The 57,671-nt window shown below is 64.1% G+C and carries 45 protein-coding genes (1 of these 45 running past the window's edge); 21 read left to right on the forward strand and 24 right to left on the reverse strand.

Annotated elements, in window-relative coordinates; all coding sequences use genetic code 11:
- The first annotated feature begins 225 nt into the window (after nt 1-225).
- Nucleotides 226-633, forward strand: coding sequence for a carboxymuconolactone decarboxylase family protein (locus LB515_RS25540; RefSeq protein WP_224709358.1), 408 nt, complete (start codon nt 226-228; stop codon nt 631-633).
- Between the two features lie 46 nt (nt 634-679).
- Here the strand turns inward: LB515_RS25540 and LB515_RS25545 are convergent, their stop codons facing one another.
- The 11 genes from LB515_RS25545 to LB515_RS25595 all read right to left on the reverse strand — a co-directional run bounded on the left by LB515_RS25545 (nt 680) and on the right by LB515_RS25595 (nt 11,029).
- Complete coding sequence (locus LB515_RS25545; protein WP_224709359.1) at nt 680-1,567, reverse strand: amidohydrolase family protein; 888 nt, start codon at nt 1,565-1,567, stop codon at nt 680-682.
- Entirely contained in the window at nt 1,567-2,703 is a 1,137-nt protein-coding gene (locus LB515_RS25550; protein ID WP_224709360.1) for a vWA domain-containing protein, read from the reverse strand. The genes LB515_RS25545 and LB515_RS25550 overlap by 1 nt, the downstream gene beginning before the upstream one ends.
- Before the next feature lie 211 nt (nt 2,704-2,914).
- Nucleotides 2,915-3,796 carry an AAA family ATPase gene (locus tag LB515_RS25555; protein WP_224709361.1) on the reverse strand — a complete coding sequence of 294 codons (882 nt, stop codon included), beginning with the start codon at nt 3,794-3,796 and terminating at the stop codon, nt 2,915-2,917.
- A gap of 7 nt (nt 3,797-3,803) precedes the next feature.
- Nucleotides 3,804-4,808, reverse strand: a complete 1,005-nt coding sequence (locus LB515_RS28230; RefSeq protein WP_140727152.1) for a xanthine dehydrogenase family protein molybdopterin-binding subunit — start codon at nt 4,806-4,808, stop codon at nt 3,804-3,806.
- Between the two features lies 1 nt (nt 4,809).
- Entirely contained in the window at nt 4,810-6,177 is a 1,368-nt protein-coding gene (locus tag LB515_RS28235) for a xanthine dehydrogenase family protein molybdopterin-binding subunit (protein WP_263490415.1), read from the reverse strand.
- An 11-nt stretch (nt 6,178-6,188) separates the two neighbouring features.
- Nucleotides 6,189-6,671, reverse strand: coding sequence for a (2Fe-2S)-binding protein (locus LB515_RS25570; protein WP_224709362.1), 483 nt, complete (start codon nt 6,669-6,671; stop codon nt 6,189-6,191).
- 58 nt (nt 6,672-6,729) lie between these two features.
- Nucleotides 6,730-7,524, reverse strand: coding sequence for an FAD binding domain-containing protein (locus LB515_RS25575; RefSeq protein WP_224544896.1), 795 nt, complete (start codon nt 7,522-7,524; stop codon nt 6,730-6,732).
- A gap of 12 nt (nt 7,525-7,536) precedes the next feature.
- Nucleotides 7,537-7,980 carry an SRPBCC family protein gene (locus LB515_RS25580; RefSeq protein WP_224709363.1) on the reverse strand — a complete coding sequence of 148 codons (444 nt, stop codon included), beginning with the start codon at nt 7,978-7,980 and terminating at the stop codon, nt 7,537-7,539.
- Nucleotides 7,981-8,105: 125 nt separating this feature from the next.
- Nucleotides 8,106-8,933 (reverse strand): AraC family transcriptional regulator, encoded by an 828-nt coding sequence (locus tag LB515_RS25585; RefSeq protein ID WP_224544894.1) that lies wholly within the window; start codon nt 8,931-8,933, stop codon nt 8,106-8,108.
- A 313-nt stretch (nt 8,934-9,246) separates the two neighbouring features.
- The gene (locus LB515_RS25590; protein WP_095768908.1) at nt 9,247-10,245 is read right to left on the reverse strand and encodes an ABC transporter permease; all 999 of its coding nucleotides are present in this window, start codon (nt 10,243-10,245) and stop codon (nt 9,247-9,249) included.
- Between the two features lie 40 nt (nt 10,246-10,285).
- Nucleotides 10,286-11,029, reverse strand: a complete 744-nt coding sequence (locus LB515_RS25595; RefSeq protein ID WP_095768909.1) for an ATP-binding cassette domain-containing protein — start codon at nt 11,027-11,029, stop codon at nt 10,286-10,288.
- 451 nt (nt 11,030-11,480) lie between these two features.
- Between LB515_RS25595 and LB515_RS25600 the strand changes: the two genes are divergently transcribed.
- Complete coding sequence (locus tag LB515_RS25600) at nt 11,481-12,470, forward strand: sugar-binding protein (RefSeq protein WP_140838867.1); 990 nt, start codon at nt 11,481-11,483, stop codon at nt 12,468-12,470.
- Nucleotides 12,471-12,573: 103 nt separating this feature from the next.
- Here LB515_RS25600 and LB515_RS25605 read toward each other — a convergent pair whose 3' ends face one another.
- Nucleotides 12,574-13,635, reverse strand: a complete 1,062-nt coding sequence (locus LB515_RS25605; protein ID WP_263490416.1) for an NAD(P)-dependent oxidoreductase — start codon at nt 13,633-13,635, stop codon at nt 12,574-12,576.
- 26 nt (nt 13,636-13,661) lie between these two features.
- Here LB515_RS25605 and LB515_RS25610 point away from each other — a divergent pair, with 26 nt between their 5' ends.
- Together LB515_RS25610 and LB515_RS25615 are read left to right on the forward strand one after the other, a co-directional pair.
- The gene (locus LB515_RS25610; RefSeq protein WP_224709365.1) at nt 13,662-14,558 is read left to right on the forward strand and encodes an NAD-dependent epimerase/dehydratase family protein; all 897 of its coding nucleotides are present in this window, start codon (nt 13,662-13,664) and stop codon (nt 14,556-14,558) included.
- Between the two features lie 101 nt (nt 14,559-14,659).
- Nucleotides 14,660-15,436, forward strand: coding sequence for a FadR/GntR family transcriptional regulator (locus tag LB515_RS25615; protein WP_224709366.1), 777 nt, complete (start codon nt 14,660-14,662; stop codon nt 15,434-15,436).
- 417 nt (nt 15,437-15,853) lie between these two features.
- Here the strand turns inward: LB515_RS25615 and LB515_RS25620 are convergent, their stop codons facing one another.
- Nucleotides 15,854-16,141 carry a DUF3175 domain-containing protein gene (locus LB515_RS25620; RefSeq protein ID WP_224709367.1) on the reverse strand — a complete coding sequence of 96 codons (288 nt, stop codon included), beginning with the start codon at nt 16,139-16,141 and terminating at the stop codon, nt 15,854-15,856.
- Between the two features lie 155 nt (nt 16,142-16,296).
- On the opposite strand from LB515_RS25620, the gene LB515_RS25625 reads away from it, so the two are divergent.
- The 7 genes from LB515_RS25625 to LB515_RS25655 all read left to right on the forward strand — a co-directional run bounded on the left by LB515_RS25625 (nt 16,297) and on the right by LB515_RS25655 (nt 24,272).
- Nucleotides 16,297-17,526 (forward strand): MFS transporter, encoded by a 1,230-nt coding sequence (locus tag LB515_RS25625; protein ID WP_224709368.1) that lies wholly within the window; start codon nt 16,297-16,299, stop codon nt 17,524-17,526.
- A gap of 165 nt (nt 17,527-17,691) precedes the next feature.
- Nucleotides 17,692-18,720 carry a LacI family DNA-binding transcriptional regulator gene (locus tag LB515_RS25630; protein WP_224709369.1) on the forward strand — a complete coding sequence of 343 codons (1,029 nt, stop codon included), beginning with the start codon at nt 17,692-17,694 and terminating at the stop codon, nt 18,718-18,720.
- Between the two features lie 295 nt (nt 18,721-19,015).
- Complete coding sequence (locus LB515_RS25635) at nt 19,016-20,140, forward strand: sugar ABC transporter substrate-binding protein (protein WP_224709370.1); 1,125 nt, start codon at nt 19,016-19,018, stop codon at nt 20,138-20,140.
- 68 nt (nt 20,141-20,208) lie between these two features.
- The gene (locus LB515_RS25640; protein ID WP_140839557.1) at nt 20,209-21,753 is read left to right on the forward strand and encodes a sugar ABC transporter ATP-binding protein; all 1,545 of its coding nucleotides are present in this window, start codon (nt 20,209-20,211) and stop codon (nt 21,751-21,753) included.
- Entirely contained in the window at nt 21,750-22,730 is a 981-nt protein-coding gene (locus LB515_RS25645; RefSeq protein ID WP_224626361.1) for an ABC transporter permease, read from the forward strand. Before LB515_RS25640 ends, LB515_RS25645 begins: the two co-directional genes overlap by 4 nt.
- A gap of 23 nt (nt 22,731-22,753) precedes the next feature.
- Nucleotides 22,754-23,725, forward strand: a complete 972-nt coding sequence (locus tag LB515_RS25650; RefSeq protein WP_263481849.1) for an ABC transporter permease — start codon at nt 22,754-22,756, stop codon at nt 23,723-23,725.
- Between the two features lie 43 nt (nt 23,726-23,768).
- A complete protein-coding gene (locus tag LB515_RS25655; RefSeq protein WP_224709371.1) occupies nt 23,769-24,272 on the forward strand; it encodes a gluconokinase in 504 nt (167 codons plus the stop codon).
- A 12-nt stretch (nt 24,273-24,284) separates the two neighbouring features.
- On the opposite strand, the gene LB515_RS25660 is transcribed toward LB515_RS25655, so the two are convergent.
- The 3 genes from LB515_RS25660 to LB515_RS25670 form a co-directional block, all read right to left on the reverse strand.
- Nucleotides 24,285-25,424, reverse strand: a complete 1,140-nt coding sequence (locus tag LB515_RS25660) for a hypothetical protein (RefSeq protein WP_224709372.1) — start codon at nt 25,422-25,424, stop codon at nt 24,285-24,287.
- Nucleotides 25,425-25,513: 89 nt separating this feature from the next.
- A complete protein-coding gene (locus LB515_RS25665) occupies nt 25,514-25,963 on the reverse strand; it encodes an RrF2 family transcriptional regulator (RefSeq protein WP_040984137.1) in 450 nt (149 codons plus the stop codon).
- Between the two features lie 248 nt (nt 25,964-26,211).
- A complete protein-coding gene (locus LB515_RS25670) occupies nt 26,212-27,198 on the reverse strand; it encodes a sulfate ABC transporter substrate-binding protein (protein ID WP_224709373.1) in 987 nt (328 codons plus the stop codon).
- A 232-nt stretch (nt 27,199-27,430) separates the two neighbouring features.
- Here LB515_RS25670 and LB515_RS25675 point away from each other — a divergent pair, with 232 nt between their 5' ends.
- Together LB515_RS25675 and LB515_RS25680 are read left to right on the forward strand one after the other, a co-directional pair.
- Entirely contained in the window at nt 27,431-27,703 is a 273-nt protein-coding gene (locus tag LB515_RS25675) for an antitoxin (RefSeq protein WP_224709374.1), read from the forward strand.
- Nucleotides 27,703-28,101 carry a type II toxin-antitoxin system VapC family toxin gene (locus tag LB515_RS25680; protein WP_411969168.1) on the forward strand — a complete coding sequence of 133 codons (399 nt, stop codon included), beginning with the start codon at nt 27,703-27,705 and terminating at the stop codon, nt 28,099-28,101. Before LB515_RS25675 ends, LB515_RS25680 begins: the two co-directional genes overlap by 1 nt.
- A 15-nt stretch (nt 28,102-28,116) precedes the next feature.
- Here the strand turns inward: LB515_RS25680 and LB515_RS25685 are convergent, their stop codons facing one another.
- The 5 genes from LB515_RS25685 to LB515_RS25705 form a co-directional block, all read right to left on the reverse strand.
- The gene (locus tag LB515_RS25685; RefSeq protein WP_140699331.1) at nt 28,117-29,157 is read right to left on the reverse strand and encodes a sulfate/molybdate ABC transporter ATP-binding protein; all 1,041 of its coding nucleotides are present in this window, start codon (nt 29,155-29,157) and stop codon (nt 28,117-28,119) included.
- A gap of 71 nt (nt 29,158-29,228) precedes the next feature.
- Complete coding sequence (gene cysW, locus LB515_RS25690) at nt 29,229-30,113, reverse strand: sulfate ABC transporter permease subunit CysW (RefSeq protein WP_224544882.1); 885 nt, start codon at nt 30,111-30,113, stop codon at nt 29,229-29,231.
- Entirely contained in the window at nt 30,106-30,957 is an 852-nt protein-coding gene (gene cysT, locus LB515_RS25695) for a sulfate ABC transporter permease subunit CysT (RefSeq protein WP_224709376.1), read from the reverse strand. The genes cysW and cysT overlap by 8 nt, the downstream gene beginning before the upstream one ends.
- Before the next feature lie 91 nt (nt 30,958-31,048).
- The gene (locus LB515_RS25700; protein WP_095768927.1) at nt 31,049-32,077 is read right to left on the reverse strand and encodes a sulfate ABC transporter substrate-binding protein; all 1,029 of its coding nucleotides are present in this window, start codon (nt 32,075-32,077) and stop codon (nt 31,049-31,051) included.
- A 200-nt stretch (nt 32,078-32,277) separates the two neighbouring features.
- Entirely contained in the window at nt 32,278-32,826 is a 549-nt protein-coding gene (locus LB515_RS25705) for a M15 family metallopeptidase (protein ID WP_224709377.1), read from the reverse strand.
- Here LB515_RS25705 and LB515_RS25710 point away from each other — a divergent pair.
- Nucleotides 32,753-32,941, forward strand: coding sequence for a hypothetical protein (locus LB515_RS25710; RefSeq protein WP_224709394.1), 189 nt, complete (start codon nt 32,753-32,755; stop codon nt 32,939-32,941). The two genes, LB515_RS25705 and LB515_RS25710, sit on opposite strands and share 74 nt — an antisense overlap.
- Nucleotides 32,942-33,218: 277 nt before the next feature.
- Here LB515_RS25710 and pbpC read toward each other — a convergent pair whose 3' ends face one another.
- Nucleotides 33,219-35,309: a penicillin-binding protein 1C gene (gene pbpC, locus LB515_RS25715; protein WP_224709378.1), complete on the reverse strand. Its 2,091-nt coding sequence runs from the start codon at nt 35,307-35,309 to the stop codon at nt 33,219-33,221.
- 11 nt (nt 35,310-35,320) lie between these two features.
- On the reverse strand, nt 35,321-40,915 hold the full coding sequence (locus LB515_RS25720; RefSeq protein WP_224709379.1) for an alpha-2-macroglobulin family protein: 5,595 nt from the start codon (nt 40,913-40,915) through the stop codon (nt 35,321-35,323).
- A gap of 277 nt (nt 40,916-41,192) precedes the next feature.
- On the opposite strand from LB515_RS25720, the gene LB515_RS25725 reads away from it, so the two are divergent.
- The 6 genes from LB515_RS25725 (at nt 41,193) to LB515_RS25750 (ending at nt 55,849) form a co-directional block, all read left to right on the forward strand.
- Nucleotides 41,193-43,121: an autotransporter assembly complex protein TamA gene (locus tag LB515_RS25725; RefSeq protein WP_224709380.1), complete on the forward strand. Its 1,929-nt coding sequence runs from the start codon at nt 41,193-41,195 to the stop codon at nt 43,119-43,121.
- 2 nt (nt 43,122-43,123) lie between these two features.
- Complete coding sequence (locus LB515_RS25730; protein ID WP_224709381.1) at nt 43,124-49,177, forward strand: translocation/assembly module TamB domain-containing protein; 6,054 nt, start codon at nt 43,124-43,126, stop codon at nt 49,175-49,177.
- A gap of 276 nt (nt 49,178-49,453) precedes the next feature.
- Complete coding sequence (locus tag LB515_RS25735; RefSeq protein ID WP_140839585.1) at nt 49,454-51,112, forward strand: ABC transporter substrate-binding protein; 1,659 nt, start codon at nt 49,454-49,456, stop codon at nt 51,110-51,112.
- Between the two features lie 148 nt (nt 51,113-51,260).
- Nucleotides 51,261-52,295: an ABC transporter permease gene (locus tag LB515_RS25740; RefSeq protein ID WP_095768933.1), complete on the forward strand. Its 1,035-nt coding sequence runs from the start codon at nt 51,261-51,263 to the stop codon at nt 52,293-52,295.
- A 12-nt stretch (nt 52,296-52,307) separates the two neighbouring features.
- The gene (locus LB515_RS25745) at nt 52,308-53,465 is read left to right on the forward strand and encodes an ABC transporter permease (protein ID WP_140839587.1); all 1,158 of its coding nucleotides are present in this window, start codon (nt 52,308-52,310) and stop codon (nt 53,463-53,465) included.
- 50 nt (nt 53,466-53,515) lie between these two features.
- Nucleotides 53,516-55,849, forward strand: a complete 2,334-nt coding sequence (locus tag LB515_RS25750) for an ABC transporter ATP-binding protein (protein WP_224709382.1) — start codon at nt 53,516-53,518, stop codon at nt 55,847-55,849.
- Between the two features lie 365 nt (nt 55,850-56,214).
- On the opposite strand, the gene LB515_RS25755 is transcribed toward LB515_RS25750, so the two are convergent.
- A complete protein-coding gene (locus LB515_RS25755) occupies nt 56,215-56,805 on the reverse strand; it encodes a hypothetical protein (RefSeq protein ID WP_095768936.1) in 591 nt (196 codons plus the stop codon).
- Nucleotides 56,806-57,015: 210 nt separating this feature from the next.
- Between LB515_RS25755 and LB515_RS25760 the strand changes: the two genes are divergently transcribed.
- Nucleotides 57,016-57,671: the beginning of a trimethylamine methyltransferase family protein gene (locus tag LB515_RS25760; protein ID WP_224709383.1), read on the forward strand. 883 nt of this gene lie beyond the right edge of the window; only the first 656 of its 1,539 coding nucleotides appear in the window; the start codon lies at nt 57,016-57,018; its stop codon lies beyond the right edge, outside the window.

Raw genomic sequence — 57,671 nt, forward strand, 5'->3', positions numbered from 1 at the left:
GACCGCTGCATCCCACGGCAAAGGTAACGGAATGGATCCTCGGGTCTGCGCGCGTCGCTTCGCTCCTTGCTCCGCCCTGGAATGACGATGCTGAGGTGCTTCGGCCAATGTCCGCGGCAGTGTGTTGCTTCGAGCTAAAAATTGAATCGGAGAAACACGTTAGCTGTCTATGCGCAACACTTGGTTCAACAACCTCGATCAGCGATTCAAACGAAAGGAAACACCATGGCCACCACAAAACTCCTCAGCGATGCCGAGGTCGAAAAGATCCCGGCGGTGAAGGCCGTGTTCGACGATATCCGGGCGACGCGAAAATCCGACTTCGTCAACAATTTCTGGCGCGGGCTGGCCAATGATCCGGCGGCGCTGAAGCGGGTGTGGGAGCAGCTCAAGGCGGTGATGGTCGCCGACAGCGCCATCGATCCGCTGACCAAGGAAATGATCTATATCGCGGTCTCGACCGCCAATGGCTGTTCCTACTGTGTCCACTCGCATACCGCCGCCGCACGGGCCAAGGGCATGACCGACGCGCAGCATGGCGAGCTTGTGTCGATCATCGGGCTTGCGGGACAGACCAACCATCTGGTGACGGCAATGCAAATCCCGCTCGATCCGCAATTCGAGGTCAAGTGAAGCGCCAGCTTCTCCTTCTCCCACAAGGGGAGAAGGAAAAGCCGCACTACACCGGCCGATAAACCTTTTCCGCCGTATTCCAGAAAATATCCGCCTCGGCCGCCGCGCCATGTTTCGCCACCGCCGCGCGGTGCGCCTGGATCAGCTCGGCGTGACTGGTCCAGAGCTTCTCGATCGGGAAGTTCGAGCCGAACATCAGCCGGTCGCTGCCGAGAATTTCGACCGCGTTGTCGACGATGTAGGCGATGAGCTCCGGGTCGTTGCGGTGGACGAAGGTGCCGAGCCCCGAAAGCTTGGCGTAGAAATTGGGCGCCACTGCCAGCGTGCGCAGGCCCGCCTTCCACGCTTCGGTGGTTTCCGGCTCCATGCCGGTCAGCATGCCGGCATGGGTGAGGATGAAATTCGTCTGAGGGTTTTCGCCGACTAGTGTCAGCCCGTCCTTCATCTGCGCGGGAAAGAGCTGCAGGTCAAAGGAGAGGCCGTAATCCTTCAAACGCGCCACGTTCTTCCGCACTTTCGGATCGATCACCTGGTCAGCCGAAGCGGCGAAACGGAAGGCGGGCGTCTCGTGCCAGTGGAGCTGCATGCGCACGCCGCGCAGCAGCGGATACTTTTTCAATCGGTCGATCTGCGGGCGGACGTCGTCGACCGTCATGTCGGCATAGCCGACGATGGCATGCGGCCAGCCGGTTTCTTGCGCCGTCTTCTGCAGGAACGCGACCTCCTTTTCGAAATCCTCCTTGGCCCAGTTCGTCTGGACATAGACGGCCTTCTCGACGCCCGAGCCTTTCTGGTCCTCGAGAAACTCCGTGATCGGATAGTCACGGCGGATCGGCTCGTAGGGGCCGAAGATGCGCGGCACCATCGGTCCGACCAGCCAGGGCTGGTCCTTCTGGCGCCAGATGTGGAAATGCGCGTCGATGGCTTTCTGCATCACGATATCCTTTTCCAGATGGAAGCGGCCGCAGGCGCAGGACGGGCGAGCGACAGGATGAAATCAGTCAGACTCTTGACCGACGAGCCGTCGACCAGATCGTCAAGCGCCGGCAAGATGGCGCGGAGCGCCGCAGTTTCCGGGCGGAAGCGCGGATCGCCGGCGAGCGGGCTCGCCAGCGACAGCCGGAAGGCGCGGGCGCTCAACCGCCGCATCGCGATCTCCAGCTCGGCATGGCTGCCGCGTTCCAGTCCGTCGGACAGGATGACGATGCAAGCGCCGCGCGCGAAGGCGGAAAAGCGCGGGACCGACAGGAAGGCGAGCAAGGTCGGGCCCATGCGCGTGCCGCCATCCCAATCATCGACGAGTGCTGCGGCGCGGGCGAGCGCCTGCTCGTGGTCGCGGATGCGCAGCGCGGAGGTGATGCGGGTGAGCCGCGTGCCGAAGGTGAAGACTTCGGCGCGGTCGGCGCCTTGCACCGCCGCGTGCGCCAGCTTGAGATAATCGGCGGTGTGCAGCTTCATCGAGCCGGAGACATCGATGAGCAGAAGCAGTTTGCGCGATACGGCCTGCCGGCGGCGCAGCAGCGGCGAGGGGATGTCGCCGTCGGCACTGACGATTTCGCTGAGCGAACGCCTGAGGTCGAGCGTGCCGCGCGAACGCGTGCGCATGGTGCGGAAGGAACGGCGCGCGGGGAGGGCGGAGGCGAGCTTGCGGCGGAACTGGCCAAGGCCATCGGGATCGCGCTGGAAATCGCGGCTGCTCAATTGCTCGAGCGCCGAGGACAGCTCACCGCCTTTCTCCTGGCGGATGGTTTGCTTCTCTTCCTCGCGCGTGCCGCGATCGTCCTTGACGCGGGTCTCGTCGTCCTTCTCGCCTTCGATCGAAGGCTTGGCGTCGCGGTAGAAATGGGCGCGGAAATGCGCTTCGAATTCGTCGCGGCGATCGGGCGAGGGCGCAAGCGTCGCGAGCGCTGCTTCGCGGATGTCGTTCATCGAGCGCGGGCCGAGCAGGGTCACGGCCTGCATGAAGCTGGTGATTTGTTCGGGCGCGATGGCGAAGGCGTGATGGCGCAGCAAGCGGGCGAAGCCGAGGAACGGCGCGGCGGCACGAGGCAGGTTTTCCGGACGCCTCATTCCTTCGCGCCCCCCTCTGTCCTGCCGGACATCTCCCCCTCTAGGGGGGAGATTGGCAGCTTGGGCGCTCTGCTCAATCCTGCGAAGTCGAAGATTGGCGAAAGCCGCCGTGACGTCTGATCTCCCCACTTGAGGGGGAGATGTCCGGCAGGACAGAGGGGGGTGCTGTCCCGCCAGCGCTGGAAGATCGGCAGGCGATCCCTAAAACGCATCACCCTAGCGCCTCCTCGACAATCCTCCCCAGTTCCGGCGCGATCGCCGACAAATCCTCCTCGTCCTTGATCAGCACGCCGATGGCGCAGCGGAAGGCTTGCGGCCACGGGGTGCCGCCTTTTTCGAGGATGGTAGCGGCATTCGCCCATTCGACCGCTTCGGCGATGCCGGGCGGCTTGGCTAGCGGACGCGCGCGGATCTCCTGCACGGCATTCGCCACCGCTTTTGCCGTCGCTTCCGCAACATGGCCCGCGCGCAGCATGATGATCTCGGCCTCGCGCTGGACGTCGGGATAGCCGATCCAATGATAGACGCAGCGGCGGCGCAGCGCCTCGGCCAACTCGCGCGTGCGGTTCGAGGTGAGGATGACGATCGGCTGCGTGGCGGCGCGGATGGTGCCACGTTCGGGAATGCTGATCTGGAAGTCGGAGAGGAATTCGAGCAGCAGCGCCTCGAACTCGTGATCCGAGCGGTCGATCTCGTCGACCAGAAGAACGCGCTGCTCCGGCGCTCGCAGCACCTGCAACAGCGGCCTGGCGATCAGGAAGCGGTCATCATAGATGTCGATCTCGTGCTCGCCGGCATGGCGGATGGCGAGCAACTGCCGCTGGTAGTTCCACTCGTAAAGCGCATGCCCGGCGTCGATGCCTTCATAGCATTGCAGCCGCACCAGCTCGCGGCCAAGCAGTTCGGCCACCGCCTTGGCGGCCTCGGTCTTGCCGACGCCCGGCGCGCCTTCGAGCAGCAGCGGCTTGCCCAGGCGGATCGCGAGGAAGATCGCCGTCGCAAGGCTGTCGTCGGCCAGATAGCGCGAAGCGGCAAGGCGCGCGGCGATCGCTTCCGGCGAAGCCGCGACAGCAACGGCGTCGGGGTTTGCCATCTTCCCCTCAGCCCGCGGCCTGCGCCTTCAGCGCGCGCAGGATGCGCTCGGGCGTGATCGGCAAGGTGTCGATGCGTACGCCGACGGCGTCGAAGACGGCATTGGCGACGGCCGGGATCTGCGGGTTGGCGCACATCTCGCCCGGACCCTTGGCGCCGAACGGCCCATCGGCAGAAGGACGCTCCAAGACGATGATCTCGGTCTCGGCGAGGTCACCCGGGCCCGGCATCAGATACTGGTTGAAGTCGGTGCCGCCATGGTCGCGGCTCGGATAATAGGGTTCGGTCGTTTCGTAGAGCGCATGGCTGATGCCCATCCACGAGCCGCCGACCAGTTGCTGCTCGACCATCTTCGGGTTGAGCGCACGGCCGATCTCGAAGACGTTCTTCACGGTGAGCACCGTGACCTCGCCGGTCTCGTCGTCGACCTCGACCTCGGCCACCGTGCAGGCATGGGCGTAGCAGGTGGAGGGCTTCATCGCGCCGGTCTCCTTCTCCGGGTAGGAGCGCGGAATGAGAAACATGCCGCGCCCCGAGATGGAGCGGCCGCGCTTGAAATGCGCCGACAGCGCCACGTCGAAGATCGAGATCGATTTCTGCGGCGCGCCCTTCACCTGTATGTTGCCCTCACCGTCGGTCTCGAGGTCGGATGCATTCACCTCCAGCTCCTCGGCCGCCACTTCCAGCATGACCTGGCGCGCCTCCTTGGCCGCCTGGATGACGGCGTTGCCGGCGCGGTGCGTGCCGCGCGAGGCGAAGGTGCCCATGCAGTGCGGGCCAGTGTCGGTGTCGGCGGTGTCGATGACGACACGGTCGGTCGGCACGCCGATCGTCTCGGCGCAGATCTGCGCCATGATCTGCTTCATGCCCTGGCCCAGATCGACACTGGACAACGTCACCATGAAGTTGCCGGTCGGGGTCGAATGGACCAGCGCCTGGGTCGGGTCGCCGCCAAGATTCATGCCGGTTGGATAGTTGATCGCGGCGACGCCGCGTCCACGCCGGATCGCCATCTCAGGCTCCCTTCCTGTAGGAGGACATCGCCATGTACTTTTCCGCCACCGGCCAGTTGGCGACGCGCGAGGCCTCCTGCATGCATTCGATCAGCGCCGCACCCTCGGTCGGCTGGCGATGCGCCTTCATGTCGCCGTCGCGATAGGCGTTGATGAAGCGGAATTCGAGCGGATCCATGCCGATCAGCCTCGCCAGCTTGTCCATCTGCACCTCGAGCGCGAAGTCGCCGATGGTGACGCCGAAGCCGCGCATGGCCGACGAAGGGGTGCGGTTGGTGTAGACGCAATAAGTGTCGATCCAGACATTCGGGATCGTATAGGGGCCTGGATAGTGGGCCGCGCCCTTCTGCGCGCCATAGGGCGAGTGGCGCGAATAGGCGCCGGCGTCGGTATAGCCGGTCACCTTGCGCGCGACGATGCGGCCGTCCTTCATGACGCCGTCCTTGATGATCACCTTCTCGGCGGCGCGCGGCGAGGAGATCTGCATTTCCTCCTCGCGGCTGTAGATAAAACGGACCGGGCGTCCGGTTAGCTTGGCCGCGAGGATGGCGATCGGCTCGACGATGACGTCGACCTTGCCGCCGAAGCCACCGCCAACGGTGCCGCCGACGAAATGCAGCTTCGAGCCCGGCATCTGCAGGATGATCGAGGCGTTGTCGAGGGTGAAGAACATCGCCTGCGTGTTGGTGTAGCAGGTGAAGCGGTCATTGCCTTCCGGCGCCACCACGCAGCCCGTGGTTTCGGTCGGCGCGTGCTCGATCGGCGAGGACTGGTAGGACTGTTCGAGAATGTGGTCGGCCTGGGCAAAGCCTGCCTCGACATCGCCGAAGCGCACCTTGCGGCATTCGCCGCTGTCATAGAGGTAGTAATTCTGGCCGTGATATTCGTTGACCAAAGGCGCGCCGGGCTTCAGCGCTTCTTCCATGTCGAAGACGGCCGGCAACACATCATAGTCGACCTTGACCTTGGCGGCGGCTTCCTGCGCGGCGCGCTCGGTCTCGGCCAGCACCGCCACCACGGCCTCGCCCTTCCAGCGCACCTTGCCGTCGGCGAGCACGGTTTCGTCCTCGGGCCCGATCTGGATCAGGATCAGGATGGTGTAGACATTGTGCGGCACATCCCTGGCAGTCAGCACCTTGACGACGCCCGGATGCTTTTCCGCTTCCGACGTATCGATCGAGCGGATGCGGGCATGGTGGTGCGGGCTGCGCACCATCTTCAGATGCAGCATGCCCGGGAAGTTGCGGTCGGCGAAATAGGCGGTCTTGCCGGTGACGTGGCCGGGCGAGTCGAGCCGCGGGCGGCCCTGTCCGATCTCGTGCAGGCCGTCCTTGCGGACATCGGCGAAATAATCCTTGCGCAGTTCCATGGCTCGTTCCTTCAGGCGGCGTTCTGCGAGTTGGCGCGCGCCGCAAGCAGCACCGCCTGGATGATCGGCTCGTAGCCGGTGCAGCGGCAGATGTTGCCGGACAGCGCCTCGACCACATCCTCGCGGCTTGGGTTGGGTGTGCGGTCGAGAAGCACTTTTGCGGCCATGATCATGCCCGGCGTGCAGAAGCCGCATTGCGTTGCGAAGGCATCGAGGAAGGCGCGCTGCAGCGGATGCAGCACACCGCCTTCGGCAAGGCCGGCCGTCGTTTTGATGTCGGCGCCGCCGCAGGTCTCGGCCAGCGTCAGGCAGGAGAGCCGCAATTCGCCATCGATGATGACCGAACAGGCGCCGCAGGTGCCCTGGTGGCAACCCCCCTTGGGCGAGGTGTCGCCGATCTTGTCGCGCAGCGCATTGAGCAGCGTCGTGCCGCTTTCGACGAACTCGGCTTTTTCGGAGCCGTTGAGTGTGAATTGAACCGGAACCTTCGCCATTCTTCCTCCCTGCGCGCCTGCCCGGATCGGCCGGACAGACGCGCGTCCCCCACGAATATTAGTCAAGCAGCAGCCGGCCGAGATGGACCGGCAGAACCTCGGCGCGATACCAGGCGCTGGCGATCGGGTCGGTGATCGGCGCGATGCCTTCGCTCGCGGCGGTCAGGGCCGGCGCGATCTCCTGCGGGGTGAGCTTGCAGCCGAGCAGCGCCTTTTCGGCCGCTAAAGCGCGCATTGGACGATCGGCCATGCAGCCCAGCGCGATGCGCGCCGAGGTCACCGTGCCGTCCGATGCGAGCTCCAGAAGCGCGGCGATGCTCAGCACGGACACACCCTTGGGCTTGACCCGCGATACTTTCAGGAAGCGGAAGCTCTCGGCTTTAGGCAATGAAAAGCCGACAGCCGAGACGATGGCGCGGCTGGCATCACGGCCGACCAGGAAGGTCTTGATCGGCACTTCGCCGTCTTCGGTGAAGACGGTCGCGTCCAGCGCCAGCAGCGCCACCGCGAAATCGCCATAAGGGGCAGGGGCGAACAGATTGCCGCCGACGGTCGCCATGTTGCGGATCGCCGGCCCGCCGACGGCGCGCGCGGCCGGCGCAAGCGCGGCGAGCTCGGGATGGCGGGCAATCGCGGCCATGGTGACCGAAGCGCCGAGCCGGACCTTGCCGCCGGAAACCGCGATCTGCGAGAGGTTGGGATCGTTGACGCGGATCAGGTTGGAGACGGCAACGTCGCCTTCATTGGCCGCGCGGACGACAAGCGTGCCACCGCCGAGATAGCGTGTCCCAGCGGCCTGCAAGGCGGCATTGGCGTCTTTCACGCTCGAAAAAGTCTGCAGCGCAAGCGACATGGCGCGCTCCCGTCAGCTCTGGCCGGCGAAATGGGCCTTCAGGGCGTTGAAACCGCCCTGGAAGACGTTGGCGCCCATGCCCTCGGCCAGCTTGTCGGCCTCTTCGGGCGCTGCGTCGAAGCTCGCTGTCCATTCGGCATAGGTGCGGTTGCCGTCGGTGACGCGCCGCAACTGCAGCGTCGCCTTGTGATTGGTGAGCGGCTGCGGCGTCTCGAGGAGCGAATAGCTGACCAGGAAGTTCTCATCCGAGAAATCGAGCAGCTTCTCGCGCAGCCGCGCGCCGCTGACCAGTTGGAAGTTGCGCACGCAGCCGATCGCGGTGGCGTCCTTGCCGTCCTCGATATGGCTTTCCACCATGCGCGGATGCCAGCTGGGCAAACCGTTGAAGTCGCGGATGCGCGCCCAGACCTGCTCGACCGGCGCGTCGATGACGCTGGAAATGGTGACTTTCGCCATAGACTGGTTCCCTTGCAAAGATCGGGAGCAGGCTAGAGCGGCCGACGGGCCGGCGCTTATCAATGCGTCTTGAGCGCGTATCAACCAGTCGGAAAATGCGGCGACGGATCAGCCTGCAAAGGCGCTCACGACATGGCCTGAGCGGCTTCGCGGTAGAGCGTCGGCGGCACGCCGACATGGTCGCGGAAAAAGCGCGAGAAATTGCCCTGGGTGGTAAATCCGAGATTGCAGGCAACGGAGATCAGCGGTTCCTGCGACCACTGCAGCTGGCGCACGGCTTCCTCCATGCGCAGCGTGTTCCAGTAGACGTTCGGCGTAAGGTTGGTCTGTTCCTTGAAGAGCGCGAAGAAATGCGGCCGTGAGAGCCCGACCGAACGAGCCACGTCGTCGAACGAGATGCGCTCGCAGACATTGGCCTTCATCAACTGGATCGCCTTGCGGACACGGAAGTCGAGCATAGTGTTGATGCGCGCGCGGACTACCTGTGGCGCCGAAGCATCCGCCGCGTCGAGAACGCTGTCGATGAAACGCTCGATCTCGTAGTTGGCCACGTCGTCGATGCTCTCATTGTCGGCCAGGTGATCGAGCAGGTTCGCCGCCGCTTGGTGCAGCCAGGGCTCCAGCGTGATCGCCGCTTGCGCGAACAGCGGCGCGGAGGAGGGCAGGTCGCGGCGCCGGCGCGCCCAGTCCGGGTCGATGTAGAAGGCGAGGAACAGGCCGGGCTTACCGTCGCGGGAAAGGGCGTGGCTGTGCGGCTGGAACGAGTTGATGCCGGCCGCGGTGCCAGGCCCAAGCCGCACCGTCTCGCGGCCGATGGTCATTTCGCCTGCCGTGCCTTCCAGCCAGATGATGAGATGGGCCTCGCCATGGGCATGGGTGACGAAGTCGTTGGCGACATTCAGCACGGAAACATGTCCGAACCGGCCCCAGTAGAGCCTGATCGCGTCCGTCATGGCTATCGTTCCTCCCGCAGGCGACTGGCCTCCCTTCGCCTGCCGGGGAATAGTGCGGCTGGGGTGAGGCTGCGTCAAGACAGGCAGGAATGGTGGCCATCTCGCATCGCCCGTCCGGACTCGATTTTCAGACTGGGCGATAGGCGCGGCTTTCCCTTCTCCCTTTGTGGGAGAAGGTGTCGCCGAAGGCGACGGATGAGGGGTGCTCCAGGGAAAGCCAGCGTCTCACTCCGGTGGAACACCCCTCATCCGTCTCGGCGCTATCGCGCCGATCCACCTTCTCCCACAAGGGGAGAAGGCGAGGCGGCGCGCTTCAGTCACTACGCCTGAAATTGCGGATGCGGTCGAACAGAACCGCCAGGATGATCGCGCCGCCGATAAAGGTGCCTTGCCAGAAGGCGTTGATGCCGAGCAGGCCAAGGCTGTTGCGGATCACCTCGATGAGGGCGGCGCCGACGACGGCGCCGAGCGCGGTGCCGACGCCGCCGGCGAGATTGGCGCCGCCGATGACGGTGGCGGCAATCACCTGCAGCTCCATGCCGTTGCCGAGATTGGTGGTGACGGCGCCCAACCATCCGGTCTGGATGATGCCGGCAAGCCCTGCCGACAGCGCCGAGATCATGTAGACGACGACCTTGATCTGCTTGACGGGAACGCCGGTCAGCGTCGCCGCATGCTCATTGCCGCCGATGGCGAAGATGTGCCGGCCGAATTTGGTCCAGCGCAGGATGAAGCCGGTGATCGCCGCCAGGAGGATCATGTAGAGCACCGGATTGGCGATGCCGAAAACCCAGGCGCCGCCGCCCAATGACAAAAGCTTCTGGTGGTCCGGCCCGAACTGGAACACCACGGTGTTGTTCGAGGCGACCATGGCAAGGCTGCGCGCCACCGACAGCATGCCGAGCGTGACCACGAAAGGCGGGAAGCCGAGATAGGCGATGAGCAGGCCGTTGAAGGCGCCGATCGCAAGCGCGGTGGCGATCGAGGCCAGGATGCCCACCTCGATCGAATAGCCGGCATGCATGGTGACGGCGAGCACCATCGAGGATAGGCAAAGCACCGAGCCGACCGAAAGGTCGATGCCGCCGGTAATGATGACGAAGGTCATGCCGAGCGCGACGATGGCGACGAAGGTGATATTGCGCGTGATGTTAAAGATGTTCTTCGACGTGGCGAAGGAATCGGTGGCGACGGACAGGAACAGGCAGGCGAGGATGACCGCGATCACCACCCAGAAAGTCTGGTTGGCAAAGAGCCGCGACAGGAAGGTGTGCTGCTTCTGCGCGATCGTCTGGTCAAGTGTGACTGCCATTATCGACCTTTCCTGAGGCGTGGACGCCCGATCCACGCGACTACGCAACCTGTTCGATGGCGCCGGTGATCAGCCCGGTGACTTCCTCGGGCGAGCTCGAGGCGATTTTCTTGTCGGCCACCTTGCGGCCGCGCCGCATGACGATAACACGGTCGGCGACGTCGAACACGTCGGGCATGCGGTGGCTGATCAGCACCACGGCGATGCCCTGATCACGCAGGTGGCGGATGAGATTGAGCACTTCGGCGACCTGCCTGACCGAAATCGCCGCCGTCGGCTCATCCATCAGCACGATCTTGGCCTGCGACAGCATGGTGCGGGCAATCGCCACCGCCTGGCGCTGGCCACCCGACATCTGCTTGACGAGGTCGCGCGGCCGCGTCTCGGATTTCAGCTCGGCAAAGAGCTGGCCGGCACGCTTGTACATAGCGCCATAGTCGAGAATGCGCAGCGGACCGAAGCCGCGGCGCAGCTCGCGGCCGAGATAGACGTTGGCCGCGGCGGTCAGGTTGTTGCAGAGCGCAAGGTCCTGGTGGACGATCTCGATGCCGTGCTGGCGCGCATCCGCCGGCTTGTGCATGACAAGGTCCTTGCCCTCCAGCCGCATGGTGCCGTGGCTCGGGTGGAAATTGCCAGCGATCATCTTCACCAGCGTCGACTTGCCGGCACCGTTGTCACCCATCAGGCCGACGACCTCACCAGCTTCCAGCGAAAACGATACATCGTTGACCGCCTGGATGGCGCCGAAATGCTTCGAGATGTTGGCGAGTTCCAGAACCGACACCAGCCTTAAGCCTCCCCGTTGTTGGCGCAACTGGCCACCGAACCCGGCGGCGGCGCTTGCGTCTCGCCCCGTCCATCTCCTCCCGAACGGTGCGTCCACGCATTTAGGCAAAAGCGGACGGGGGCGTCAATCAATTGTCTGACGATTAATTTCGAGACTCGACGAAAAATCGGTTTTGTAGGACAAATAGCAATTGACGCTGGCGAAAAGCCGATATTAGCTAAGCTTCGGAACAAGACTTTGCCAATCGTCCGTCTATCCGGCGGAGGCAGGCAGATGGTTTGAGGGTAAAGGATTCGGCTGCATCGGTATTCGGGCGGACGGATCGGCAAATGCTTATCAGCCCGGCGCGGGGCGCGAACATCATGAGATGCTCGTCGTGGTTCTTGTGTATCCGGGTTGATCAGTGTGGCGGGCACGCGGTGTCCGTCTGTTTCAAGGGAGGACTGACATGAGGAAAACACTTTTGCTTGCCGCCGTCGCCGCCATGGCGTTGGGCGCCGGGCCGGCTTTGGCCAAGAAACAGCTCGTCATCGTTGTGAAGGGTCTCGACAATCCGTTCTTCGAAGCCATCCATCAGGGCTGCGAGAAGTGGAACAAGGAAAACGCCAGCTCGGAATATGAATGCTTCTACACCGGCCCGGCATCGACTTCCGACGAGGCCGGCGAGGCGCAGATCGTGCAGGATATGCTGAGCAAGCCAGACACGGTGGCGATGGCGATCTCGCCGTCGAACGCGCCGCTGATCGCGCAGACGATCAAGAGCGCCAATCCGTCGATCCCGATCATGACGGTCGACGCCGACCTTGCCAAGGAAGACGCCGCCCTTCGCAAGACCTATCTCGGCACCGACAACTACCTGATGGGCAAGAAGATCGGCGAGTACATCAAGAAGGCCAAGCCGAATGGCGGCACGATCTGCACGATCGAGGGCAATCCGGCGGCCGACAACATCCTGCGTCGCGCGCAAGGCATGCGCGATGCGCTGACCGGGAAGGAAGGTCTTGCAGCACTTGCCGGCGAAGGTGGCTGGACCGAAGCTCCCGGCTGCCCGGTGTTCACCAATGACGACGGCGCCAAAGGCGTGCAGGCGATGACCGACATCCTCGCCGCCAACCCGAAGCTCGACGCCTTCGGCATCATGGGCGGCTGGCCGCTGTTCGGCGCGCCGCAGCCTTATCGCGACCTGTTCAAGCCGATGGCCGACAAGATCGCCAAGAACGAGTTCGTCATCGGCGCCGCCGACACGATCGGCGACGAGGTGGCGATCGCCAAGGAAGGCTTGGTGACCGCGCTGGTCGGCCAGCGGCCTTTCGAGATGGGCTACAAGGCGCCGGCAGTGATGCTCGACCTCATCGGCGGCAAGAAGGTCGACGATCCGGTCTTCACCGGCCTCGACGAATGCACCAAGGAAACGGCCGACACCTGCATCCAGAAGTAGGCTCTGGCTCCATCCAGAAGTGTCAAAAAAGGGGCGCCCAGTGGGCGCCCCTATCCTTTTCGGCGCCTGCTCCCGCCGTCGAACAGGGCAGGGCGGCTCCCGCCTAAATCTTCTGCTTCACGCCGTCTTTCGAAGGCATCAGGTCGACGCCATTGAGCTTGCCGATATGCGTGGCGAGCATCGGCACATACTGTTCCGTGGGACCGGCGGCGAAGGCTGTCGCAAAGGAATTCTTGGTCGCGTTGCCCAGAGGATTGGCGATGCCGGCCGCGCCCGCCATCGATTCCAGATAGGTCAGGTCCTTGAAGGCATTGGCGATGGTGAATTTGTGGGCGTCGCGGTCGCCCTCCAGCGTCCAGCGCATGAAGGTCTGGTAGAAGCCGCAATCCATGCGGCCGTTGCGAATGACGCTGTCGAAGCGGGGCGGCGAGATGCCGACCTTCTCGGCCAGCGCCAGCGCCTCGGAATAGATCGCGGCGTAGCCCAGCGAGATGAAGTTGTTGAGCAGCTTCATGCGGTGGCCGTCGCCGGTATCGCCGATATGAACGATGCGGCCGGCCCAGGTCTCGAGCACCGGCTTCAGCCTGGCGAACACGGCGTCCGGCGCGCCGACCATGGCGTCGAGCGTGCCTTCCCAAGCCTCCTTCGGCGTGCGGCTGAGCGGCGCATCGACATAGTCGACGCCGAGCGCCTTGAGTTCGGCGGCCAGGGCCACTGTCGAGACCGGATCGGAGGTCGAGCAATCGACGACGACCGAGCCTTGTTTCAGGCCCTCCTTCAGCCCGTCGGGGCCGCGGATGATCGCCTCCACCTCGCGCGAGCCGGTGACGCAGATGAAGACGATGTCGGAGGCCGCGGCCACCTCCTTGGACGTGGCAACTTCCTTGGCGCCGCGTCCGGCCAAGTCTTCCGCCGGCTTGCGGTTCTTGCGACCGAGGAAGGTCAGCGGATAGCCCTTGTCGACGATGTTCTTGGCGATGCCGTGCCCCATCAGGCCAAGGCCGATGAAGCCGATGTTGTCGCGGGCAGCGGTGGTGCTCATGTCGTCTCTTCCCTGTCTTTCATGGTGATGGGCGGCCCGCGCGGCGGGCGATTGTCCAGAAGGTTTCCGCGGATCGCGGGTGGCGGGCGATCGCGGAATGTCATATTGTCTGACAATACACATAATTACCTAGCATTGTGGAGAGCAAAATGACGAAGCGGATCATGTTCACCGGCGGCAGCGGCAAGGCTGGCCGGCATGTCGTGGAATATCTGGTCGAACATGGCTGCCAGGTGCTCAACATCGACACCAAGCCGCTCGACAATCCGAAGGTGCGCACTTTGATCGCCGACATCACCGACAGCGGCCAGGTTTTCAACGCGCTGTCGAGCTATATGGGCCTGCACGAGTTCGACCCGTCGCTGAGGGCGCAGCCGGTCGACGCCGTGGTGCATTTCGCGGCGATCCCGCGCATCATGATCACGCCGGACAACGAGGTGTTCCGCATCAACGCGATGGGCACCTACAATGTCATCGAGGCGGCGGTGAAGCTCGGCATCCGCAAGGTTATCATCGCTTCCAGCGAGACGACCTACGGTCTTGTCTTCGCCAACGAGCCTCGCAATCCGACGCATTTCCCGCTCGACGAGGATTATGACGTCGACCCGATGGACTCCTATGCGCTGTCGAAGATCGTCAACGAGAAGACCGCGCGGGCTTTCGCGTTGCGCAGCGGCTTCGACATCTATGCGCTGCGCATCGGCAATGTCATCGAGCCGCATGAATATTCGCTATTCCCGAAATGGTTCGCCGATCCGGGTTTCCGCAAGCGCATCGCCTGGAGCTATATCGATGCGCGCGATCTCGGCCAGATCACCTTGCGCGCCATCGAGAAGGACGGCCTGGGCTATCAGGTGTTCAACGCGGCCAACGACGACACCTCATCGGACCTGCCGACGGCGGAGCTGTTGAGGCGCTTTTATCCGGGCGTGCCGGTCAAGGCCGAGCTTGGCGAATATGAGACGCTGCTTTCGAACCGCAAGGCGCGCGATGTGCTTGGCTTCCGGCCCGAGCACAGCTGGCGCAAATACGTCAAGACGGCGTGAGCCGGCGGCAAATGCCGGTTGATCTGTGCACATCCTCGCGCATTGCGGCAAAGCGGGCTTGCCCTGCTTGACAGCTTCTGAAAACGGGATTTTGTGGAACCATGCGGGACGCTAAGCCGAACAACGAAAAGAGGCCGACAAAAATGGTAGCGGCGGAGCGTCCGTCCGGCGTTCGCCGGGCCAACGCGTCACGCATCCCGGGCGCCAGCGTGCATGCTTCGCTTGCGAGTGAAATCGGCCTTCGGATCGTGCGCGGCGACTATCCGCCGGGCACCATCCTGCCCAATGAGGCCAAATGGTCGGAGACCTTCGACGTCAGCCGCTCGGCGGTGCGCGAGGCGATCAAGATGCTGATGGCAAAGAGCCTGCTGGCCTCGCGACCGAAGATCGGCAGCTGGGTCGAACCGAAGGAACGCTGGAACCTTCTCGACCGCGACGTGCTCGCCTGGTACGCGACCTCGCCGGACCGCGAGGTGTTCCTCAAGACCGTGCAGGAGTTCCGCCACATCATCGAGCCGGAGGCAACGGCCTTCGCGGCGATGCGGCGCACCCGCGAGCAGATGGCCGAGATCAGCCAGGCCTGTCGCGAGATGGGCGAGGCGACCAACCTGCAGGAGCGCACCCGGGCCGACACGCGCTTCCACCTTGCCATCCTCAGGGCTTCGGGCAACGACCTGCTGGTGCCGCTGGGCGTCCTGATCGAATCTGCCTTCGACCATCTCTTCACCTATACGACGCGCGAGCTCGACAATCTGCAGCACGCCCAGAAACTGCATGAGGCGATCGAACGCAGTATCCGCCTGCAAAGGCCGGACGCGGCGCGCAATGCGGTGCGAAAGCTGCTGGCCAATACCGACGAAGTGATCCGGTCGCGCTGAGGTCTTGTACCGGACCAGTTCGCCAGTACAGAAACTTTGACCGCTGCCCGTGCGTGCGTTGGCAGATCCCATGCCTTGGCGATTGGCCAAGACGCCTATCGCGGTCGTCATCCACGGGCGCAGCAAGGAGCGAAGCGACGCGCGCAGACCCGAGGATCCATGCCGTGACTTGGAAGCGCCGCGGCGGTCCAGAATTCTGCACCGTTGCACACTTCGGTCGATGTAACGGCATGGATTCTAGGGTCTACGCTCCGCTTCGCGTAGCTCCGCCCTAGAATGACGAGGTTGGGGGGCTTCAGCTCATCGCCAGCGTTTGCGCTGAACACCCCAAACGGATGCTGATAGCCTTGCCCGACAAGCCTGCAATCTTTCCAGATCCCTGTGTTGAGGAACTGGTGCTAGCGCTCCCAGCAACCCTTAATCCTGCTTTTCGCGACCGAAGGCGACACGCAGCTCGTCCTTCGCCTTTTCCAACACCTTCTTGCGCTCGTCAGGCAGATTCTTGCCGGCCCGGTTGATGTAGAAATTCAACATCGACATGGCGGATTGGAACGGCTCTGCCTTGCGGCGGTGGCTGTGCTCGGCCGAGCGCTTGAGCGAGGCGGCGATCTTCTTCGCGTCATCGGATTCGAAGACGTGCTCCTCGAGATCGAGGGCGTCGCTGTGTTCGGTCACGTCGGCCGACCATTTCTTCTTGGCGCTCATGACAAACTCCTTCCTTCAGAGAAACCCCATGAGGTGAGGCGGGTTCCCGGTTCTGGAGCCACGGATTTGCCGGTCGTGGCGCTGCTCGGCTCAGGAAATGGGCCGATAGTGCGCTCAAACGCGCGATCTCGAAGAAATCGCGAACAGGAGACGCCGTGACGACAATTCCAGGAAACGCGGCAAACAGCGCCGGCATCGATAGCTTCTATGCATGGACGCGGCTCGGGATCTCCTTGCTGCTGGCGACGATCGGCGGCGTCGGCATGTGGGCCGTAGTCGTGGTCCTGCCCGCCGTGCAGGCCGAGTTCGGCGTCGATCGTGCCGCCGCCTCGATGCCTTACACCGCTACAATGGTGGGATTCGCCGCCGGCAATGTGCTGGTCGGCCGCGCCATCGACCGTGTCGGTTACTGGATCCCGGCGCTGGTTTCCTCGATGGCCCTGGTTGCAGGCTTCGCGCTGGCGTCGCTCTCCACTTCGATCGTGCAATTCACGCTCGCCCAAGGCTTGCTCATCGGGGTGGGGACATCGGCGATTTTCGGGCCGCTGATCGCCGACATCTCGCACTGGTTCAACCGCCGGCGCGGCGTTGCCGTGGCTACGGCGGCGGCCGGCAGCTATCTCGCCGGAACGGTCTGGCCAGCAATCATACCGCCGCTGATGAAGGCGGAGGGTTGGCGCTTCACCTATGTGGCTATCGGCATCGCTTGTCTGGTGACTATGGCGCCGCTGGTCATAATGCTGCGGCGTCGCGCCCCGGTGGTCGTCGCAGGCTCGCCAGGCGCACGCCCGGTCCAGCCGATCTCATTGTCGCCGGCCGCCCTTCAGGCGCTGCTCGTCATAGCCGGTCTTGGCTGTTGCGTGGCGATGTCGATGCCGCAGGTGCATATCGTCGCCTATTGCATGGACCTCGGCTATGGTGTCGCCCACGGCGCCGATATGCTGTCGATCATGATGGCCGCCGGCGTCGTCAGCCGCCTTGTTTCCGGCTTCGTCGCCGACCGTATCGGCGGGGTGAGGACCTTGCTGATCGGTTCGGTGCTGCAGTGCCTGTCGCTGTTCTTCTACATTCCCTTCGACGGTCTTGCCTCGCTCTATGTCGTCTCGCTGGTGTTCGGCCTGTCGCAAGGCGGCATCGTGCCCTGCTATGCGATCATCGTGCGCGAGTACATGCCCGCCAAGGAGGCCGGCCAGCGCGTTGGCATCGTCATCATGGCGACCATTTTCGGCATGGCCATCGGCGGCTGGATGTCGGGCTGGATCTACGATCTCACCGGATCTTACGCGGCCGCGTTCCTCAACGGAATTGGGTGGAACCTGCTCAACATCCTGATGATGGTCGTGGTGTTCTGGAGGGCAAGGCGCAGCGGCGTCGTCATGGCCTGACGGCTCGCGCCGGCGCTTCTCCTGAAATGCCCTCAGCTTGACAACAAATCGCGGCTGCGCGACGCCAAGGGCAGGGAACGTGGTACAAGCCTGCGAGATGGCGACACCGGGGTCAATGGCATTGCAAGCGCGCAGCAGGCGGGATTTGACGCACGAGGCTCGCCCTTGACCAAGCCGCGCTCCCGTCGTGGCGGCGGCCGTCCGACCATTGCCGACGTGGCGCGCAAGGCCGGTGTCGGCGCGATCACCGTGTCGCGGGCCTTGCGTCAGCCCGGGCGGGTGTCGGAAGACCTTCGACGGCAGATACAGGCCGCGGTCGACGAGCTCGGCTACGTGCCCGACCCGAATGCCCGCGCGCTTGCCTCGGCGCGCGCCGAGGTGTTCGGCGTGCTGGTGCCATCGCTGACCAACAACGTCTTCGCCGAGGTGGTGCGCGGCATCTATGACAGTCTTTCCGACAGTCCGTTCCGCATCCAGATCGGCAACACCCATTATTCAGGCCTGGAGGAAGAGCGGCTGCTGCAGGTCTTCGGATCGCAACGCCCGGCGGCGCTGATCGTGGCCGGCATAGACCAGACGCCCAGCGCGCGACGACTGCTGGAGAATGCCGGCTGCCCGGTGGTGCAAGTGATGGAGACCGGGCCGGACCCGGTCGACATGATGGTCGGCTTCTCGCATCTCGACGGCGGCAGGACCGCCGCCGAACACCTGCTGCAAGCCGGATACCGCAAGATCGGCTTCATCGGCGCGCGGATGGATCCGCGTTCGCAGCGGCGCCTTGCCGGCTACCGCGCCGCGATGGAGGCCGCGGGCCTGTTCGACGCGCGGCTGGTCACCACAACGCCGGTGCCGTCAAGCGTGACGCTCGGGCGCGAGTTGTTCCGCGACGCGCTGGCCAAGATGCCGACGCTGGACGGCGTGTTCTGCAACAATGACGATATCGCGCTTGGCGTTCTGTTCGAATGCCATCGCGCATCGATCGACGTGCCGAAGCAGATCGGCATTGTCGGTTTCAACGATCTCGACATGATGCAGGTGTCGTTTCCTTCAATCACAAGCGTGCGCACCCATCGCTATGAAATCGGCACCCGTGCCGTCGCCATGGCGTTGTCGGCGATCGCCGGAAACCGGCCGGAACAGCGGATCGTCGATCTCGGTTTCGAGCTGATGCGGCGCGAGAGCACCGGGCGCTGACGCGGTACTGTTGGTTCCTTAAGATGATGCTTTACAGCCTGAGATGGTAGCGCTACCATTTGCATGCCGGTAAAGGCTCGGCGAGGCGGGAAGGCTGTTTATTATACATAAGCAACAGCTCGTACTTGTTTATTATGTATAATATGATAGTTTTCTAAATTGCCAGAGAGCTGAGGGGGACGAGGAGGATCTGGGCGGCGCGGCCGTCCTGTGTGGGTGTCTGGTTGGCCGGAGGGTTGCCGACCGTATCGCCAAAGATTCATAACAAGCAGAACTGCAACTGGGAGGAATATCGATGATCAAGTCACTCGTTGGCGGCGTCATTGCCGCCACCGCAATCGTCATGCTGAGTTCGTCGGCGATCGCCGGACCCGAGGTCGTCAAGGGGCCCGCGGCCGAGCCGGACTGCTTCGCGCCGTGGTCGGCCGACACGCAGTTTTTCAAGTATCCGAAGAAGGACGGTCCCTACCGCATCGCGCTTGCCAACGGCTACATCGCCAACACCTGGCGCATCCAGATGATCCAGACGGCCAAGGCTTATGCGGCGCAGCCGGATGTCGCCAAGAAGCTCAAGGAATTCAAGGTCGTGTCGACCGGCGAGGATGTGCCGGCGCAGATCTCGGCGATCAACAACTTCATCGATTCCGGCTTTGACGCCATCGTCGTCAACGCGCAGAACCCGACCGCGTTCGGGCCGGTCATCAAGCGCGCCAAGGAAGCCGGTGTCGTGCTGGTCGCCTTCGACAACATCCTCGACACCAAGGACGCGATCAACGTCAATGTCGATCAGAAGGGCCTCGGCGAGCTCTGGGGCAAGTGGCTGGTCGCGCATGTGCCGAACGGCGGCAAGGTGCTCGAGGTACGCGGCGTCGCCGGCACTTCGGTTGACACCGACCGCCACAACGGCATCCATGAGGTGCTCGACGGTTCCGGCAAGAAGTGGGCCGTCACCGAGGTGGTCGGCAAGTGGGATGACGGCGTGGCGCAAAAGGCCACGGCCGACGCGATCGCCACCAGCGGCCCGTTCGACGCCATCACCGGGCAGGGCGGCGACACCGGCATCGTGCAGGCGATGATCGACGCCAAGCATCCGTTCGTGCCGTTCGGCGGCGAGACGGAAAACGGCTTCCGCAAATTCTGCGCCGCGCATGCGGCCGACGGGCTGAAATGCTCGTCCGCCGGTACCGGCCCGGCCCAGGTGGCGGTTGCCATCAAGACTGCGATTGCCGCGCTCGAAGGCAATGTCGTGCCGCAATCGGTCAAGCTGCCCTTGGCCATCGTCGAGGATCCGAACTTCAAGGCGGGTCAGGATTTCTTCCCCGACCAGTCCGACAATTTCTTCGTCGGCAATTCCTTCCCGACCTGCGGCATCAATTTCACCGCGCAGGAAATCATGGGCCAAACCAAGGAAAACAAATAGTCTGACCGGACAGTGCCGCGGCGAGCCCGCGGCACTGTCTCCCCAATCAAAACCGGCCGGGAGGGCTGATGGACGGCACGGCTCCGCTCTTCCGCATGGAAGGCATATCCAAGCGCTATGGCGGCGTTCGGGCCCTGGAAAAGGCCGAGCTGACGGTCACCGCCGGCAGCATCCACGCCATCCTCGGCGAGAACGGCGCCGGCAAATCGACGCTGATCAAGGTCATGGCCGGCGTCGTGGCGCCGGATGAAGGGCGCATGACACTGGACGGAAGCGAGGTTACCTTCGCTTCGCCTGCCGCCGCCAACCAGGCCGGCATCGTCTGCATTTTCCAGGAGCTGTCGCTGATTCCGGAGCTCAGCGTCGCCGACAACATCGTCATTTCCAATCCACCCAAGCGTTTCGGCATGATCGACCGCAAGGCGCAGCGGAAGATCGCTGAGGAAGCGCTGGCACGCGCCGGCGCTTCCGACATTCATCCCCGCGCGCTGGTCAAGGACCTGCCGCTGTCGCGCCGGCAGATGGTGGAGATCGCCAAGGCGCTGGCTCGGAAGCCGCGCATCCTGATCCTCGACGAGGCGACCTCGGCGCTGACGGCGGCGGACGTCGCCAAGGTCTTCGAGGTGTTGAAACGGCTGCGCTCGGAAGGGCTGGCGCTGCTCTATATCTCGCACCGCATGAACGAGATCGCGGAACTCGCCGATCATTGCACGGTGTTCCGCAACGGCCGCAACGTCGCCAGCTACCCGGCCGGCTCGAAGAGCGACAATGAGGTGGTCGAGCTGATGATCGGCCGCGAATACAGCCACATCTTCCCGCCGAAACCCGCTTCCGCCCCGGCCGCTGCGACGGTGCTCGAAGCGCGCAATCTCTCCTGGGCCGACCGGCTGGACAATATCTCGCTGAGCGTCAGGGCAGGGGAGGTTGTGGGCCTGGGCGGTCTCGACGGGCAGGGTCAGCGCGAATTGCTGCTTGCCTTCTTCGGCGTGCTGCGCGGCCTGCGCGGCGAGGTGCTGATCGACGGCAAGCCGGTTTCGATCGCCAGTCCGACCGCGGCCAGCCACGGCCGCATCGGCATGGCGCTGATCCCCGAGGATCGCAAGACCGAAGGACTGATGCTGCCGATGACGGTGCGCGAGAACCTGTCGTTTGCAGCACTCGACCGGTTGTCCAAGGCCGGCATCATCGACCGCGCCGCCGAACAGCGCCTGATCGACGACATGGTCGGGCTGCTAGCGATCAAGACGGCGGGCCTGGACATTCCGGTCGGCGCGCTTTCCGGCGGCAACCAGCAGAAGGTGGTGATCGCCAAATGGCTGATGCGGCAGCCGCGCATCATCCTGCTCAACGATCCGACGCGCGGCATCGATGTCGGCACCAAGCAGGAGCTCTACCAACTGATGCGCAAGCTCGCCGATGCGGGTGCTGCGATCCTGTTCTATTCGACGGACTATGACGAGCTGATCGGCTGCTGCGACCGCGTGCTCGTGCTCTATGACGGCGCGGTCAAGCGCGAGCTGGTCGGCGCGGGGCTCACCGAGCACGCGCTTATCGCCAGCGCGCTCAACATCCACGGCGATGATGTCCGCATCGGGCAGGGAGAGCGCGCGTGAAGGATTGGCGCTACCGGCTGGCCGAACAACGCGGAACGCTTTTGGCCTTCGGCATCTTCATCGTCATGTTCGCCATTTACAGCGCGAACCATCCGGCCGGCTTCACCGCCAATGTCGTGCAGACGGCCGCCAACAAGGGCGTGCTGCTCGCCTTCGTCGCGATGGCGCAGACATTGGTGGTGATCACCGCCGGCATCGATCTGTCGGTTGGCATGATCTTCACGCTGACCAACTGCATGGCTTCATGGCTGGTGGTCGGCACCGGCCTGGAAACGGCGTTCGGCGTGCTGGCGGTGCTGGGCACCGGGCTCATCTGCGGGGCGGTCAACGGCGCCATCGTCATCTACGGGCGGCTGCAGCCGATCGTGGCCACCATCGCCACGGGCGCCGTCTATTTCGGCCTGGCCTTGCTTTTGCGCCCCGTTCCCGGTGGTTCGGTCAACGAGGACCTTGCCGATTTCCTGACCGGACGTTTCTTCGGCATCGTGCCGGCGAGCCTCGTGGCGCTGCTCGTCATCGTGCTTGTCGTCTGGGTGCCGTTCAGTCGCTCCGAACTTGGGCGCGCCGCTTATGCCGCGGGCTCGTCGGAGACGGCGGCCTACATGTCCGGGGTGCCGATCCGCAGAGGCAAGTTGCTGGCTTATACGCTTGCCGGCCTGCTTGCGGCGATCGGGGGACTGTTCCTGACCTTCTTCACCTATACGGGCGAGGCGGCCTATGCCAGCGGCAACGCCTACACGCTGTTTTCAATCGCCGCCGTCGTGCTCGGCGGCGTGTCGCTGTTCGGCGGCAAGGGCAGCGCCATCGGCGCGATCTTCGGCGCGCTTGCCTTTCGCACCATAGGCGACCTCTTATTCGTCTTCGATTTCGATCCGCTCTGGCAGCCGTTGTTCCAGGGCGTTATCCTGTTGATCGCGGTCAGCCTTGGCGCCTTCGCGCTGTTTCGGGTACGCAACCGGCTGGAGTGGTTCCTGTGAGCGAAACGACGCATGGCGGCATCATGGGCGGCATCGCCGGCCGCATGCCCAAATTCATCCGGCGCGCCGACCCGGCGGTGCTGACGGCCTTTGCCTGCATCGTGGTCCTGCTCCTGCTCGGCAGCCTCTATTCGCGCAACTTCCTGTCGCCGGAATATCTCCTGCAGCAGTTGAAGGTCGCGTCTTTCCTCGGCGTCATCGCCACCGGCATGATGCTGGTCATCCTGCTTGGCCAGATCGATCTTTCCGTGCCATGGGCCGTGGCCGCCGGCGCCATGATGGCCTGCGCGGCCGCGGCTTACGGGTCGGTCGGCGTTGCTCTCGCCATCCCCTTCGGCGTCCTGTGCGGCGTGGCGATAGGCATCGTCAACGGCATCGGTGTCGCCTATCTGCGCATTCCCTCGATGATCATTACTTTAGCCACCAATGCCGTGGCGCAAGGGCTGATGGTGGTCTACACAGGCGGCTTCTCGCCACAGGATTCGGCGACCGCCGCGATGCGCTACCTGGCAACCGGTTTCACCATCCCGGGCGTTCCCAATGCCGTCATCATCTGGGTGCTGATCGGCGCCGCGATGGTCTTCGCGCTGACCCGCACAAGCTTCGGCCGCGCCGTTTACGGCATCGGCAACCGTGAGCGCGCCGCCTACCTGTCCGGCATCGATACGCGTCGCATCGTCATGATCGCCTTCGCCGTCTCCGGCGGGCTGTCGGCCTTTGGCGGCGTGCTTCTGGCGGGCTATGCATCCAAGGCGGCGCAGTCCATGGGCGATGCCTATCTCCTGCCGTCGATCGCGGCGGTTGTCCTGGGCGGCACATCGATCCTGGGCGGGCGCGGCTCCTATCTGGGCACGGTGGCCGGCGTGATCCTGATCACGCTCCTGCAATCCATCCTCTCGGTCATGCAGATGCCCGAGGCCGGACGGCAGATCATCTATGGCATCGTCATCGTCGCCATGCTCCTGCTCTACGGGCGCGCGCCGGCAAGCCGCTGACCGTGGACGAGGCGCACGCAAGACCCAGATCCCGGAGCCTGGCATGAACGATCTTCGGACGGCGCCCGCCATCGTCGTCATGGGCGTTGCCGGCTGCGGCAAGACCGCCGTCGGCGAGGCGCTCGCCGAGGCGCTAGGCGCCGACTTCATCGAAGGAGACCTGCTGCATCCGCCGGAGAACGTGGCGCGCATGGCGCGCGGCGAGCCGCTGACCGATGCGTTGCGCGCGGGCTGGCTCGACGCCATAGGCGAGCGTATCGCGACCTCGGTTGCCGATGGGCGGAAGGCGGTGGCGGCGTGCTCGGCGCTGAAGCGAAGCTATCGTGACCGGCTGAGCCGCTTCTGCCCCGACACAGTCTTCCTCTATCTCAGGATCGATCGGGAGACCGCCTGGCGACGGGTCGCCGATCGCAAGGGCCATTTCATGCCCGCCAGCCTCGTCGACAGCCAGTTCGCCACGCTGGAAGAGCCTGCGGCGGTCGAACGAGCCGTGACGGTCGACGGAACGCGAAGTGTAGCGGGAATCCTGCAAGAGATCATCCGCTAGATCAGTTGGTAATCAGGCTTCGTCGTTGCCGATCGCGGCTTCGGCTGGCTGCTCGGTCAGCCGCACGGCGCTCGACCAGGCCATCATCTGCTCAGGACAGAGTTTGAGCGTCTCCAGCATCCGGTCGCGCTTCGACAGGATAAATCCCGCCTGAACGACGAGGTTCTTCCCTGTCATGTCCTTGGCAGGCGATGCTGGCGCCTCTGGAGTCGCGCTCAGTTCTTTAACGATCGCCCTATATTCGCGAAAGGGCACCGTCTCGATGGTCGCCATATGAAACAGCGCAGCGCCGGCGCGCGCGGCGAAGTTTGCCGGCGCCGAGGCGAGGTGGGTCCAGCCGCGCTCGCCCATGGCGGCCTCGGTGAAGGCGGAGCCGGCATAGACGGTGTTGGTCATCAGCACCACGCCATTTGCTTTCAGCACCTTCTGGATACGCGTGGTGACCTGATAGGCGTCGGTGCGCTCAAAGACGATCCGGCTTTTCAGGAAGCGGTTCTCGAGCCTGACCAGCGGCGGGTTGATCACGCGCAGGCCGAACATGCTCGGCGAGAAGCCGTGGTAGCGTGCGCTCACCTGATGGGCATCGACGCCGGCCTCATGCAGGGCGCGCTTGCCCATGATCGTCTGCGCCGTGAACTGGTCGCACCACACGATGGCGCCGCGCCCGTTGCGCAGGGCTTGTTGCAGAGCCTCGAGGCCTTCGAGTCGGATCGCCGGCGACCAGCGCCAGCCGGCGACGAGATGCGCCGCAAGCGTCAGCCGCCGGCGGTGAACGGCGGCGAGTTGCGCCTCGAACATGCTTTTCGTGTCGACGGCATCGCCGAGCACGGCCTTCACCGCGACGTCGTAACGGGCAAGCTCCTTGCGGAAGTGGCGCTTGCGCCTGAGCCTGGACACCCAGCCGCAGATCGAGCTCCACCAGGAGACCGGCAGCATCGCCGCGACGCCGAGATAGAAACAGGACAACAGGCTCTCGCGCGGATCCCGGTTGGTGAAGCGACGCAATTTGCCGGGGCGCACCACCTTGCGGCTGAAGAAGCGAACGGACTCGCCGCGCACCGGCACGTCGGCCGTGATCTCGGTATGATAGATGTCGTTCGACGATGGTTGCCGGCTGGCCTTACGGGAATTGCCAAGCCAAGGCAGCCTCATGCGTCAGAGCCCCGTTTCATCCTCCAGCCGCTTTACTGCGTGGAAAGCAGACAAGCAACCGACGGGACTGCCGTCAGGGCCGGGTCGCTTCAAATCTGAGACGTGAGCTCCGCCGGGAAATCGTCGTTGTCGGCGTCGCGCATGGCGGCGAGGCTGCGGTTGTCGAGCACCTCGGCGATCGCCTGGCGCACTTCCAGCATCATATGGCGGACCTGGCAGGTGGCCTCGTCGCAGTCCTCGCAGCGCTGGTATTGCGTGCGGCTGGCGCAAGGGATCGGCGCCAGCGGCCCGTCGAGCACGCGCACGACATGGCCGATCTTGATCTCGGAAGCGGGACGGGCAAGGCGATAACCGCCTTCCTTGCCCTTGCGGCTCTGGACGAAACCGGCATTGCGCAATTCGCCCAGGATCGCATCCAGGAATTTCTTCGGGATGTTGTTGGCGACGGCGATGTCGTTGACGAATGCAAGCTGGCCAGCCGGCAGGCCGGAAAGATGCACGAGGGCCTTGAGGCCGTATTTGCCTTTTTTGGTCAGCATGCCCGATTCAGTTCATCAACCCCAATGCGCCTGCATCTGGCGGTTGTTTGTGTGCAAATCATGACAGTTTGACCGCCTGACGCCGCCTGGCCCAATAATTCGCACCACAGCTTAGGCACAAACGCGTTGATTCTTCGTAACGTTTTTCACATTGGGGGTTGGGATTTCCCCGCGAACTCATGCAGCCCCGCTTACATGAAGAAAGCCGGCAAAGCCGGCTTTCCTGCTCTTCCTGATTGCGGAGCTTTTCAACGGCTGCCGTAGGCCTGATCGAGCAGCCCGCCGGCGGCGAAATGCTCTTTCTGCACCTTGTCCCAGCCGCCAAAGACCTCCTCCACGGTCAGCAGCCGGACATCCGGGAAGTCCGCCTTGTGCTTGGCGGCGACCGTCGCGTCGCGAACCCGCAAGCCGTTCCCGGCGGCGATCTCCTGGCCCTCCGGCGTATAGAGGAAGTCGAGATAGGTCTTGGCGAGATCGCGGCTGCCATGCTCGTCGGCGACCTTGTCGACGACCGCTACGGGGAACTCGGCCAGCAGGCTGACCGAAGGCGTGACCTGCTCGAACTTGTCGTCGCCATACTCCTTGCGAATGCCGCGCGTCTCAGACTCGAAGGTGATCAGTACGTCGCCGATCTCGCGCTGAACGAAAGTGGTGTTGGCGGCGCGGCCGCCGGTGTCGAAGATCGGCACGTTGTTGAAGAGCTTGGTGATGAACTCCTTCACCTTGGCGTCGTCGCCCTTGAAGGCTTCCTTGGCGTAGGCGGTGGCGGCGAGATAGGTGTAGCGCGCATTGCCGGATGTCTTCGGGTTCGGGAAGATCACCTGCACGTCGTCGCGCACCAGATCGTTCCAGTCCTTGATATGCTTGGGATTGCCGGCGCGCACCAGGAAGGACGGCAGCGAATAGAAGGGCGAGGCGTTGTCCGGGAAATTCTTCTGCCAGTCGGCCGAGACGAGGCCCTTCTTGACCAGGAAGTCGACATCGGTGACCTGGTTGAAGGTGACGACATCGGCGCCAAGACCTTCGGCGATCGCGCGCGCCTGCGCCGAGGTGCCGGCATGCGACTGATCGACTGTGACGCCGGGGTGCTTGGCGATGAAAGCCTTGTTGATGTCGGCGAACAACTCGCGGCCGACATCATAGGATGCATTCAAAAGCTTGTCGGCCGACCAGGCTTGGGAGGACGCGAGGACGAGACCGGCAACAGCCGCGATGCCGAGCAACAGACGCTTCATGAAAACGGACTCCGAGGAAAATATGGCAATGGCCGATGATAGCCGTGGCGCTGTTGAGCGGCGAGACACGCGCGCCGGCTAGACGGCGTCAGGTGAAAAAAGTCACCGCCGGAACAGTCGGTTGTTAGGATTTCTTTCCAGCAAGAGTCATTGTGGAGCGATATCCATAGGCAAAAAGATTGCGCTTCGGCGCCTTGGCATATACATATGGCATATACAAGGGAATACCGTGATGAGCCAACAACGCCATGCAGCGACGCCGCCGAAAGAGGCAAAGCTGTTCCGCAACAACCGCAGCCAGGCGGTGCGGATTCCAGTCGAGTTCGAACTCCCCGGCGACAAGGTCCTGATCAGCCGCGAGGGCGACCGTCTTGTTATCGAGCCCATTCGTAAATCAGGTCTCACGGCGCTGCTCGCCCAGTGGGCGAAGGAAGCCCCGCTGGGTCCTGAGGATGACTTCCCCGAGATCAAGGATAGTCCTGTCGGACCCGAGGACATTCTTTGATGCGGTTCATGCTCGACACAAACATCATTAGCGACATGATCCGAAACCCAGCCGGCAAGGCCGCCGCTGTCATGGCGCGCGAGGGGGACGCTGCCGTGTGCACCAGCATCGTCGTCGCTTCGGAACTGCGGTATGGCTGCGCCAGGAAGGGATCGGCCAAGTTGCTCAAGAAGGTCGAGGAACTGCTGGCCGAGATTCCGGTGCTGCCGCTCGATGTGCCGGCGGATGCCGAGTACGGCGCGCTGCGCGCCGAACTCGAAGGCAGGGGCGAGACCATCGGCCACAACGACCTCTTTATCGCTGCTCACGCCTGCGCGTCAGGCCTAACGCTGGTGACGGCCAACATGGCCGAGTTCAGCCGGATCGGCAAGCTGAAGCTCGAGAACTGGTTGGAATAGCGCTCGACGCGACGATCACGCCGCCGGAAAAAGCTTCCAGCGTCGCGGCCTGAAAGCCACCCGGCTCTTCTGCGCCGCGGGATGGTCGACCGGCAGCTCGATCTCGACGCGCTGGCGTTCACCACCGATCTCGAGCTCGACGCGCCTGGTGCCGGCGACGCGGCGGCTGGCGGCAACCGTGCCGGCGATGCAGCCGCTGCAGCCGTCGACCAGGTCGACGTCATGCGGACGGAAGTGGAGGACTGCCTCGCCGGACGGCGCGTGCGGCGCCGAGAGCCCAATCGGCCGGTCGGCGATCCACACCTCGCCGTTCTCGACCTTGACCGGCAGAGAACTCGACTCGCCGATGAAGGAGTAGACGAAGGGCGAGTTCGGCGTGTCATAGATATCGTCGGCGGTGCCGACCTGCTCGATGCGGCCCTGGCTCATGACCACGACGCGGTCGGCGAGCTCCAGCGCTTCTTCCTGGTCATGCGTGACGAAGACGGTGGTGTGGCCGGTGCGGTCGTGGATCTCGCGCAGCCAGCGGCGCAGCTCACGGCGAACCTGCGCATCGAGCGCGCCGAACGGTTCGTCGAGCAGAAGCACCTTGGGCTCGATCGCCATGGCGCGGGCGAGCGCGACGCGCTGGCGCTGGCCGCCTGAAAGCTGCGCCGGATAGCGCTTTTCCAGTCCCGACAGCTGGACGAGATCGAGCAGTTCCAGCGCCCGGCGGCGGATTTCCTGCCCCGACGGCCTTGCGGCGCCGTGCCGGACCTTCAGGCCGAAGCCGATGTTGTCGGCAACCGTCATGTGGCGGAACAGCGCGTAATGCTGGAAGACGAAGCCGACATTGCGCTCCTGGATCGACTTCTGCGAGGCGTCCTCGTCGCCAAAGAAGATCGCGCCCTTGGTCGGCCGTTCCAGGCCGGCGATCAGCCGAAGCAGAGTCGTCTTGCCGGAGCCGGATGGCCCGAGCAGCGCGATGAGCTCGCCAGACCTGATGTCGAGCGATACGTCGTGGAGCGCTGGAAACCGCTCGAACTCCTTGCGCACGTTGACGACGCGAACTTCCATGCAAATCCCTCGGTTCGTTGATGCTGTCGGTGTTCCCAAACTGCCAGGCACTCTCGGGCGACAGGTAGTGTTCAGTGTCCGCGTGTCGCGGCAAGCTCGGCGCCGTAGCGCATCTCCAAAAGCGTTTTCAAGACCAGCGTCACCAGCGCCAGGCCGGCCAGCAGCGAAGCGACGGCAAAGGCGCCGACGGCGTTGTATTCGTTATAAAGGATCTCGACATGCAGCGGCATGGTGTTGGTGAGGCCGCGTATGTGGCCCGAAACCACCGAGACCGCGCCGAACTCGCCCATAGCGCGCGCATTGCACAGAAGCACGCCATAGAGCAGTCCCCATTTGACGTTGGGCAGCGTCACATACCAGAAGGCCTGCCAGCCGCTGGCGCCCAGCGAAAGCGCCGCCTCTTCGTCGCCATTGCCCTGTTCCTGCATCAGCGGGATGAGCTCGCGGGCGACGAAGGGGAAGGTGACGAAGATGGTGGCCAGCACGATGCCGGGCACGGCGAAGAGGATGACGATGCCATGCGCCTTCAACCAGGCGCCGAGCAGCCCCTGCGCGCCGAAGAGCAGCACATAGACCAGGCCGGAAATGACCGGCGAGACCGAGAAGGGCAGATCGATCAGCGTGGTCAGGAACGCCTTGCCCTTGAATTCGAACTTGGCGATGGCCCAGGCGGCAGAGATGCCGAAGACGACGTTGAGCGGCACCGAGATCGCCGCCACAAGCAATGTCAGACGGATGGCGGAGCGCGTATCGGGGCTGGAAAGGGCTTCCGTGTAGGCGCCGATGCCTTTGGCAAGCGCCTCATGAAAGACGACGATCAGCGGCAAAAGCAGGAAGACTGCAAGGAAGGCGAAGGCGATGGCCATCAGCACGGCCTTGACGGGCCGGCTTTCGGTCACCGCGGCCGACTGGCTCTCGTGATGCGGCTCGTAGGATTTGATCTCGGGATCAGCCATAGCGCTTGCGGCTCCATGTCTGGACGAGATTGACCACCAAAAGCATCACGAAGGACAGCGCCAGCATGATCGCGGCGATCGCAGTCGCCGCCTCGTAATTGTATTCCTCGAGCCTGATCACGATGAGAAGCGGCGCAATCTCGGACTTGAAGGGCAGGTTGCCGGCGATGAAGATGACCGAGCCGTATTCGCCGACGCCGCGCGCGAAGGCGAGCGAGAAGCCGGTGATGATCGCCGGCGCCAGGCCTGGGAAAAGCACCCGGGTGATGATCTGGAAACGGCTGGCGCCGAGCGTGGCGGCTGCTTCCTCGACCTCCTTGTCGATCTCTTCCATGATCGGCTGGACGGTGCGCACGACGAAGGGCAGGCCGATAAACACCAGCGCGACGACGATGCCGAGCGGCGTGTAGGCGACCTTGATGCCGAGCGGCATCAAAAGCTGGCCGATCCAGCCGTTCGGTGCATAGAGCGTGGTGAGCGCGATGCCGGCGACGGCCGTTGGCAGGGCGAAGGGCAGGTCGACCATCGCGTCGGCGATGCGGCGTCCAGGGAAGCGGTAGCGGACCAGCACCCAGGCGACGATGGTGCCGAACACGACGTTGACGACAGCCGCCAGGAAGGCGGTGCCGAAGCTTATCTTCAGCGCGTTGAGGGTGCGTCGGTCGACGGCGATCGCCCAGAAATCGGCCCAGCCGAGCGCTGCCGAGCGCCAGACCAGCCCCGAAAGCGGGATGAGGATGATGAGCGTGAGGTAGGCAAGTGAGAAGCCGAGCGTCAATCCGAACCCCGGAATGACACTCGGCTGTCTGAATCGCCACCCCGCCTTGGCGGGTGCTGTGGTCATGCTGTTCTGGATCGTCCCTTCTATTCAAACCAGAATGGCTTTGCGCAGTTGCGGTCCGCCGGCATGCCCGAGGCTCACCGGCCGTCCGGCCTCACTGCGCCGGCTTGTAGATCTGGTCGAATATACCACCATCGCCGAAATGGTAAGGCTGCGCTTTCTTCCAGCCGCCGAACTGCGGGTCGTCGATGGTGACCAGCTTGATTGCCGGCAGCTTGGCAAGGTCCTCGGCCGGCACCAGGTCGGGCTTGGCCGGGCGATAGTGGTTCTTGGCGATGATGGTCTGCGCTTCCTTGGAATAGAGCCAGCCCAGATAGGCCTCCGCGACCTTGCGCGTGCCCTTGGCGTCGACATTGGCGTCGACGACCGCGACCGGCGGCTCGGCCAGGATCGAGGTCGGCGGGTAGACGATGTCGAAATTGTCGGCGCCGAATTCGTCGAGCGCGAGATAGGCTTCATTCTCCCAGGCGATCAGCACGTCGCCCAGGCCCTTCTGAGCGAAGGTCACCGTCGAGCCGCGCGCGCCGGTATCGAGGACCGGAACATTCGCATAAAGCTTGCCGACGAACTCCTTGGTCTTGGCTTCATCGTTGCCGTCATTGGCGTTTGCGTAGGCCCAGGCGGCAAGATAGTTCCAACGGGCGCCGCCGGACGTCTTCGGGTTCGGCGTGATCACCTGGACGCCGTCCTTCACCAGATCGCTCCAGTCGTGGATGCCCTTGGGATTGCCCTTGCGCACCAGGAAGATGATGGTCGAGGTGTAAGGTGCCGAGTTGTTCTCGAACTTCGAGCGCCAATCCGGGTTGATCTTCTTCGTCTTTGAGACGATGGCGTTGATGTCGCCTTCGAGGGCCAGCGTGACGACGTCGGCGTCGAGGCCGTCGATCACCGCCCGGGCCTGCGCGCCGGAACCGCCATGCGACTGCTGGATGGTGACTGTTTCGCCGGTCTCAGCCTTCCAGTGCGCGGCAAACGCCTCATCATAAGCTTTGTAGAGTTCACGTGTCGGGTCATAGGACACATTCAGAATGGTCGTGTCGGCAAACGCGAAACCGAGCGTGCCGAACTGGACAGACGTGGCGACCAGCGCGCCGAGCAGTTTCCTGAAATGAGGTTTGGTCATTCCGGCCTCCGTTGAACTGCACGAACTCTACCGAGTTTATAGAATTTAGATGCATTGAATGTTGCCTTTTTCATCTCCTCGAAGCAATTTTTCGCCGAGCTTAGGCCGGTTGAGGAAATAACTTCCTCAGCCAGCGGCCGCAGGGCTTCATCCGCCGGCCCTAATTAGAAGCGGTCAGGGTGATGACAACCCCGGGCGCGTCAATTGGCGTTAACCGGGAAATCGAAGCGCTGTTTTGGGAAAGGCTCTTTGGCCAGGGTGAAGTGCCACCATTCACGCGCATAGTTGCGAAAGCCGGCGGCGCGCATTGCGATCAGCAGCGTCTTGCGGTTTGCGGTGGCTTCGGCGTCGATCAAGGCGCTAGCGGTTTCGCTCTTTGGGTCAAAGCAGTCGAAACCGGAGCCGAAGTCGAGCGTGTCGCCGTCCGGCGCACCGCAGGCCGGATGAACCGCGCTTTTATTGCCGGGCTCGGCGATGGCAAGGTCCACCGTCGAACCTCGAGAATGGCTGGAGAACTCGCCGATATAGCCTTTGGCGATGAGATCGCCACGCTCGGCGGTCGGATACCATTGCGGGTCAGGCCGGCCGCCTTCTCTTGTCCACCTGCCCATATCGGCAACCGCTCGCGCCGGGCGGTAGCAGTCGAACACGACCAGCGTCAGGCCTTTGGCGGTCATGGCTTTCTGGACGCTGGAGAGCGCCTTCGCGGCTTGCGCGGTAAGGATGCAGACCGGCGCCTCATTAGCCATCGGCTTTGCGGTGCAGGAAATTTTCCAGGCCGGCGTAGCGGATATCCTGGCGAATGGTCGGGTCGATATCGGCGAGCCTTACGAAGCCGGCGGGCAGGGGGTCGGCGCGGACTGAGAGAGGGCTCGCGATTGCTAGCGCAAGCGCTGCGAAGAATGCTCTCGACAAAAGTCGGTGCGAGGCCCCCCTCTCTGCCTTGCCGGGCATCTCCCCCTCAAGGGGGGAGATTGGCAGTTTCGGCGCTGGGCCCGCCTTTCCAACTTTGAAGATTAGCGAAGGCCACGAAGCGAATAATCTCCCCCCTTGAGGGGGAGATGGCCGGCAGGCCAGAGAGGGGGGCCTCGCGCCGGATATCACGCCGAGAAACGCCATCCCCTGAATCGCTTGCCGCATCCTATTCAACGAAAATCTTCACGCTTGCCGCCCGCCCAACAGCGTCGATCACCGTCAGCGTCGAATAGCCGGCGCCGTCGGGTTGCCAGGTCGCGGTGCGGCGGCGGTCGATGCCGGCGAGCGGCTTGCCGTTGGCGAGCCAGCGGAACGGCGCCCGGCCGCCCTGTAGCTTCAGCACCAGCGGTGTGGCATCGGCCGAATTGGTGCCGAGGTCGACGCGGGCGCCGTTGGGCGGGAAGATGATGGTCGGCGCCGGCTCGGTGGCGGTGGCCTGCACCAGACCGTCGGCGCCGGCGCCGAAGCGGGCGAGCGTCACCGGCAATTCCTCGCGCTTGGGGTTGAAGACGCCCGGCGGCCGGCCGGGCAGCGGCACGCCGGCAAGACCGGAACGGACGAAGCCTTCGAACAGGATGGGTGCTGCCGAGACATAGCCCGACAGGCCAGGGACAGGGCTGGCATCGGCGCGGCCGACCCACACACCCAGCACGTAGCGGCCGTCAAAGCCGACGGACCAGGCATCGCGATAGCCGTAAGAGGTGCCGGTCTTGTAGGCGATGCCGCGCTGCATGGCGCCTTCCGGCGGCTTCACGCCGGACAGGATGTCGTTGATCTGCCAGGCCGCCTGGTCTTCGAGGATGGTGGCGGTGGTGCGCTCGGCGTCGGCCGGCTCGGTGCCGTCACGCAGCGTATGCATCTTGCCGCCATTGGCCAGCCCCGTATAGAGCTGCACCAGGTCGCGCAAGGTCACGCCGACGCCGCCAAGTCCGATCGCCAGGCCCGGCGCTTCGTTGACCGGCAGGATCGGGTTGACGCCCGCCTGGCGGAAGCGCGCGGTGAGCCGCGCGGGGCCGACAGCGTCGAGCACGCGGATCGCCGGCACATTGAGCGACAATTGCAGCGCCTGGCGGATCGAGACGTCGCCCTGGTAGCCCATGTCGAAATTCTTCGGACGGTAGCCGCCGAAATCGGCGGGGCTGTCCTCGATGATCATCTCCTGCGCCACCAGCCCCTGCTCGAAGGCCAGCCCATAGATGAAGGGCTTCAGCGTCGAGCCGGGTGAGCGTACCACCTTGGTCATGTCGATCCAGCCGGAGCGGCTGGCATCGAAGAAATCGGCCGAGCCGACCTCGCCCAGAATGTCGCCGGTGCGCGCATCGGCCATGACCATGGCGACGGAAAGTTTCGGCCCGAGCTTCCTGGCGGCATCCCTTGCCACCTGTTCCAGCCCCTGCTGCACGCTTTTGCGGATGGTGAGCTGCAGCGGCTTGCCTGGCACGGCCCTGGGCAGCATGGCATAGGAAGCATGCGCGGCCAGCGTCGGCAATTTTCTGCGCAGGCCGGAGACGTCGTCCAGCGCGGCGCGCGCGGCTTCGCGTTCGCCGAGCAGACCGGCCGAGACCATACGGGTGAGCACGCGGTCGCGCGCGGCATGAGCAATGCCGAGATTGCGGTCGGGCCGGCGCTTCTCCGGCAATTGCGGCAGCGCGACGAGCAGGGCGGCTTCCGAAACCGTAAGCCGCTTCGGCTCCTTGCCGAAATAGGCGAGCGATGCGGCGCGCACGCCTTCGAGATTGCCGCCATAAGGCGCTAGCGTCAGATAGCGCTCGAGGATTTCCTGCTTGGTGAGCCGCCGTTCGATCTGGATGGCGCGCAGCATCTGCTTGATCTTGGAGCCGAGGCTGCGGCCGTCGCGCGGTTCGATCAGCCGGGCGAGCTGCATCGACAAGGTCGAGCCGCCGGAAACGATATGGCCGCTGGTGACGAGCTGGCCGGCGGCACGGCAAAGCGCCAGGACATCGACGCCGCGGTGATCCCAGAAGCGCTTGTCTTCGTAAGCCACCAGCATGTCGACGAATTGCCGGTCGACCTGGTCGAGGCGGGTCTCGAGCCGCCAATAGCCGTGCGGCGTGGCGAAGGCGCGCAGCAGCTGACCGTCGCGGTCCTGCACCTCCGTCGAGACCGTCAGCTTTGCCGGCAGCGGCGGCGGGAAAGCGCGGTCGAGCTCCCAGAGCGCGGCGACGGAAAGCGCTGCCAAGCCGGCGAGGCAAAGACCTGCGATCGCGGTGCGTCTGAGAAATTTCCTGGAAAGCATGGCGCTGACCCTCACCCGCCTGCCCGTCCTTCGCAGCAGCTACGCTGCAGCTTCGGAGGGTCAACCGGCCCCTTCTCCCGGTATGGAGACGGGGAGAAGGGAGATATCGGCGACCTTGTCATCGCTACTTCGGCCTTCACCTCCATCACGCCGGTGGCGGTGCGGGCCGAGTATTGCGGCCGGTACATGTCCTCCACCGTCGCCGCCGGATGGGCGTAGGTGCCCGGCGTCACGGCGCGCACGACGTAGGCCAGCGTGATGTTGCGGTCGCCGTCGCCTTCGTTCGGATTGAAAGCGGCGACGAAGCGGTCGTTGCGGAACTCAAGATGTGCGGCGTCGGTTTGCGCCAGCCAGGAGAAGTTCGACAATTGCGCGCTGGAAACCAGGCTCGGATTGTCGATCTCGAAGCCGGCCGGCAACAGGTCGGTGATCAGGAGCCGCGACGGCCATTTGTTCTGCTCATAGACCTTGAGCACGACCACGTAGCGCTCGTTCTGCTTGGCCTCGGTGACATTGGCCTCGGTGCCGTCGAGCTTGTAGTAAGTGCGCGCGATGGTGAAGCCGTCGCCGCCGGCCGGCAGCGGCTCGACCGGCGCGGCGACCGCGGTCACCACCGCCTGCAGCGGCGTCGCGCCGGTATTGGCGATGGTGAGCGGGCTGTCGACAAGGTTGCTGCCGGCGACCTGGTCGGAATAGCCGCCCGAGTGCGGCGCACCGTTGACGGAAAGCGTGATGGAATCATTGCCTTCCTTCAGCGCCCGCGCGGCCAGCAGCATCCAGGATTCGTCCTGCGTGCTCGTCCAGCGGGCGTCCGCGCGTGCCACGCCCACCAGCTTGATCAGCTGCGGCATGATGCTCGGCATCGGCTTCGATTCCGCCGCCAACGCCAGCATCGCCGCGCCGTCACGCAGCCGCGAGCCGTAGTCCGAGCGGTAGTAGTCGTAGTCGGTTTCCGACTTCGCCAGCCTGAGCGCCGTCTGGAAGGTGGCTTCCGAACGCTGCGCGTCGCCATAGAGCGCCAGGCTTGCCGCCAACTGGGCGACGGCCATCGGGCTGGAGAAGGCTTCGAGCTGCGTGTCGGCATAATAGCGCAGGTCGCCGATCGAGGCCTTCTTGTTGCGGGCGAGCACGTAGAGCGCATAGGCGATCTCGCTGCCCTTGTCCTGGACGTCCTGGTCGTAGCCGAGTGCGTTCTGCAGGTTGTTGAGCGCCTGGTTCATGGCCAGCGCCGGCACATCGTATTTCTGCTCACGCGCCCGGGTCAGGAACTCCGTGACATAGGCGTCGAGCCACAGATCGCCGGAGCCGGGGCCCCATAGGCCGAAGCTGCCGCTTGCCGCCTGGTAGGACAGCACCTTGTAGATGGCGTCCTGGATGCGGCCACGCAGGTCCGGATCGCTCTCCATGCCGATGCTCTTGGCCATGTCGTTGACATAGAGCAGCGGCATGGCGCGGCTGGTGGTCTGCTCGGCGCAGCCATAGGGGTAGCGGTCGAGCGACATCAGAAGCGACGGCACGTCGAGCGCGGACGACTGCGAGACGCCGACGCTGACCGAAGCGCCGTCGAGCACGCTTGCGGCAAGCAGTTCCTTGTCGACGCGCAGCGAGCCGCCATTGGGCTTCAGGTCGACAACCATGCGGTTGGTGACCGGAAGCTGCGCCGGGCGCACCGGCAGATAGAGCGTCTGCTCGACTTCCGTGCCATCGGCATGCGCGAGCTTGACCGCGACCGAGGCGTCGCCCGCGGTCTTGGCGACCAGCGGGAAGGAGAGCGACTGCCGCTTGCCCTGGGCGAGCGTCAGCTTCTCGGGCAGTGGCGTGTCGCCGGTCGACAGGTCGCCGGTCGTGGTGACCGAGAGTGCATAGTCGCCGGCCGGGCCGTCGGTGTCGGCGATTTCGAGGCGCATGGTCGCCGCATCGCCCGGTGCCAGGAAGCGCGGCAGGCCGGCGGTGATCACCACCGGATCGCGAACGATGACGTCGGTCTGGGCATTGCCGACCGCATCCTTGGTCCAGGCGACGGCCATGATGCGCACGGTGCCGTTGAACTGCGGAATGTCGAAATCGACCCGGGCCTTGCCATTGGCATCGAGCTCGACCGGGCCGGAGAAGAAGGCGACCAGCTTTTCCGTCGGCGGGCTGCCTTGCGCCTGCATGTTCGCCCCATCACCGCCGGTGCGTATCTTGCCCATGGCGCCGAGCGAGCCGTCGATCAGGCGCCCGTAGAGGTCGCGGATCTCCAGCCCCAGCATGCGCTGGCCGAAGAACCAGTCCTCCGGATCGGGCGCCTTGTAGTTGGTGAGGTTGAGGATGCCGACATCGACGGCAGCCACCATCACATAGGCGTTGCTGCCGGCCTGCGCGCCGTTGACCGCAACGGGGATCGACAGCTGCTGGCGCGGCATCGTCTTTTCGGGCGGTGTCAGGGAAACCGCCAGCTTCTTCGAGCCCGGATCGACCGACAACCATTGGATGCCGATGGCTCGGGCCGGCATGCGCGATTCCTGCGCGTCGCCGGGCCGGAACAAGGTCGCCGTGACATAAGCGCCGGCGCCCCAGTCGTCGCCGACGGGGATGTCGACGGTGCTGCCGCCGGCCGGCACCGAGGCGGTAACGGTCTTCAAGAGCTTCTCGGCGCCGATGGTGACCAGAAGTTCGCCGGCAAAATGCGGCGAGACCTTCAGCTTGGCGACCTCGCCGGCGGCGTAGCTGTCCTTGTCGAGCGCGATCTCAAGGCCGTCGGGCGTCTCGGTGGTGGTCGAGGCGACATACCAGCCGGCATCGAACTCATAGCTGGTGGCGGGACCATCCGGATCGGCGGTCTCGACCTCAAGACGGTAACGGCCCCAGTCGACGGGCAGCGATACCGTCGCCTCGCCATCGGCCTTCAGGTCGACCGCGCCATTGGCGACGGCCTTGGTGAGGTTCACAGCCTCGTAGTTCCAGGAATTGTTGGAACGGTACCATTGATAGTTGCGCTCGACCTTGACCAGCGACCATTGGGCGCCTTTCAAGTCCTCGCGCTTGCCGTTCGGGTCGACGGCGATGATGCTGAACTTGGCGGTTCCGCCTTGCGGCACCTCATCGCCCTCGAAATCCGGCCGAATGCCGATGACGTCGCGCTGCGGGCGAACGCCGATATCGAGCGACCGCTCGACGGCGCGGCCGCCGGCCTCGCGCATGCGCACGCTGACCTTGGCGTTGACCAGCTTGGTGGTCGACGGCAATTGGTCGATCGTGATCGGGAAGGTCGCCTTGCCGTCGTCGCCGACGACGGGAAGATTGGCAAGAGGCGTCACGGTCGGCTCGCTCGACTGCTCGTCGGCCAGGCCGAAGGTGAAATCCTTGAAGCTGTCCCAGGTACTGGTGGTCGACAGCGTCAGCTCGCCTTCCAGCGCGAGGCCCGCGGCCGGCGCGCCATAGAGGAAGCGGCCGTCGACGGTAGCGTTGGCGGTCTCGCCCTGGGCGATCTCCTTCTTGTCGGCGGTCAGGTCGAATTCGATGCGATCCGGCACGAAATCCTCGACCAGGAACATCTGGCTGGCGACCGGCGACTGCTTGGGGTCGGTGTAGATCGACACCGTCCAGGTGCCGCGCATGGCGTTGGCCTCGAGCGGCAGGTCGACGGCGTGGCCGCCGGCGGACTCGCCATTGCTGATTATGCGGCGGTTCTCGACCCCGTCTGGTCGTGTGAAGATGAAGGTCAGCGGCAGGTTCTCGACCGCTTTTGCCGCGCCGTCGCGGGCGAGGGCCGCGACGTGAACGTCCTCGCCGGCGCGGTATATGCCGCGCTCCGTCCAGGCATAAACGTCGAGGGCGCCTGGCGAGGCGCGCCCCTCGACGCCGCGATCCGACAGGTCGAAGCCGGCCTTGCCCATGTCGAGGAAGACGAAGTCGTTGTCGCCCTGCTTGGCCATCAGCACGGCCGGCACCATGCCGTTCTCGCCGCGGGTGAGGCCCGGATTGAAGACGGCGTGACCCTCGGCGTCGGTCGTCGCCGTGCCGAGAATCTCGTTGTTCCTGGCAAGCAGCGTCAATTCGGCGCCGGAGATCGGCTTGGCCGAGCCCAGCGAACGGGCAAAGACGTTGAGGCCGTCCTGGCCGGTATAGGTGGAAAGGCCGATATCGGAGACAACGAACCACTGCGTGGCGCGTGAACCATAGTCGTCGCTTTTGTCGTCGACCGGCTGCGCGGTCAGCACATAGACGCCGGGCTTGCGCTGCGGGATCGCCTCATCCACCGGGAACGAAGTGGTAACCTCCTTATTGAGATCATTGGCGATTTCGAGCGTGCCCGACCAGACGGGCGAGCCCATTTGGTCGGAAATGGTGGAAATGTCATAGCCGTCGAGCTGATGCAGGAACTGATAGCCGGACAGAAGCTGCGCCAGCGAACGATCGCCGATGCGATAGAGCGTCATCTTGGCGGCGTTCATGTTGACAGTGACGACCGGGATGCCGCGGCGCGCCCCGGCCGGCAGCACGAAGCTGTCGCCGGTGAAGCGGGCGGAGGGAGCGCGGTCCTGGACGTAGATCGACAGCACGACGGGCGCGGCGATCGTCTCGCCGATCGCCGACGGCAGGCCGGCGCGGAAGGTCACGTCATAATGCTGGCCGTGTTCCAGGCCTTCGACGCAGATCTGCTTGTCCTTGGCCTCGACGGCCTTGGGCGCGGCGTTGTCCACCGTCACGAATTGCGAATAATCGACCCCGGTCTTGACCAGTTGCTCGGAAAACTGGGCGCAGATGCGCGGCGAGGAGGAATCGGCATCGACAGTGTGCTCGACGACGCGAAAGCCCTTGCGCGCCTTGAGATCGGCATAGTCGGCCTGGACGGCCGGCGAGCTCACCAGCGCAAGGCTCGCCTCATAGGCCTGCAGCGAGGGCCGGTAGAGGTCGCGCTTGTCGAGGCCGGCGCCAAGCAGCGCCAGCGCCTCGGCACGAGTCTTTGCCGTGCGCACCAGCTTGTAGGCGTTGAAGGCCGCCGAGGTGACATTCATCGGCAAAGTCGAAGGTTCAGTGGTGTTCGACGCCGGCTGCACGGCAAGCGTCTCGCGCGCCAGCGCCAGCCACAGCGCGCCGTCATCGGGCAGCACCGAGACCGCGGCCTGGTATTTCTGCATGGCAAGACGATGGTCGCCGGTAAGCGATGCCTGCTCAGCGGCGGCCTGCAGGGCGGCAAGCCCTTCGGTCGGCTTGTCATAGGCCGGATCGGTCAGCTTGTTGCGGAACTGCTGGGCCTGGTCGGCCATCCAGTTGGGGAAAAAAGCCAGTGCCGGCGGAGCGCCGATATCGGGATCGCCCTCGACATTGGCGACCTTGCCGGCGACTGCGCCGGTGAAGGATTTCAACTGGTTATAGTCGGATTTGAGAAAACACCATTTGGCCTTGGTGTTGTAGGTGAAGGCGCGGCAGGCGGGATCGCCGAGACATGCGGTCTTGCACTGGTCGAGGCTGACATTCTGCTCCGACCTCAGGTCGAAGCCGAAATAGTCGGAATTATCGGTCGTCACGATTCTCCGGGCTTCGGCCGCAAAGGCCGCTCCGCCCAGGGCGAAAAAGATGAGAAGAAGCAAAGAGAGACCACGAGCCGCGCGCATTGCCATACCACCCTCCAGACATCGCCAGCGTCCGGGCATGATCAAGCTTCGTGCAGGCTTGTCAACGCCGGAGCGCCGCAGGTTTATCACCCGCGAACGGTTTCCATGCCGGCCAAAGGCCGGTATTTCGACAGAACCTCTGTGAGACGGATCACACATTCTTGCGAAAATGCAAAAGGTGTGAATTCCAAGCCCGGTCTATTTCAGACAATTGGATTGTGGCCCCTTTACGAACGTTGCGGAACTTCATTCCAATTTTAGTTTTGTCGACTAGGTTGTCTTAATGCCGGCGCATGAAACGCAGATGTCAAAGGGGATCGCGCCAGGGCGCGGGCTCCCGCGCGCCCTGTTTTTCGCGCTCGTCTGCTCGGCCGTGCTGACCGCAGAGGTACGGCAGGCGGCGGCTTTCGAGATTTTCGGCATCAAGCTTTGGGGCTCGTCCAAGGACGAAGATGCCGACATCGTCGATCCGCTGCGCTACTCGGTGATGATCAATGCGCCTGATGCCGACAAGGATCTGATCAAGAGGCTCGAAAACGCCTCGGCGCTGAAAAATGACGAGGATCATCCGGTGTCGGGGTCGCTCGGCCTGATGGCCAAGGCACGCGGCGACCGCGAACAGCTCGTCGCCGCCCTCTACGCCGATGCCCGCTACGAAGGCGTGGTCACCATCACGATCGAGGGCAAGTCGATCGACGAATTGCCGCCGGATGCCGAGTTCAAAGGGCCACAGCCCATTCCGGTGGTCATTACGGTTTCCCCCGGGGCGAAATTCACGCTTGGCAACATCCGGCTGAAGGGCGATGCGGCGGGGTTGGCGGCAGCCGATTTCGGCCTGATCGCCGGCGGCGATGCCGGTTCAGGCGCGGTGCTCAAGGCCGAACTGCTGATCGTGCGGGCGCTGAAGGAAGAGGGCAGGCCGCTTGCCAAGGTCACGAACCGCGAGATCGTCGCCGAGCACACCAGCTCGACGCTGGACGTGACGTTGACGGTGGCCGCCGGCCCGGTCGCCGGCTATGGCGACACGACGGTCGAGGGCACGGAAAAGGTCGATCGCGACTTCACCGAATACATGACCGGGCTGAAACGGGGCCAGCAATATTCGCCGCAGGAGATCGACGATGCGCGCGACCGGCTGCTCGGGCTCGAGGTCTTCAACAGCGTGACGATCAAGGAAGGCGGCAGGCTCGACGCCAACGGCAACATTCCGATCGGCGTCCAGGTGAGCGAGCGCAAGCCGCGCTATTTCGGCGTCGGCGGCAGCTTCTCGAATACGGAAGGCCTGGGGCTCGAGGGCTATTGGGGGCATCGCAATCTGTTCGGCCAGGCGGAGAAGCTACGCATCGACGGATCGATCAGCGGCATCGGCAGCAACAGCCTTTCCGCACTCAACTACAATGCCGGCGTCATGTTCGAGAAGCCGGGCGTGCTGGGGCCGACGTCGAAATTCTTCACCGGCGTAAAGACGGTGTTCGAACACCCCGATGCCTACGACCATTTCTCGGTCAAGGGCGACGTCGGCGTTTCCTACGACCTCGACAAGAAACAGCGGGTGTCGGCCGAATTCGATCTCGATTATTCGAGGATCACCGACGCCTTCGGCAAGCATACCTATCTGATCGCCAGCGTGCCGCTGCAATATGTCTATGACAGCCGCGACAACAAGCTGAACCCGACCAGGGGATTCCGCTTCTTAGCCTATGCCGAGCCGAGCTACGACATATTGAATGGCGCGACGTTCCTGAAGCTGAAGGGCGAGGGCTACACCTACCAGTCGCTCGACACGGCAAGCCGGTTCGTGCTCGCCGAGCGCGCGACGCTGGGCTCGATCGTCGGCACCGGGCTGCAGAACGTGCCGGCCGACCGTCGCTTCTATTCCGGCGGCGGCGGCTCGGTGCGCGGCTATGCATATCAGGGCATCGGCCCGAAGGATATCAACGGCCAGCCGATCGGCGGTCTCTCCTTCTTCGAAACCTCGGTCGAGATGCGCATCGGCGTCACCGACACGATCGGCATCGTGCCCTTCGTCGATGCCGGCACCGTCTCGACCAAATCCTTCCCCGATTTCTCGAATGTGAAGGTCGGCGCCGGCGTCGGCCTGCGCTATATTACTCCCTTCGGGCCGTTGCGCATCGACGCTGCCGTGCCGCTCAACCGCGATCCGGGCGATCCGCATTTCGGCATTTATGCCGGCATCGGCCAGGCGTTCTGACGATGAAGATGGTCTGGCGCATCCTCCGTATCTGCCTCTACGCGCTGCTTGTGCTGCTCGTGGTGGCGATCGGCGCGCTTGTCGTTCTGACCGACACCGAAGGCGGCCGGCAGAATCTTGCCGGCCTGATTTCGAAGGTGGCTTCGAGCGAGGACCGCAAGGTGACGGTCAGCGGCATCGAAGGCATCTGGTCGGGCGCGCTCAGGGTCGACCACATCGTGCTGGAAGACCGCGCCGGCCCCTGGATGGTGGCGCGCAAGGTAGCGCTCGACTGGTCGCCGGCGGCGCTGCTGTCCTGGAATTTCAATGCCGATCACTTAGCCGCCGAGCGCATCGAGCTGGCGCGGCTGCCGCAGCCGAGCCAGCAGCCATCGCAAGGTGGCTCATCCAGCCTGCCGGTGTCGATCGACGTGAAGCAGATCGACCTGCCGGAGATCGCGCTTGGACAGGAGCTTGCCGGCAGCGGCATCGCCGAACTGGCCGCCAAGGGTTCGCTCAAGGCCGATCCGTCGCCGCTGGCGATCGAAAGCGTGCTCAACGTCAGCCGCCATGACGGCAAGCAAGGCAATGTCGACGCCAAGATCCACTTTGCGCCGGCCGACAACAAGCTCGACCTCGACCTCAAGGCGTCGGAACCGGCCGGCGGCATCATCGCCAACTTGCTCAAGCTGCCGGATGCGCCGCCCGTCAACATCGTCGTGTCCGGCGGCGGGCCTTTGGCCAACTGGAGCGGCGTCGGCACCTTCATGGTCGACGGCCGGATCGTCAGCCAGTTGACCGGCCGGCACCAGCTCACTGACAAGGGCCACCGCATCGAGGCCAAGGGCGACGGCCAGTTCGAAGAGTTCCTGCCGGAGAAGATAAAGGCTCTGTTTGCCGGCAAGACGAGCTTCGACCTCGCCGGAACGGCGACCGCGTCGGGTGGGATCGATATCGAGCAGGCCATCATAGAGAGCGATGCGGTGCACGGCACTGCCACCGGCAATATCGATCCGAAGGGCGCCAGCGACCTTGCGGTCGAGCTCTCCGCAAAGGACAAGCCGGTCACCGTCGATGTCGGCAACAGCTCGGTTCCGATCCTGGTCGCGGTCGAAAAGGCCACGGTGCGCGCCTTCGGCGAGGGCAAGGCGCCGATGCTCGATATCGGCACGTCGCTTACTTCGGTCGCCGTCGGCGGCACGCAGCTCAACAATATTACGGGCGAGATCCATTCCGACGGCTTCGACGTCGAGACCGTTAGCGGCCCGGTCGCCATCAGGCTCGCGGCCGCCGGCCTGAAGACCGATGTCGCGACGCTGGCGCCGCTGGTGACCGGCAAGCTCGCCGCGGATCTTTCCGGCACGATCAGCCGCGAGACCGTGACCATCGACAAAGGCACCTTGCGCAGCGATGCGCTCAATGCCGGGCTGACGGCAAATGTGGCGCTGGCCGACCTTTCGATGACGCTGAAGATGAATGCCGACACCGTCTCGAAGGCATTGCCGCCGCAGATCAGCTCGCTGCTTGGCGAGCGGGTGAAATTCTCGGCCACCGCCACGCGCGATCCGCAAGGCGCGTTCGCCGCCAATTCGCTGGAGATCAGTTCCGGCTCGCTCAGCGCCAGCGGTACCGGCAGCATGCAAGGATCGGATATCCAGGCCAGCGTCAAAGGCACATTGGGCGATGTCTCGCCACTGTCGTCGCTCGCCGGCACGCCGCTTGCCGGCGGGGTCAATTTCGCGCTGACCACGAGCGGCCCGCGCTGGGCGCCGGATTTCTCCGTTTCAGCAGACAGCGCCAGCCTGACGGCCGCCGGCCGCACGGTGAAGGACATCAAACTCTCGGCCAAGGGCAAGGCCGACATCGCCAATCCCACGGCCGAAATCTCGCTGACGGGCAGCGCCGAGGGGCAGGCGCTGGACATCGCAGCCTCGCTGGTGACGGCCGACGGCAAGCGCTCGATCAGGGGCCTCAGCCTGGCGCTTGGCGACAACAAGGTGTCGGGCGATCTCGCGCTCGACGACAAGTTCCTGCCGCTCGGCACGCTGACGCTTGCCGTGCCCGACATCGGACCGCTTGCGGCGCTCGCAAATCAGAGCGCGACCGGCGATATCAACGGCACGATCGCCTTCGCCAAGGACGGCGAGGCGCCGACTGTCACCATCAATGCGGCCAGCAAGTCGATCGCGCGCGGCGATCTGGCGGCGAAAGCCATCACCATCAACGCGCTGATCGCCAACTACCTGAACGGGCCGGCGATCTCAGGCACGATCAAGGCCGATAGCGTGACCTCCGGCGGCACGGTCATCAGCGGCATCGGCATCGATTTGAAGCGCGACGGCGATTGGACGAACTTTACCGGCGGCGCCACGGCGTCCGGCATTCCGGCCACTGCCACCGGCCGGGTGAAGATCGCCAACGGCACGACGAGCGTGGAAATCGCTTCCGGCGAGGCGACGGTGCGCGGCATCAAGGCGGCCATCGCCGAGCCTTCCAGCCTCTCCATCACCAATGGCGTGACCGCCATCGAGAAGCTCGCGCTCAATCTCGGCGGCGGCTCGGCGACGGTTTCCGGCAGCGCCGGTCAGGCACTGGACCTGACGGCCAATCTCGCCAACCTCCCGCTGGCACTCGCCAATGATTTCGTGCCCGGCCTCGACGGGGCCGGAACGCTGGAAGGCACGGCACACGTCACGGGTCCATCGTCCAATCCCGACATTCAGTTCGACGCGAAGTTGGCGGGCGCCGAGACCAGCCAGACCCGGCAGGCGGGGCTCGGGCCGCTGGATCTGGACGCTGCCGGTACCTACACGCTGGCGGGCGGCGTCGCCCTGGACCACGCCACGCTTTCGGGCGAAGGGATTTCAGGCAAGGCCGCCGGCACTCTCAACCCGAACGGCGCCAGCGATTTCTCTCTCGATCTTACCTCATCCGGAGCCAGCCTGCCGTTGACCGTCGGCAGCGCCCAAAGCCCGATCAAGATCGCCGTCCGGTCCTTGTCGGCAAAGATGGCGGGCGAAAGCACGCAGGCGCGGCTCGATGTGTCCGCGATCCTGCCTTCCATTGCCGCCAGCCAGGCGACGGCCGACGGCCTCATCCTGGCGCTGCATTCGGACGCCTTCGACCTCAGGGGGCGGGCTGGTCCGGTTTCCGGCACGGTGTCGGTGGACAGGATCGGCCTCGACAATCCGACGATCGCGCCGCTGATCGCCGGCAAGGTCACGGCCAAGGTCAATGGCCGCCTGACGACCGATGCCGTTGCCGTCGACAGCGGCTCCTTGAGAAGCGATGCACTCAACAGCCAGGTCGCCGGCCGGATATCGCTGGGCGACGGTTCGGTCGACCTCAATATGAACGCCAATGTCGCCTCTTCAGCCTTGCCGGCGGCGGTGCGCGGCATGCTTGGCGAGAGCGCTGCGTTGAGCGCCTCGCTGAAGCGCGATGCCAATGGCAATGTCAATGTCGACGGGCTGAAACTGAATTCCGGCGCGCTCAGCGCCGACGGGCAGGCGAGCCTTGCCGACGGCAAGCTGGCCGCCGGGATCAGAGGCGCGTTGAGCGATGTTTCGGGGCTGTCGAAAGACGCCATGGGCGCCATCGCCTTTGTCTTGAACGCGCAAGGCCCGGTCACCACGCCGGACCTGTCGATGACGGTGAGCAGCGACCGGCTTTCGGTGGCGGCGCGCGAGATCACGGGACTGAAGCTTACGGCCAGCGGCAAGGCCGATGCCGCCAATCCGGCGGCCAATGTTGAACTCACCGGCAATGTCGCTGGGCAGAATCTGCAAGGCAGCGCGGTGCTCGCCACGACCAATGGCAGCCGCGCGATCAATGGGCTTTTGCTGTCGCTCGGTCCGAACAAGATTGCCGGCGATCTCACTCTCGACGATGCCTTCGTGCCGGTCGGCACCGTTTCGCTCGACTTGCCCGATATCGGGCCGCTGGCCGCGCTGGCGCTGGAAAAAGCCGAGGGCAATGTGCGCGGCACGATCGCTTTTACCAAGGCAGCCAACGGATCCAATGTCGCCGTCAAGGCGAACACCTCCGAGATCAAGCGCGGCGATCTTTCCGCCAGGAATGTCGCCATCGACGCGCAGATCGCGAATTACATGGCAGCACCGGTTATTGCCGGCACGGTACGCGCCGAGAGCGTGACTTCCGGCGGCACGGCCGTCACCGGCATCGATGTCGACCTCAAGCGCGACGGCGACTGGACCGGCTTCTCTGGCGGCGCCACCGTCAAGAATATCCCGGCGAAGGCAGCCGGCCGGGTAAGGATCGCCAACGGCACGACGACCGTCGAGCTCGCGTCGGGCCAGGCGACGATGCAGGGCATCAAGGCCGCGATCGCGCAGGCCTCGACCGTGACCATCGCCAACGGGGTGACGACGCTCGACCGGCTGGTGCTGAATCTCGGCGGCGGCACGGCGACGGTGACGGGCAAGGTCGCGCAGACGCTCGACATCAACGCCAATCTGGCTCGGGTGCCGATCTCACTCGCCAACAGTTTCTCGCCGGGTCTCGACGCGGCCGGCTCGGTCTCGGGCACGGTCAAGGTCACCGGCGCGCCGGCGACCCCATCGGCGGCCTTCAAGATCGACGCTTCCGGCGTGCAGACCTCGCAGACGCGCGGCGCCGGCCTCGGCGGCATGAATGTGTCGTCGTCGGGAACCTTCGCCGGCAACAAGCTCGCTTTCGATGCCGACATCAGCGATGGCGCCGGCCTCGGTCTCAAGGGTGGCGGCACGGTGGCGACGGCAGGCACGCCCACCTTGGCGCTCGACTTCAAGGGCAAGGTGCCGTTTTCCTTCCTTGCCGCCAAGCTCGCCGCGCAAGGTCTGGCGCTCAACGGCACTGCCAATGTCGATGTGCAGGTGCGCGGTCCCGCATCCGCGCCGGTGATCAGCGGCAAAGTCACGACATCCGGCGCGCGCCTTATCGATGCGCGTTCCGGCCTGGCGGTCAACGATATCGACGCCGACGTTTCGATCGGCGGCGGCGTCGCCAGGATCAATCGCTTGACCGGAAAGCTGTCGACGCGCGGCAGCCTGTCGGCCAGCGGCACGGTGGGCATCACGCCGGCGCAAGGCTTCCCGGCCGACCTGTCGATCAAGCTCAGCGATGGCCGCTACACCGACGGCCGGGTAGTGACCGCCAATCTCGGCGGCGACCTGACCGTCAAGGGGCCGCTGGTCTCGGCACCGGTGATCGCCGGCACCATCAATCTGGCGAGGACGGTCATCACCGTTCCGGACAAGCTGCCCGGGTCACTCTCGGAACTCAACGTCAAGCACAAGAACGCGCCACGCGCCGTGCGGGCACAGGACAAGGCGCTGCGCCCGCCAACGTCCAGCGGCAGCAGCAAGGGCGGCAGCGGCCTGACGCTTGACGTGACGGTCAACGCGCCGAACCAGATCTTCATCCAGGGCAGGGGCGTCGACGCCGAGCTCGGCGGCTCGCTCAAACTAACCGGCCCGGCGTCGTCACCGCAGGCTGTGGGCACTTTCACCTTGCAGCGCGGACGGCTAACGATCCTTGCAAAACGGCTGACATTCACGGAGGGCACGGTCGGGTTCCAGGGATCGCTGGTGCCTTACCTCAATCTCACCGCGACCACCACGACAAGCAGTGCCACCGTGACAATCGTGGTTTCCGGCGAGGCGACCGATCCGAAATTCAACTTCTCCTCAGTGCCGGCGCTGCCCCAGGACGAGGTCCTGGCGCAGCTCATCTTCGGTCAATCCATGTCCAGACTGTCACCGCTGCAGATCGCCCAGCTCGCCGACGCCGCCGCGCAATTGGCAGGCGCCGGCGGCACGACCTCGCTGCTCGACAACTTGCGCAACGCAATCGGCGTCGACGATCTCGACGTGACGACGGATGAGAAGGGCGGCACCGCGGTTTCGGCCGGCAAATACCTTAACGACCGCACCTATGTGACCATACAGAAGGGCGACAAGCCGGGCTCCGGCAAGGCCACGATCGACCTCAATGTCGGTCGCGGCGTGAAGCTGCGCGGCGAGGCCAATGATGCCGGCGAAGCCAAGGGCGGCGTCTTCTACGAACGCGAATATTGAGGCCGCGCCGGCGCTTCTGTGTCTGCCCAGCAGGCTGGCCGCCGCGGGGACGGGGCCGTTATCCGTATAAAATGTATTGATTTAATCGCCCGCGACGATTTTTTGGGAAATCCGCCTCGCGATAACAAATTTGCGTCAAGACTGTCGCTAACGCGCGAACCGGGTTGTAGCCAAAGATGCACATTCCCTGGCATGTTCCTACTCCACACCGTGTTTTGACATCACGGTCTGGATGCGGAATGTTAAAAGGCGGAAAGCCAACAATGGGAGTAAGTCATGGCAATCTATAAGAGCAATGGTGATCGTGTTCCCGATCACATCCTGAAAATGGCTGAAGAAGCCAAATCGGGCGGCGTGGACCGCCGCGAATTCCTGGCTATGGCCAGCGTCTTCGGCGCATCGACGGCAATGGCCTATGGCATGCTCGGCCTCGCCGCGCCGACCCCGGCCCGGGCCGAGGACGTGCAGGGCAAGAAGGGCGGCGTGCTCAAGGTCGCGATGTCGATCAAGGATCCGAAGGATCCGCGCACCGCCGACTGGTCCGAAATCTCCAATGCCGAGCGCCAGGCGCTCGAGCCGTTGGTGAAATACACGAAGGAATATACCTTCGCGCCGTATCTGCTGGCGAGCTGGGACATCAACGACGACGCCACCGAATACACGCTGCATGTGCGGCCGGGCGTCGAATGGAACAACGGCGACAAGTTCACGGCCGACGACGTGATCTACAATTTCACGCGCTGGGCGGATAAGGGCGCGGAAGGCAACTCCATGCCTGGCCGCCTCGGCAGCCTCGTCGACGACACGACCAAAAAGCTGCGCGAAGGCTCCGTCGTCAAGGTCGACGACATGACCGTCAAGCTCAAGCTGACCAAGCCCGACATCGCCATCATCCCGAACCTTTGCGACTATCCGGCGCTGGTCGTGCACAAGACCTTCGACGAGAAGGGCGCCAACTTCAAGAGCTGCCCGATCGGCACCGGTCCGTTCGAGCTCGTCTCCTACGACGTCGGCCAGAAGGTGGTCTACAAGCGCCGCGAGACCGGCAAGTGGTGGCAGGGCGAGGCCTTCCTCGACGGCGTCGAGTTCATCGATTACGGCACCGATCCGGCCGCGACCGTCTCGGCCTTCGAGTCGGGCGAAGTCCAGACCAACCACGAAACGACCGCCGACTACATCAAGATCATCGCCGACGTCGGCGCTCCGGTCTCGGAAGTCGTAACGGCTGCCACCGTGGTGTCGCGCTTCAACATTACCCACAAGCCCTATGACGACCAGAAGGTTCGTCAGGCGATGTTGCTTGCCGTCGACAACGCCACCGTGCTGCAGCTCGGCTACGGCAATGCCGGCACGCCGGCCGAAAACCACCACGTCGCGCCGATCCATCCGGAATACGTCAAGCTGCCGGAGGTCAAGCGCGACATCGCCAAGGCCAAGCAGATGCTGACGGAGGCCGGCGCGATCGATTTCGAGCACGAGCTGATCAGCAACGACGAGGACTACCACAAGAACACCACGGACGCGATCGCCGCCCAACTGCGCGAAGCCGGCATCAAGGTGAAGCGCACCGTGCTGCCGAGCTCGACCTTCTGGAACGACTGGACGAAGTATCCGTTCTCGGAAACCAACTGGAACATGCGCCCGCTGGGCATCCAGGTGATCGCCATCGCTTACCGCACCGGTGAAGCTTGGAACGAGACGGCCTACGCCAATCCGGACTTCGACAAGAAGGTGAACGAGGCGCTCGGCATCGCCGATGCGGAGAAGCGCAAGGTTGTGATGAAGGATATCGAGCAGACCCTGCAAGATTCCGGCATCATCATCCAGCCTTACTGGCGCAAGCTCTACATCAACATCAAGCCCGAGGTGAAGAACCACTCGATGCACCCCACCTACGAGCACGACTTCGGCAAGGTCTGGCTCGAGCAGGCATGATCCATAGCGCGATGGATACGAGGGGCCGCGGCCCCTCGTATTTGCAGCTTCGTCGCCGTTGCATATCCTGCAGCGGCGGCGGGGCGTCATCCGCTTTTCGAAACAGGGTTGAACGTATCTGACCCCAACCCGGCCGGCAGGGGGGCACATGTTCTCATTCATCGCCAGACGCATCGGCACGATACTGCTCACGATGCTGTGCCTGACGCTGGTCGTCTTCTTTCTCGTCAATCTCGAGCCCAACCTGAAGAAACTGGCGATCAGCCAGACCGAGATGCATACGCCAGCCGACCAGCTCGAAAGCTGGCTGGTCAATCATGGCTACCGGCAGAACTTCTTCGTGCGCTACGGCCAGTGGCTGGGTGTCCTGCCGAAGCATCCGATCACCGATCCGGCGACCGGCAAGACGACGCAACGCTTCTCGTTCTGCAACGACCCGGCCGAGCCGCAATTCTCCGGCGTCCTGCAGGGCGATTTCGGCTGCTCGACCAAGTTCAAGACGACGGTCGCGGCCAAGCTGTTCCCGGCCCTCGGCGCCACCGGATTGCTGATGTTCTGGGTGCTGGCGGTGATGGTGCCGATCTCGCTGCTGATCGGCATTCTTGCAGGCATGCGCGAGGGCTCGCGCACCGACCGCGTGCTGTCGGTGGCCTCGATCGCCTCGACGGCGACGCCCGAATATGTGTCGGGCGTCATCTTCACCGTCATCTTCGCATCCTGGCTCGGCTGGCTGAACGGCTCGGCGGCGTCCGCCAGCCAGGGCATCACCTTCTACAATTTCACGCTGCCGGTGATCACGCTGGCGATCTACGGCATCGGCTATATCGCGCGCATGACACGCGCCTCGATGGTCGAGGTGATGACGCAGCAATATATCCGCACCGCCCGGCTGAAGGGCCTGTCCTTCAGCAGCGTGGTCATCAAGCATGCGTTGCGCAACGCGCTGATTGCGCCCTTCACCGTCATCATGCTGCAGTTCCCGTGGCTGCTCACCGGCGTCGTCATCGTCGAGGTGATGTTCCGCTACCAGGGTTTCGGCTACACGCTGGTCGAGGCCGCCGGCAACAACGACATCGACCTGCTGCTCGGCTGCTCGCTGGTCTCGGTGTTCATCGTGCTGATCACGCAGCTGATTTCCGACGTCGGCTACGCGTTTCTCAATCCGCGTATCAGGGTTCAGTAGAGGCAGGGGCCGATGCAAACCGAATATATCAGCGCCTTCAACGTGGTTATCGGCGTGCTCTGGCGGTTCTGGCCGGTGTGGGTCGGGCTCATCCTAGTGATGGGCGCCAGCTTTACCTACAAGAAGCGGCTCGGGCTCTACGGCCAGCTCTTCGACAGCGGCGTCGGCATTGCCGGCGTCTTCATCTGCCTGTTCTGGCTGTTCACGGCGATCTTCGCCTCCACCATCTCGCCCTTCGATCCGCTGGCGCAGGTCTCGGTGATGAAGGACACGCTGCCCGGGGCGATCGAGCCGGCGTCGAAGCTCGTCTATTATTTCGGCGGCGACAAGCTCGCCCGCGACGTGTTCTCGCGGATGGTCTATGGCAGCCAGATCGTGCTGATCATCGCGCCGGCCGCCACCGGCTTCGCGCTGATGGTCGGCATCACGCTCGGCCTGCCGGCTGGTTATTATGGCGGCAAGATCGACACGCTCTTGTCGTTCCTTGCCAATCTGGTGCTGGCCTTCCCGGTCATCCTCTTGTTCTACCTACTGGTGACGCCGGGCATCATGGACACGCCGATCCCCTATGGGATGGCGGGGCTGTTCTTCCTGTTCCCGATCATCTTCTTCTGCGTGCTGTTCTGGACTCGCTACAAGAACCGGCCGGACCGGCTCTATATCCTGCTCGGCATCACGCTGGTCCTAGGCGGCTGGATCTATACGGGCCTCGTCTTCGACAAGGATCCGCTGCGCATCGTCCATATCGATCCCAACCAGCTCAACATCTTCGTGGCGGTGGTGTTCGCCTCCAGCCCGGGCGTGTTCCGCATCGTGCGCGGGCTGACCATGGACATCAAGACGCGCGACTATGTGGCGGCGGCGCAGACGCGCGGTGAATCGCCCTGGTACATCATGCTGTGGGAGATCCTGCCCAATGCGCGGGGTCCGCTGATCGTCGATGCCTGCCTGCGCATCGGCTACACGACGATCCTGCTCGGAACGCTTGGCTATTTCGGCCTGGGCCTGGCGCCGGAAAGCCCCGATTGGGGCACAGCGATCAAGGACGCCAGCCGCCTCTTGCGGTCCTTCATCCACCCGGCGCTGCCGCCGACCATCGCGCTGATGTCGTTCGTGCTGGGACTGAATCTGTTGGCGGATTCGCTGCGTGAACAGTCGATGAAAGATTGATGGCGGGGTTTTCGGCCCCATCTTCCAAGGACCAAGGATTGGAGCGACCCATGAACGAGGCAGTTCGAGATCCAGCCAAGGCGACCAGTCAGCCGATCATCGAGATCGAGAACCTCTCGATCTCCTTCTTCACCCGCAAGGGCGAGATCCCGGCCGTGATGGATTTTTCCTGCACGGTCATGCCCGGCGAGGCGATGGGCATCGTGGGCGAGTCCGGCTGCGGCAAGTCGACCGTGTCGCTCGGGATAATGCGCGACCTCTCCAACATCGGGAAGATCGTCGGCGGAAAGATCAAGTTCCAGGGCAAGGACATGGGCGAGCTCTCCGAAGATGAGCTGCGCTCGATCCGCGGCAACAAGATAGCCATGATCTACCAGGAGCCGATGGCGAGCCTCAATCCGGCGATGAAGATCGGCCAGCAGCTGATGGAAGTGCCGCTGATCCACGACAAGGTGTCGAAGGAAGAGGCCTACAACCGCGCCCTGGAGATGGTGCGGGCGGTGAAGCTGCCCGACCCGGAGCGCATGATGCGCTCCTATCCGCACCAGCTGTCCGGCGGCCAACAGCAGCGCATCGTCATCGCCATGGCGCTGCTTTCCAAGCCGGCGCTCTTGTTGCTCGACGAGCCGACGACCGCGCTCGACGTCACCGTCGAGGCCGGCATCGTCGAGCTGGTCAAAGGTCTGGGCGAGAAGTTCGGCACCTCGATGATCTTCGTGTCGCACAATCTCGGCCTCATCCTCGAGACCTGCGACAAGATCACGGTGATGTATTCCGGCGAAGCGGTCGAGACCGGCAAGATCGAGGACGTGTTCGACCGGATGCGCCATCCCTACACGCAAGGGCTGTTCCGCTCGATCCCGCTGCCTGGCGCGGACAAGAACTCGCGGCCGCTGATCTCCATTCCTGGACAGTTGCCGCTGCCGCATGAGCGGCCGAAGGGCTGCAATTTCGGGCCGCGCTGCCACCATTTCGTCGAGGGCGTCTGCAACGCCGCGGAAATCCCGATGATCCCGGTCGAGGGCCATGAGGGCCATTTCTCGCGCTGCGTGCGGTTCAACGAGATCGACTGGGAGGCGCTGCCGCCCGGTGCCAAGAAGGTTAACGAAAAGGTCGAGCCCGGCGCGCCGGTGCTCAAGATCGACGATCTCAAGAAATACTACAAGGTCGGCGGCAGCGAGGTGTTCGGCTCCAGCGAAGGCCGCGTCGTCAAGGCCAACGAGACGATCTCGTTCACCGCGCGCGAATCCGAGACGGTGGCGATTGTCGGCGAATCCGGCTGCGGCAAGTCGACGCTCGCCAAGGTGTTGTTGGGCCTCGAGACCGCAAGCTCCGGCACCGTGACGCTGGGCAACAAGGAGATCCAGTCGACCGGCATCGAGCGCCGCAATGTCGAGACGGTGTCTTCGATCCAGATGGTGTTCCAGAATCCGTTCGACACGCTGAACCCCAGCCACACGGTCGGCTCGCAGATCATCCGCACGCTGGAGAAGTTCAAAGTCGGCAGGACAGTCGCCGAGCGGCGCCAGCGGATGCTGGAACTGCTCGACCTGGTGAAGCTGCCGCGCGCCTTCGAAACGCGCAAGCCGCGCCAGTTGTCGGGCGGGCAGAAGCAGCGTATCGGCGTCGCGCGCGCCTTTGCCGGCGACGCCAAGGTGGTGGTGGCCGACGAGCCGGTCTCGGCGCTCGACGTCTCGGTGCAGGCGGCGGTGACCGAGCTGTTGATGGACATCCAGCGCAAGAACAAGACGACGATGCTGTTCATCAGCCACGATCTGTCGGTGGTGCGCTACATCGCCGACCGCGTCGTCGTCATGTATCTCGGCTACATCGTCGAGCAAGGCACGACCGATCAGATATTCTCGCCGCCTTACCATCCCTATACAGAGGCGCTGCTGTCGGCTATCCCGATCGCCGACACCAGCGTGGTCAAGAAGCACATCGTGCTGGAAGGCGACATCCCGTCGGCGATGAACCCGCCGACCGGCTGCCCGTTCCAGACGCGCTGCGGCTACAAGAGGCTGGTGCCCGACAATCTGTGCGAGACGAAGGTGCCGCCGGTGAAGAATCTCGGCAACGGCCATATGAGCCTGTGCTGGCTCTCGGACGATGTCCTGGCCAAGATGGAACCGGTCATCAAGTTCGACAGGGAACATGCCGCGCGTGAAGGCGTGCCGGATGATGCGCCGCACGGCGAGGGGCCAGGCTTTGCCGGTTTGCCGCCGCAGCGTCCCGACGGCAAAAACGCCAGCGCGGAGGCCGATGCGATCGGAAAGGGCGTCGAGGAGAACGACGAGGTGCTCAAAGCCCGTCGCCACGAAGTGCGCGACGAGGATTCGGAAACCGGTGTCTCAAGGCCGAAGGACACGACAAGGCGGCACTAGACCCGGTTCCTTAACATAGAAGTTTTGACGGGTTGGTTATGTGTGCGTTGGCAAAGCCCATGCCTTGGCGATTGGCCGAGACGCCTATCGCGATCGTCATCCACGGGCGGAGCAAGGAGCGTAGCGACGCGCGCAGACCCGAGGATCCATGCCGTGACATGGAAGCGCCGCGGCGGCAGAAATTCTGCACCGTTGCACACCTCGGTCTAGGTAACGGAATGGATTCTAGGGTCTGCGCGCGTCGCTACGCTCCTTGCTCCGCCCTAGAATGACGAGGTTCAGGAGCCTTCAGCTCATCGCCAGCGTTTGCGTTGATAGCCTTGCCCGACAAGCCTTCAATCTTTCAAAATCACCGTGTTGAGGAACTAGTTGCCGCACTGCCGCATCTGCGCGGCGTAATCGCGCGCCATCTGGTCGGTGGCGCGCGCGTAGTTTTGAACGCCGCCATCGCCGCGGTTGCCGCGGCCATAGGCGGTCCAGCCGAGATAATAGGCCAGATAGAGATTGTAGGTGTCGTTGCGGGCGACGCCGAACGTGTCGGCCGTCTTTGAGTGGTACCAGCCGACGAAATCGATGGCGTCGGCAAAGCGCGTACGGCGCGCCGCCCAGTTGCCGGTCTCGCTTTGATATTGCGACCATGTGCCGTCGAGCGCCTGCGAGTAGCCGGTGGCGCTCGAGACATGCGTCCACGGGATGAAGCCGAGCAGCTTGGTGCGCGGCGGGCGGGCATTGCTCTTGAAGCCGGATTCCTTGCGCACCGTCGCCATCAGCACGGGGACGGGAACGCCGTATTTCCGCTCGGTCCGTTCGGCGGCGGACTGCCAGTTGTCGAACCAGCCGTCATTCTGGTCGAAGACGGCGCAGACATTGTTGATGTGACTGGGCGCCGTCGCGCAGGCCGAAAGCGCCAGCAGCACGGAGACAGCGACAATTTTACTAAAACTCGACCTACGCATTGGAAGACGAATAGGCCGAAATCATAAAAGGAGTGTTGCGCGCTTTCTTAACGAGGGGTGGGAAGCGCGAAAAGCTAAGTATCGATATAACGACTACTCGTGTCGCTATTCTTTTCCTCGATTTTGAAAAATGCCGCCTTGGCTAAAATCACGCCGGCAAATGGCGAATTCCTGACAGCTCGCATGCGATGCCGGCGCTCTGATGCGCGCATGAGCGAACCAAGACGCAAGCGCGGCGCCGAGCGCACCAGCAACCGGGGACCAGCCGCCATCCCGCAACTGCCGGCGCGGCGGGTGGAGAATCCCTATCCGCCGATGGCGCTGCTGTCGGCCGAGCAGATCGAAGCCATCCACCAGGCATCGATGCACATATTGGAGAATTTCGGCATCGAGGTGATGAGCGCACGCGCCCTGTCGCTGTTCGAGCGCGCCGGCGCCAAAGTCGACCACGGCTCGATGAATGTGCGCATCGATCGCGGCATGGTCGAGGAGGCGCTGAAGTCGACGCGCTCGGCCTATACGCTGACGCCCCGAAACCCAGACCACGCCATCCATCTTGGCGGCAGCACCATCAACTTCACGCTCGTCGCCGGGCCGCCCAATGTGCATGACATGGAACGCGGCCGCCGCGCCGGCAACCTCGCCGACTACTCGGACCTCGTCCGGCTGGCGCAGCATTTCAACTGCATCCACATGCTGGGCAACCAGGTCTGCGCCCCGGTCGAGCTGCCGGCGAACACCAGGCATATGGATACCTATTTCGCCAATCTGACGCTGACCGACAAATGCTTCCATGTCTCGGCGATCGGGCGGGGCAGGGCGCTGGACGGCATCGAGATGATGGCGATCGCGCGCGGGCTGACGCT

The organism is Mesorhizobium sp. CA15 (genome assembly GCF_020165215.1).
GTDB lineage: Bacteria > Pseudomonadota > Alphaproteobacteria > Rhizobiales > Rhizobiaceae > Mesorhizobium.

Excerpts from the sequence above, each read along its gene's own strand:
- LB515_RS25550 (WP_224709360.1), bottom strand. The coding sequence starts at position 2,703 with ATGAGGCGTCCGGAAAACCTGCCTCGTGCCGCCGCGCCGTTCCTCGGC.
- LB515_RS25735 (WP_140839585.1), top strand. The coding sequence starts at position 49,454 with ATGGCAATCTATAAGAGCAATGGTGATCGTGTTCCCGATCACATCCTG.
- LB515_RS25640 (WP_140839557.1), top strand. The coding sequence starts at position 20,209 with ATGGACGGCACGGCTCCGCTCTTCCGCATGGAAGGCATATCCAAGCGC.
- LB515_RS25555 (WP_224709361.1), bottom strand. The coding sequence starts at position 3,796 with ATGGCAAACCCCGACGCCGTTGCTGTCGCGGCTTCGCCGGAAGCGATC.
- LB515_RS25725 (WP_224709380.1), top strand. The coding sequence starts at position 41,193 with ATGCCGGCGCATGAAACGCAGATGTCAAAGGGGATCGCGCCAGGGCGC.
- cysT (WP_224709376.1), bottom strand. The coding sequence starts at position 30,957 with ATGACCACAGCACCCGCCAAGGCGGGGTGGCGATTCAGACAGCCGAGT.
- LB515_RS25610 (WP_224709365.1), top strand. The coding sequence starts at position 13,662 with ATGACGAAGCGGATCATGTTCACCGGCGGCAGCGGCAAGGCTGGCCGG.
- cysW (WP_224544882.1), bottom strand. The coding sequence starts at position 30,113 with ATGGCTGATCCCGAGATCAAATCCTACGAGCCGCATCACGAGAGCCAG.
- LB515_RS25675 (WP_224709374.1), top strand. The coding sequence starts at position 27,431 with ATGAGCCAACAACGCCATGCAGCGACGCCGCCGAAAGAGGCAAAGCTG.
- LB515_RS25745 (WP_140839587.1), top strand. The coding sequence starts at position 52,308 with ATGCAAACCGAATATATCAGCGCCTTCAACGTGGTTATCGGCGTGCTC.
- LB515_RS25540 (WP_224709358.1), top strand. The coding sequence starts at position 226 with ATGGCCACCACAAAACTCCTCAGCGATGCCGAGGTCGAAAAGATCCCG.
- LB515_RS25635 (WP_224709370.1), top strand. The coding sequence starts at position 19,016 with ATGATCAAGTCACTCGTTGGCGGCGTCATTGCCGCCACCGCAATCGTC.
- LB515_RS25590 (WP_095768908.1), bottom strand. The coding sequence starts at position 10,245 with ATGGCAGTCACACTTGACCAGACGATCGCGCAGAAGCAGCACACCTTC.
- LB515_RS25545 (WP_224709359.1), bottom strand. The coding sequence starts at position 1,567 with ATGCAGAAAGCCATCGACGCGCATTTCCACATCTGGCGCCAGAAGGAC.
- LB515_RS25620 (WP_224709367.1), bottom strand. The coding sequence starts at position 16,141 with ATGAGCGCCAAGAAGAAATGGTCGGCCGACGTGACCGAACACAGCGAC.
- pbpC (WP_224709378.1), bottom strand. The coding sequence starts at position 35,309 with ATGCTTTCCAGGAAATTTCTCAGACGCACCGCGATCGCAGGTCTTTGC.
- LB515_RS25655 (WP_224709371.1), top strand. The coding sequence starts at position 23,769 with ATGAACGATCTTCGGACGGCGCCCGCCATCGTCGTCATGGGCGTTGCC.
- LB515_RS25680 (WP_411969168.1), top strand. The coding sequence starts at position 27,703 with ATGCGGTTCATGCTCGACACAAACATCATTAGCGACATGATCCGAAAC.
- LB515_RS25575 (WP_224544896.1), bottom strand. The coding sequence starts at position 7,524 with ATGTCGCTTGCGCTGCAGACTTTTTCGAGCGTGAAAGACGCCAATGCC.
- LB515_RS25660 (WP_224709372.1), bottom strand. The coding sequence starts at position 25,424 with ATGAGGCTGCCTTGGCTTGGCAATTCCCGTAAGGCCAGCCGGCAACCA.
- LB515_RS25615 (WP_224709366.1), top strand. The coding sequence starts at position 14,660 with ATGCGGGACGCTAAGCCGAACAACGAAAAGAGGCCGACAAAAATGGTA.
- LB515_RS28230 (WP_140727152.1), bottom strand. The coding sequence starts at position 4,808 with ATGGCGATCCGGCGTGGACGCGGCGTCGCCGCGATCAACTATCCAACC.
- LB515_RS25750 (WP_224709382.1), top strand. The coding sequence starts at position 53,516 with ATGAACGAGGCAGTTCGAGATCCAGCCAAGGCGACCAGTCAGCCGATC.
- LB515_RS28235 (WP_263490415.1), bottom strand. The coding sequence starts at position 6,177 with ATGGAACTGCGCAAGGATTATTTCGCCGATGTCCGCAAGGACGGCCTG.
- LB515_RS25585 (WP_224544894.1), bottom strand. The coding sequence starts at position 8,933 with ATGACGGACGCGATCAGGCTCTACTGGGGCCGGTTCGGACATGTTTCC.
- LB515_RS25665 (WP_040984137.1), bottom strand. The coding sequence starts at position 25,963 with ATGCTGACCAAAAAAGGCAAATACGGCCTCAAGGCCCTCGTGCATCTT.
- LB515_RS25580 (WP_224709363.1), bottom strand. The coding sequence starts at position 7,980 with ATGGCGAAAGTCACCATTTCCAGCGTCATCGACGCGCCGGTCGAGCAG.
- LB515_RS25720 (WP_224709379.1), bottom strand. The coding sequence starts at position 40,915 with ATGGCAATGCGCGCGGCTCGTGGTCTCTCTTTGCTTCTTCTCATCTTT.
- LB515_RS25710 (WP_224709394.1), top strand. The coding sequence starts at position 32,753 with ATGGCTTTCTGGACGCTGGAGAGCGCCTTCGCGGCTTGCGCGGTAAGG.
- LB515_RS25740 (WP_095768933.1), top strand. The coding sequence starts at position 51,261 with ATGTTCTCATTCATCGCCAGACGCATCGGCACGATACTGCTCACGATG.
- LB515_RS25685 (WP_140699331.1), bottom strand. The coding sequence starts at position 29,157 with ATGGAAGTTCGCGTCGTCAACGTGCGCAAGGAGTTCGAGCGGTTTCCA.
- LB515_RS25700 (WP_095768927.1), bottom strand. The coding sequence starts at position 32,077 with ATGACCAAACCTCATTTCAGGAAACTGCTCGGCGCGCTGGTCGCCACG.
- LB515_RS25605 (WP_263490416.1), bottom strand. The coding sequence starts at position 13,635 with ATGTGTATTGTCAGACAATATGACATTCCGCGATCGCCCGCCACCCGC.
- LB515_RS25705 (WP_224709377.1), bottom strand. The coding sequence starts at position 32,826 with ATGGCTAATGAGGCGCCGGTCTGCATCCTTACCGCGCAAGCCGCGAAG.
- LB515_RS25570 (WP_224709362.1), bottom strand. The coding sequence starts at position 6,671 with ATGGCGAAGGTTCCGGTTCAATTCACACTCAACGGCTCCGAAAAAGCC.
- LB515_RS25670 (WP_224709373.1), bottom strand. The coding sequence starts at position 27,198 with ATGAAGCGTCTGTTGCTCGGCATCGCGGCTGTTGCCGGTCTCGTCCTC.
- LB515_RS25730 (WP_224709381.1), top strand. The coding sequence starts at position 43,124 with ATGAAGATGGTCTGGCGCATCCTCCGTATCTGCCTCTACGCGCTGCTT.
- LB515_RS25600 (WP_140838867.1), top strand. The coding sequence starts at position 11,481 with ATGAGGAAAACACTTTTGCTTGCCGCCGTCGCCGCCATGGCGTTGGGC.
- LB515_RS25650 (WP_263481849.1), top strand. The coding sequence starts at position 22,754 with ATGGGCGGCATCGCCGGCCGCATGCCCAAATTCATCCGGCGCGCCGAC.
- LB515_RS25755 (WP_095768936.1), bottom strand. The coding sequence starts at position 56,805 with ATGCGTAGGTCGAGTTTTAGTAAAATTGTCGCTGTCTCCGTGCTGCTG.